Below are 55,161 nucleotides of genomic sequence, written 5' to 3' on the forward strand. Positions count from 1 at the left end.
AGACATCGTCGGCCCCATAGCCGTTGCGGCGGATCGTGCGCGGCGGCTCGCCCAGGGGCGAGAAGGTGAGATAGTTGGGGTTCTCCTGATGCCATTCGAGACCGGCCTTCTCGCCGTAGATGCGGATCTTCAGGCCGTTCTCGAGCCCGGCCGCCACTTGGCTGCACCAGAGCATGCCCTTGGCGCCCGACGCGAAGCGCAGCATCATGTGCGCGTTGTCGTCGAGCCTGCGGCCCTCCACGAAGGTGTGCAGCTCCGCCGACAGGGACGTGACCTCGTCGCCTGCGATGAACTCGGCGAGGTTGAAGGCATGCGTGCCGATGTCGCCGACCGCGCCGGCGGGACCCGAGCGGGCCGGATCCGTGCGCCATTCCGCCTGCTTGCTGCCGGTCTCCTCCATGCGCGTGGCGAGCCAGTCCTGCGCGTATTCCACCTGCACGACGCGGATCGCGCCGAGCTCGCCCGCCTGCACCATGGCGCGGGCCTGCCGCACGAGCGGGTAGCCCGTGTAGTTGTGCGTCACCGCGAAGACGAGGCCGGATTCGCGCGCGAGCTTGGCGAGCTGATCCGCCTCGCGCCGCGTGGTCGTGAGCGGCTTGTCGCAGATCACGTGGATGCCCGCCTTGAGGAAGGCGCGCGCCGCCGCCGCGTGGGCGTGGTTCGGCGTCACGATGGCGACCGCATCGATGCCGTCCTTCAGCCGCCGCTCGCGGCGGGCCATCTCGTCGAAATCGCCGTAGATGCGGTCCGGCTTCAGGAGCAGATCCTCTCCGGAAGCTCTGGCCCGCTCCGGATCGGACGAGAGGGCACCCGCCACCAGTTCCCAACGGTCGTCGAGACGGGCGGCGATGCGGTGCACGGCGCCGATGAAGGCGCCGCGTCCGCCGCCGACCATGCCGAGGCGCAAGCGGCGGTTCAGCTTCTGATCCGGTGATCCTGCAATCGTCATAGGTGCCCCCTTGTCGCTTAGCCGGCGTCGATGCCGAGCATCCGGCGGTTCGCCGCCTCGTCCGTTCCGCCGGCGGCGAAATCGTCGAAGGCCTTTTCCGTCACGCGGATGATATGCGCGTTGATGAACTCGGCGCCTTCGCGCGCGCCGTCCTCGGGATGCTTCAAAGCGCATTCCCATTCCAGCACGGCCCAGGAATCGTAGTCGTACTGCGCGAGCTTGGAGAAGATGGCGTTGAAGTCCACCTGCCCGTCGCCGAGCGAGCGGAAGCGTCCGGCACGGTTGATCCAGCTCTCGTAGCCGCCATAGACGCCGACGCGCCCGGACGGGTTGAACTCCGCGTCCTTGGCGTGGAACGCCTTGATGCGCTCGTGATAGAGATCGATGAAGGCCACGTAATCGAGCTGCTGCAGCAGGAAGTGGCTCGGGTCGTAATTGATGCAGGCGCGCCGATGCTCGCCCACCGCGTCGACGAAGCGCTCGAAGGTGGCGCCGTCGTGGATGTCCTCGCCGGGGTGAATCTCGTAGCAGACGTCGCAGCCCGCATCCTCATAGGCATCGAGAATGGGTTTCCAGCGGCGCCCCAGCTCCTCGAAGGCGGTCTCGACGAGACCGGCCGGACGCTGCGGCCAGGGATACATGAAGGGCCAGGCGAGGGCGCCGGAGAAGGTGACGCTGGCATTCAGGCCCAGGCGCTTCGAGGCTTTCGCCGCCATGAGCATCTGGTTCACCGCCCATTCCTGCCTGGCCCTCGGATTGCCGCGCACCTCCGGGGCCGCGAATCCATCGAAGGCCTCGTCATAGGCGGGATGCACCGCGACGAGCTGGCCCTGCAGGTGGGTGGAGAGTTCCGTGATCTCCATCCCGTGCGAGCGCACGATGCCGGTGATCTCGTCGCAATAGGCGTCCGATTCCGCGGCCTTCTCGAGGTCGAACAGGCGCGGATCGAAGGTAGGAATCTGCACGCCCTTGTAGCCGAGGGAGGCGGCCCAGCGGCAGATCGCGTCGAGCGAGTTGAACGGAGCCTCGTCGCCTGCGAATTGCGCAAGGAAAAGGCCGGGGCCCTTCATGGTCTTCATGGGTGAACTCCCGAGGTGGCGTGGGTGAGGGTAAGAACTGGCAAGGGGAAGCCGCACGGAGATCGAGCGGCTTGCCGTTGCCTCGCCTCTCCCGGTCGAGAGAGGCGAGGGCCACGCCATCAAATTAGAACGGCGAGTTGGGGAAGTAGTGATCCTTCGCGTTGTCCTTCGTGATCAGCTGGGCGTTGAGCACGTAGGTGCCGCGCATCGGAGCGTTGCTGTAGAAATGCGCTGCGGTGACGCCCATGGCGGTGGAGATCATCGACGGCGGATAGGAGACGTCGGCCGGGATCATCTTGTCGCCGTCCATCACCTTCTTGATCATGTCCTTCATGCCGGCGCCGCCGAGGACGAACTTGATGTCCTCGCGCTTGGCCTGCCGGATCGCCTCCATGATGCCGAGCGCCATGTCGTCGTCCGAAGCCCAGACCGCGTCGATCTTCGGGTGCTTGGACAGGAAGTCCTGCATCACCTTGAAGGCGTCGTCCCGGTTCCAATTGGCGTATTGCTTGTCGATCACCTTCACGCCCGAGCCTTCGAGCGCCTTCTCGAAGTTCGACACGCGCTCCTCGTCGATCACCGTCGGAATGCCGCGGAAGACCACGACGTTGCCCTGCTTCAGGTTGTCGACGAAGTACTTGCCGGCGACGCGGCCGAATTCCGGGTTGTTGCCGGCGACGTAGATGTCCTGGATCGACGGGTCCTTGAGGCCGCGATCGACAACCGTGACGAAGGTGCCGCGCTTCTTGATCTCGCGGACCGGGTTCGTCAGCTCGTCGGAGTTGAAGGGCAGCACCACCAGCGCGTCGACCTTCTGCGAGGTCAGGTCGTCGAGGGCGTTCGCCTGGGAAGCGCCGTCCGGAGAGGTCTTCACGATGACCTTGAGGCCCGGATAGCCCTTCTCGAGCAGCTTGGCGGTTTCCTGCGCGTGGTAGACGACGCCGCCCGTCCAGCCATGGGTCGCGGCCGGGATCGAGACGCCGATCGTCACGTTCTTCTGCTGGGCCATGGCCCCGGTGGCGCCGCCGGCCATGAGGCCTGCGGCAACCGCGATCTTCAGTACCGTTGCTTTCATTTCATTCCTCCCTGAAGCATTGATTTCAAGCCCTTTGTCCCTTGTCCGGTGGGCTTGAGCCCGGTTTCATCGCCCGCGGTGGACTGACCGCTGCACGAGCATGGCGACAATGATGATGGCGCCCTGGACCGCGCCCACGAGAAACTCGGAGACGAAGTTCGACAGCACCATGATGTTGGCGACGAGTTCGAGGATCACGGCGCCGACCACCGTACCCCAGACGCGGCCGACGCCGCCCTTCAGCGCGGTGCCGCCGATGACCACGGCCGTGATGGCCTGCAATTCCCACAGGAGGCCGGTCGTCGGCGTCGCCGAGCCGAGGCGCGGCACGTAGACCAGCACGGCGATGCCGACGCAGATGCCCTGGATGACATAGGTCAGCGTGCGCACGCGCCAGATCGGCACGCCCGAGTAGCGGGCTACGTCCTCGTTCGAGCCGAGCGCCACCACGTGCCGGCCGAAGGAGGTGCGATAGAGGATCAGCGCCCCGATGGCGGCCACCACGAGGAACGCGATGATGGGAATCGGAACGCCGAGAAAGCTGTCGAAATAAACCGGGCGGTAGAGCTCGCGCAGGTCGTAGTTGCGCATGGTGATCGTGCCGCCCGCCGCCAGCCAGATCACGAGAGAGCGATAGATGCCCATGGTGCCGAGCGTCACGATGAAGGGCTCGATGCGCCCGAACGTGACGATGAGGCCGTTCGCCAGGCCGCAGGCGGCGCTGAGCGCGATGGCGGCCAGCATGCCGAGCGCGAGCGTTCCCACGTCGCCGCCGCCGAGATTGTTCAGGGTCAGGATCATGACGCCCGCTGTGAGCGCCGCCATCGAGCCGACCGAGAGATCGAGTCCGCCGCCGGCGATCACGAAGGTCGCACCGACCGCGATAATGGCGATGAAGGCTGAGCGCGTGACCACGTTGAGCAGGTTCGACGCGGTGAGGAAATCCGGATTGATCAGTGCGCCCGCGATGATCAGCACGATCAGCGCAATGAAGGGCGAAAGCGCCCGCATGTCGACATTGAGCCGGCGCTTTTCGGCGGTGGAGCGCAGAACGGTTTCGGTCATGCGTGGCCTGCGGCGATGTCCGCCGCCCTTTCCTCATGGACGCCGGTGGCGAGATAAACGATGGAATCCTCGGACAGGTCGGACTGGGCGACCTCGCCCGCGACGCGCCCGTTGCGCATCACGACGACCCGATGGCACAGGCCGATCAGCTCCTGCATCTCGGACGAGATGACGACGACGGCGCGGCCCTCGGCGGCGAGCGAGGCGATGAAGCGGTAGATCTGCTCCTTGGTGCCGATATCGACGCCGCGCGTCGGCTCGTCGATGACGACGATGCGCGGCTCGACTAGCATCATCTTGGCGAGCAGGAGCTTCTGCTGGTTGCCGCCGGAGAGCTGTCCGGCGAGAAGATCGCGGCGGCGGGTGCGGATGTCGAAATCCTTGATCGCCTTGTCGAGGGCCTGCTCTTCGCCGCCGCCGTCGAGAAAGGAGCCTCGGCTGAATTTTTCCAGGGCTGCCAGGGTCAGGTTCACACGCAGGTTCTGCTGCAGCAGCAGGCCTTTGCCCTTCCGGTCTTCGGAGAGATAGACGATGCCCGCTTCCATCGCCTCGCGGGCGTCGCGGAAATGAACCTGCCGGCCGTCGAGGGTGATCGTGCCGTGGCCCGGACGAAGACCCACCAGGGCCTCGAACAATTCGGTCCGGCCCGCTCCGATCAAGCCGCCGAAGCCAAGGATCTCGCCGCGATGGAGCGTGAAGGAGGCGTTCTCCACATAGCCCGGTACGGCCATGTCGCGCACGGTGAGAAGAGCCTGATCGGAGGCGGTGGCGGGCTTTTCCGGGTAGAGCTTGGACATGTCGCGGCCGACCATGAGGCGCGCCATCTCGAGCGGCTCCAGGCCTTCGATATCGCGGGTCGCCACATGGCGTCCGTCACGCAGCACTGTGACGCGATCCGCGATCGCCTTCACCTCGTTCAAACGATGCGAGATGTAGAGCACCGCCACGCCCTGGGAACGCAGCTTGCGGATGATCGCGAACAGGCTTTCGGCTTCAATGGGCGTGAGCACCGCGGTCGGCTCGTCGAAGGCGACGACCGTGTGCGGCACGAGCAGTGCGCGGGCGATCTGCACCAGTTGCCGGTCGGCGATGGACAGGCGGCCGACCTCGCGGTCGGGGTCGATCCGGGTGCCGAGCTCACGCAGGATGGACCGCGTCCGCTCGCGCATGGCCTTGTCGTCGACGAAGCCGAAGCGCTTGATCTCGCGGCCGAGGAAGAGGTTCTGCGCCACCGTCAGGTCGGGCGCGAGGAGGATCTCCTGGTGCACGAGAACGATGCCGTGGCTCTCCGCGTCCACCGGTCCGGAAAAGGTAATCGCCCGGCCGTTCAGGTGGAGGCTGCCCTTCGTGGGCGCGATATGGCCCGAGAGGATCCGCATCAGGGTCGATTTACCGGCCCCGTTCTCGCCGATGACCGCATGGACCTCGCCGGGTTTCAGATCCAGCGAAATGCCGCTCAGGACCTCGATGGGTCCGAAGGATTTCGAGATGTTCTCGGCGCGAAGAACGGATTCCATAACGGCTCCAGATGAGCGGCATCGCTCGCTTCCACGGGGGAAGACGACCATCAAGGGATTGTGCGGTGCGGATCAGCCGGATGTGGCTTGGGCTGGCATTCGTTTCCTCCTGGATTATCAGCTTTGTCCTCTTGCCGGGACAATCGACGATGTAGGGTGATCGATGGGTGCGGCAACGGCCGCATGTAATCGATTACATGAAACTTTACCGAAACCCCGGGTTCTGTCAAACAGAACCATGGTAGGGGGAGGTTCATGGACGACATCGGGCACACGGACAGGCCGGAGCACGAAGGCATCTCGGTCCGCGCGACGCGGATCCAGGATGTCGCCAAGCTCGCCGATGTCTCGACCGCGACGGTCAGCCGGGCCCTTGCGACCCCGGAGCGGGTCTCGCCCGAGGCCCGCGCGCGGGTCCTGGAAGCCATCGCCAAGACCGGCTACGTGCCCAACCCTGCCGCGCGCACCTTGCGCTCGCAGAAGACCTACATGGTCCTGGTCGTCCTGCCTGACCTGGCGAATACCTTCTTCTCCAAGATCCTGCGCGGCATCGAGGAAACCCTCTTCGAGGCCGGATACGGCATGATCATCAGCGATCTCGACGGCTCGCCCGAGAAAGAGGCGCACTTCGCTGCCTTCACGGCGGCGGGCCGCGTGGATGGCGCGATCCTCCTGAACGGCCATCTGTTCGGACAGAGCCGCGAAGGGGAGGGAAAACCGGCCCGCATCACGATTCCGCTCGTGGCGCTCTGCGAGGGCATTCCCGGCGCCGACATTCCGCAAATCGAGATCGACAACCGCGCGGCGGCCTCCCGGATGACCCAGCATTTGGCCTCCCTGGGACATCGCAGCATTGCCTATGTGAGCGGCCCCGCGATCAATATCCTCGAACGCGAGCGCTTCCAGGGCTACATGGACGGACTGGCGGCCTCCAGGCTGCCGTTCGATCCGGCCCTCGTCATCCCGGGGGATTACACCATCGAGTCGGGCACGCGGGCAGGGCAGGACATCGTGGCACGCCAAGACCGCCCGACGGCCGTGTTCTGCACCAGCGACGAGATGGCCATCGGGTTGATGCGGACACTCTTCTCCGCAGGGCTCAGAATCCCGGCGGACATTTCCGTGGCCGGTTTCGACGATATCGAGTTTGCCGGCGTGGCTGAACCGGCGCTGACCACCATCCGCCAGCCGCGGCGGGAATTGGGGCAGGCCGCGGCATCGGCCCTGATCGATCTGCTGCAGGGGCGGCCGTCCCCCAAGCGGATCCGGTTGGAGACGGAGCTGGTGATCCGGGACAGCGTGGCGTCGCGATAAACCTGATCAGAAGATCGAGACGGCACCCACGAACAGGACGAGCACCAGCCCGATGAAGCCGACGAAGGCATAAAGGGCCTTGCGGGAATCCTTATGGGCATAGCTGTCCTTCTCGGCGCCTTCCTTCCAGCGTGCGGAGGATTCCTGATGGCGGGCCTGATCGACCTGCGCCGGCGTCGGCGGCGTACCGGCCGCCTCGTCGTCGGTGCCCAGCGGAGAGAGGCCGGGATCGAACACCTGTGTCTTGTCGCCCGTGCGGCCGCTGTCGATGTCGCCCTTCAGCTGCGCCGTGGTCGAACCCTCGGTCAGAGGCGGCGCATCCATGGGCTCGGCGGTCCGTGTCGGAGGAATGTCGGCGTGATGATTGTCTGAACGGGTGGACATCTGACTCTCCCGGGCTCCGTTGGAGGGGAAACCGTCGGGTTTCCGGGATGTTCCGGTCCTGCAGCGCCTCAGGAATCCTGCCTTCAGGCAAGAAAAAAGGCCGTTGTTGCCAACGGCCCGAAGTTTAGGGAGGAAACGCCCAAGAAGGGCAGCAACGCTGCGACGCCAATCGCCGTGTTGCATTGCAAGAAATAAGGGGTCGGGAGGCCCGTTTCAAGACCAAAAGGTCAGCATCATTGCCCAATTTTTCGCCGCCCTTGAACCCGCGGTTTTCCAAGGCCGACTGGACATGGACAGGACGTCCGTGGGCAAAATGCAGGCAGTGAGATTGGGACGAGGCCGGATATGCCCACGTTGAATGCCGTTCTCGAGACGGCGCTCTATGTCGACGACCTGACGCGCGCCCGGGCCTTTTATGAGGAGGCCCTCGGCCTGAGGGCGCTTTTCGGCAACCAGCGCATGTGCGCGTTCGATGTGGGCGGAAAGAGCGTGCTGCTGCTCTTCCTGCGCGGTGCGTCCCGGGAGGATATGACCACGCCCGGCGGGACGATCCCTGGCCATGACGGGCAGGGGCCGCTGCATATCGGCTTCGCCGTTTCAGCCGACGAGCTGCCGGCGTGGGAAAGACGCCTTGCGGAGCGCGGCATCCCCATCGAGAGCCGGACGACCTGGTCCCGGGGCGGGACCAGCGTCTATTTCCGCGATCCCGACGGCCATCTCCTGGAGCTGGCGACGCCGGGGCTCTGGGAAACCTATTAGGCCTGTCAGGTTACGACGCTGGGCTCGTTGCGGCCTGTGCGGGCGGCGATCTCGGCGATCTCGTTCGCGGCCTGGACGATGGGAGCCAGGACCTCGGCCGTCGGCCTGTCGTGCCGGTCGGTATTCGGCTCGAAGCGTTCGAGATAGACGCGCAGGGTCGCACCCGACGTACCGGTGCCCGACAGGCGGAACACCGCGCGGGCATCTTCCGCGAAGAGAATGCGGATGCCCTGCTTCGGCGTCACGGACCCATCGACCGGGTCCGTATAGGCGAAGTCGTCGCAGGACTGGACCGTGAGGTTGCCGAAGCGCTGGCCGGGCAGGCTGGGGAGCTTGGCCCGCAGCGCATCCATCAGGGCATTGGCCGGCGCCGTCTCGAGTTCCTCGTAATCGTGGCGGGTGTAGTAGTCGCGCCCGAACATGGCCCAGTGCTCGCGCACGATCTGGTCCGCAGGTTTGCGGGTGACGGCCAGGATGTTGAGCCAGAGCAGCACGGCCCAGAGGCCATCCTTTTCGCGGATATGGTTCGAACCCGTACCCGCGCTCTCCTCGCCGCACAGGGTGATGAGGCCCGCGTCCAGAAGATTGGCGAAGAACTTCCAGCCCGTGGGCGTCTCGAAGCAGTTGATGTTGAGCTTCGCCGCGACCCGGTCGGCCGCGCGGCTCGTCGGCATGGACCGGGCCACGCCGGAAAGGCCCTTGGCGTAGCCGGGCGCCAGATGGGCGTGACTCGTGAGGATGGCGAGGCTGTCGCTCGGCGTCACGAACAGGCCCTTCGCCACGATCATGTTGCGGTCGCCGTCGCCGTCGGAGGCGGCGCCGAAATCGGGCGCGTCGGGGCCGTACATCAGCTCCATGAGGTCATGGGCGTGGACCGGGTTCGGATCGGGATGGTGGCCGCCGAAATCGGGCTTCGGCTCGCCGTTGACCACCGTGCCGGCCGGTGCGCCGAGGCGGCCTTCGAGAATGGCTTTCGCATAGGGGCCCGTGATGGCGCTGAGCGCATCGAAGCGCATGCGGAAGCCGGAGCGGAACAGCTCGGCGATGGCGTCGAAATCGATCAGCCGCTCCATCAGCTCGGCGTAATCGGCGACGGGGTCGATCACCTCGACGGCCATGTCGCCGACCTGGCTCCGCCCGATCGTGTTGAGGTCGATATCCGGCACATCGGCGATCCTGTATTCCGTGATCGCGCTCGCCTTCTGGAATACGGCCTCGGTGAACGATTCCGGCGCGGGGCCGCCGTGGGACATGTTGAACTTGATCCCGAAATCGCCGTCCGGCCCGCCCGGATTGTGGCTGGCCGAGAGCACGAGGCCGCCGATGGCCTTGTGCTTGCGGATCACGCAGGAGGCGGCCGGCGTCGACAAAAGGCCCTTCCGGCCGACGAGGACGCGGCCGAAACCGTTCGCCGCCGCCATCCTGATCGCGGTCTGGACGACGGATTCGTTGAAGAAGCGCCCGTCGCCGCCGATGACCAGGGTCGAACCGTCCTTGTTCTCGACGGTGTCGAAGATCGACTGGATGAAGTTTTCCACATACCGGGGTTGCTGGAAGACGGTGACCTTCTTGCGCAGGCCGGACGTGCCGGGACGCTGGTCGGAAAACGGTGTCGTCGGAATACGGGTGGTCACCATCGGTGCAGATCACTTCCTTGAGGCGGCCCCGCCGGGGCCAGGTCTCGAAATCCTTTGCCGATCCCGGACGGGATCACGGACCATTTTAGGGTCACTCAGGGCAGATGCCACTGCCAAGATGAAGGCAGGATGAAGGATCCGGCAATCGACTGGAAGGTTCTGCCGCAATCCCTGGCATATCCTTGCGATAGGACATGCCAGAGACGGGCGAACGAAGCAGGCTAGGGATTGTTGCCGCCGGAGGGCTGCTTGTTCGCCTTGCCCGCCTGGGCGGGATCGGCGTCCTGCGGAGCGTCGCACACCGGCTTGACCTCGTCCGGGTCGGATACGGCCGTGTTCACTGGCTCCCGCGCGGGCTCCTTCTGCGGAGGAGGACCGGCCACGGCCGAACCGCCCATGTAGGAGGGCGGGTCGCTGGCCGGGAAGGAATATTCCGAACCTGCATCGACCAGTTCGTCTTCTTCTTTTTTCACGCCCATAGGTCATCTCCTGTCTTGGCGAGGCTTTGCGTGCTCAAGAGGAGAATGCTGGGGGGGGCCGCCATGTTCAGGCAAAACGCTAAAAAACCGCGGATCGTCCGCATCCGGGCCTCAACTTAGGTCGGCCTTGTGGCTGCAAAGGGCCACGCTATCTCCCGCCGATCAACAAGCCTTGGAAACGGGGCCGGTCCCCGGGAGAACGCCATGAATCCGACCCGCCGAAACCTCCTCAAGACCCTGGCCGCCGGATCCGCCGCCGCGACCCTGGCGCCCTGGCCGGGCTTCGCGCAGTCGGCGTACCCCACCCGGCCCGTGCGGGTGATCGTGCCCTATGCGGCCGGCGGCGGAACGGATTTCTTCGCCCGCCTCGTCTTCGGCGCCATGGGGGAGAAGCTCGGTCAGCAATTCGTCATCGAGAACAAGCCCGGCGCGGGCACCAATATCGGGGCCGACACGGTGGCGCGCGCGGAGCCCGACGGCTATACGCTGCTCCTGGGCGATACCGCGACCTTCGCGACGAACCGCACCCTTTACCGGAAACTGTCCTTCGACCCGTACAAGGACTTCACCCCGATCTCCCTCACCGGGCGCTTCGCCCTGGTGCTTCTCGTCAACACGAACAGGCTGCCGGTGAAATCGGTCCAGGACCTCATGGCCGAGGCGAAGAAGAACCCCGGCAAGATCAACTACGCGACGCCGGGACTGGGCAGCCCGTTCCACCTCGCCACGGAACTGCTCGGTCAAGGAGCCGGGATCAAGCTCACCCATGTGCCGTACCGGGGCGCCGCGCCTGCCGTGCAGGATCTGGTTGCCGGGCAGGTGGACATGATGTTCATCGATTTCGCCACGGCCCGCTCGCAGCTCTCCGGACCGGTCCAGGCGATCGCGGTCGCTTCGCCCAAGGAATTCGCGGGGCTTCCGGGCGTCCCGCCGGTGGCGGCCGACCAGCCGGGCTTCGAGGCCTGGGCCTGGCAGGGCTTCGTCGCGCCCGCAGGCACGCCGCCCGAGCTCGTCGCCAAGCTCAACGACACCTATCGCAGCGTGATCGGCAATGCGGAGATCCGCGACAAGCTGATCGGCGCCGGCATCGACGTGCTCCAGAGCTCTCCCGCCGAGATGTCCGCCTACATGCAGGAGGAAGGCGCCAAGTGGGAGAAGGTGATCAGGACGGCCAACATCACGCTGGAATGAGCCTTAACCTCAGATCTTCAGATCACGTCAGTTCCGGTCCCAGCGATACATCCCGCGTTCGCCCTCCTGGCAGCTGACGGGCGGCTCCGCCTGGACTTTTTGGATCAGGGACGGCGCGGGGAGGGCCGCGATCTCGCGGATGATCTTCGTGCGGATGGCGTCGGCGAATTGATGGCGCTCCTGCACGGGGACGAGGAACGCGCCTTCGCCGCCGATGACGCAGGTTTTGTAGTAGAGGTCGAGGTTCTCCATATCGCCGAAGCCGGTCGGGCGCTTGAGCATGATGGGAAGCCCGTTGATGGTGATACCCTTCGCGACGGCCTCGTCGCGGGCCGCGACGACGCTCCTCCCGCTGCTGTTGGGGCCGTCGCCCGAGATGTCGATCACGCGGCGGATGGGCTCGACGCCTGTCTGCTCCAGCAGCTTGGCGCCGAAGTCGATGGCGCCGGAGATCGATGTCCGCCGCAGGCGGCCGATGGGATTGTCGTGCAGGCTGGCGGCGAACCTCACGGCCGCCTCCGGACCGTCGATGACCGTCCAGGGCACGATGACGTGCTGGTATTCGACGCCCGACCATTCGAAATAGGTCACGATGATGCGACCCAGCATGCCGTTCCTGATGGCATCGTGCACCTGCGGCGAGCGGAAGGCCTCGATGAAGCCCTGGCGCTGAAGCTCCTGCTCGTCCGGATCCATGGAGCGGGACACGTCCACGGCGAGGACGAGGGCGACGTCCACTTCCGTTTCCGCCCTGGCGGCGGAGGCGGACAGCCAGGGCGATGCCGCCATGAGAGCCGCGACCAGAGCCGCCACCGTGCTGAGACGCCTGAAACCCATCCCGACCTCCATGTCGTCGACGTCCGGCCCATGCGCCCTCCGACAACGCCAGAACTCGCGCGCTTCCCTCCCCCTTGAGAGGAGGAGAGACCCCGCGCCTTACGAGCCTGGTTCTCAGGATGAGGGGTGATCGATGAGGCGGATCATCCGGAGAGGCTGACACGAATCTCCCGCCGGGCAAGGCTGGATCGTCTCGGGGTGGGAGCCGGAAGGCTCAATTTAGCGTGAGGAACGAGGCTGGACCTCCGCGCGGGATAACCTCTCCCAGCAGGGAGAGGTGGGCCGTGGCGCTCTCGGGAGCGCGCGAGATCGATTCCGATGCACCGGCCCGCGCTCCACCTCCCCGGATCCGCTTCCGAGGACGCAATGGCCGAATGTCCCGGCCGCCTTATAAACCCGGTCGGCGGAGGCCCGGGCTTGCCTGGGTGTTCCGATCACAAGCAGAAGGTTTCCATTCGCATGTTCGCCACCCTCGACCGTTGGTCGCCCCATGCCCTGGCCGTCCTGAGGATCGTCACGGCCCTGATCTTCATGGAACATGGAACGCAGAAGCTGTTCGGCTTCCCGGCTCCTCCGGAGGGTGGCGTGCCGCCGCTCCTCTCGCTGTTCGGGATCGGCGCGATTCTCGAACTCGCCGGAGGCTTCCTCATCCTCATCGGCTTGTTCACCCGACTCGTCGCCTTCCTGCTCGCCGGCGAGATGGCCGTGGCCTATTGGATGTTCCATGCGCCCCAGAGCCCCTATCCGGCGCTCAACGGCGGCGATGCGGCGATCCTCTTTTGCTTCGTGTTCCTGCTCTTCGTCTTCACCGGCCCGGGCGCCTGGAGCATCGACGGCGCACGACGCCCGGCAGGACCGAGACATTCCTGGGAACGCTGATTCGCGGCGGTGATCCGTCCCATGTCTTCACCGGCCTCGTGCCCGCGATCTCGCTTCCGTTGAGCGCGGCGATTCGAACGGGCGAGAGGCCGGCACGAAGCCGGCGGAAGAGCGTCCGTGTCCATCCGAACATCCATGCGCGGCGATTCCGAGAGCAGGCGCCTCACAACACCGGCTTAATCCGGAAGAGAAAGGCCACTTTCCCGGCCCTGCGATTATTCTCTGGAACGGTTTTCAAGAACCGCTCGTTTTCGATGCAGGCCCCATGACCTTTGCGTCGGAAGAGGATAAAGCGGGGCACGATGTATTGCGTGGAGTAGGACATGGCGGAGATCATCGCGTTCAAGGATCTCAAGAAGATTGCCGACCGGTGCGAAGTGCTGACGCTGTTCGAGCCGAAGCGTCCCGTGAAATCGAGATCCCGCTCCGAGCCCAAAACCTTCGAGTTTCCAAGCGCCCGCCCTTTCATCTCCGGAAACCTGACGGACCTGTTCGAGCAGGCGAATGCCGTCGCCATGCGGCACTATCATGGCGATCCGAAAGTGGCGGCCGTCGTTGCCGCGAAATGCATGGAGCTCATTCAGGCATTGGAAGAGCACGCTCAGCCGGAATGATCGTTGGGGCGCCGTCGATTCAAAGAGACGGGCTTCCTCCATGTCCCATGAGCCGGACAATCCGCCTTGAGAGATTCCCGCTGGAGCCGGTCATACGCTCGGCAATGCATTCTTTCCCGAGACAAGGCGCATGCTGCGCCGGCCATCCATCGGCTCCTGCAATCGGACGAGGATCGGGAAACATGCATGGGACGTGAAAGGCGACGCCTGTCTTTCACGTGCTCCATGCCATGGGCAATGCTCCCCTTATGCGCCGAGTCGAACGGAACAGGGCTCTCTTTGGGGCCCGCGCCAGGAGTAAGAGTTACCCCTTCGGGGGCCGTAGTATCAAGGAACTAATGCCTGTAGGAATTGTTGTTGCCACGCTCGATCCGATTGGGGATCGGCTTAATGGATCAGGCTCCTTTCGATCAAGGCTTCTCGCCTCGTGTTGCATGCGAACGGTGTCACGATCCTGCTCGACATATCGCTGAACTAATTGGGGGCACAGCACACATGAGGCACGATGTTGTCTACAAAGAACAAATTTCTGCCGTCGCGCAGGATCCTTTCCAGAGCGTCGCCACGGTTCTGATCTGTCAGAATCTCCTGCTTCGCACCGGCATTGGCCACGTGCTCTCCGGCACACGCTTCGCCTTGACGGCAGAGCCGTGTGACGATCCGTCGAATCTTCCGGCGCTCGACGATGCAATGCCCGTGCTTTTCATGATCTGCGAGAACAGGTCGACTGAGGAGCTCGTCGCCATGGTGGATGCGCTCAAGACGCAGCACCCGTTCTCGCGCGTGGTCGTCCTGGCCGACACGATGGATCCGGACGCCGCCATTCAGCTCTGCGGCGCCGGCATGGACGGGTTCTGCCCGACGAGCATGGATCGTCATGCCCTGGTCAAGGCTCTCGAAATCGTCGTCCTCGGCGAGACCTACATCCCGGCTTCGATCGGGCTGGCCCTTCTGGAACTGGCCCGACAGGGCCGGGCGCAATATGCCCATGATGGTGCGGGCGCGCCGTTCACCGCCTCCGCGGAGGCCCTCGACAAGCTGTCGGAACGGGAGGCTCAGATCCTCCGCTGCCTGACCCGTGGCGCCTCGAACAAGGTGATCGCGCGCGAGCTCGGCGTGGCGGAGGCCACGGTGAAGGTGCATATCAAGGCGATCCTGCGGAAGGTGAAGGCCACCAACAGGACCCAGGCGGCCATCTGGGCGACCGGGCACTTCGATCTTGCACAGGATAATGTCCGGGCCCTGGCGGCGGGAGAGTGAGAATAAGTGCCGTTTCCATGACCGAAACCGGCCGGATTCCGCGAATCTTCCTATTGTGACGGGCCGCCGACGGGCGGCCTACTCCTTTGGAGGTAGCTCATGTGGCGAGTTGCGGATCAGCCGAGGTGGACTGTAAGCCTTATATCGTCCTGGCGGCGGATCGTTAGAATTATCAATGTAAGTGCGTATTTTGCGCCGCGGGTTCAATGCGAAAACAAAATCACCTGAATGGTGAAGCGGGGCATCATGGATTATCAAGTGGAGCTGGTTGCTCGCGCATTTTACGATGCCGAGTATGAGGACTGCCTGTGGGATGCCGAGGCTGAGGCCATCAGGCAGGACTTTCGCGAATACGCGCGTAATGCCATCGATCTTCTGAACGAAGACATCGGCGTTTTGCTGATGGCTCTGGAGAATGCGGCGGCCGAGGAGAATCCGGGCCGGTCGCGCGCCGCTGCCTGAACAGCCTCTCCCGCCGGAGAGGGTGTGGCGCATCGTACGCGAGCGGCGGCGCCGGTTTAACCTGACAAGCTGCAAGACAATCAAAACCTGAGAGCATCGTGCGGGCCGCTGGGCCGGCACGATGCTCTTTTTATGCGCGCACTATCTTCAGTGCGAATCCGGCGGCAGATCCACGATCCGCTTGATCTCGTAAACCACCAGCATCAGGAACACCGACATGATCACGAGGCCGACGGCACTCGTGAACACGCTCGGGCTGACTCCCGACGTCGACGAGACGAGAGCGAGCAGGATCAGGAACGGAAGGCCGACGGCAAGCGACAGAACAGCGAGAACGGACCGTGACATGGGTGTGATGCCCTGAGGGTTTCCGGGAAAGCGTTAGGTAGCCCAAGAATCGTGGAGAAAATGAGGTTGCGGATCGTGCGGCGCTTTGGGTTCGCATCCGAACGATGCGTTGTTCAACGAGCAGGGCATCGAATCGGATCCCATAGGGGGAGCGGAATTTCTCTGGCGCGGGCCTGCGGGATCGGGGGACGATGCGCAGCCCGAAGAAGGGGCACCGTCCCCCGCTTCAGAAGTCCCAGCGCTGCGCCTTGGAGACGAGGAAGTCGCGGAAGACCTGGACGCGCGCGACCGAGCGCATTTCTTCCGGATAGACGAGGTAACTGTCGAGGGTCGGCATCTCCTCGTCGCGCAGGACCTGCTTGACCCGTGGATTGGTGCTCATCGCGTAGTCCGGCGCCATGCCGATCCCGGCTCCGTTCTCGATCGCCTGCCGCAGGGCCAGGCTGTCGTTGACCACGAACCGGCTCGGACGAGGATCCCTCGGGTTGCGCCCGAGCGTGGTCAGGCGATGCAGATCGAGAATGAAGGACGGTTGGTCGCCGCCGAGGCAGAGGATGGAGTGTTTGTCGAGATCCGCGATGGTTTCCGGCTCCCCGCACCGCTCGATATAGGTATGGGCCGCGTAGGCATGGTACTGGATGGTGAAGAGGCGGCGCTGGATCAGGTCCGGCTGGGCCGGCAGGCGCAGGCGGATGGCGATATCCGCCTCCCGCATCGCGAGATCGAGTTCGTCGTTCGTGAGGATGAGCTGGATGCGCACCTCGGGATAGAGGTCGAGGAACTCGGTGATCCGCTTGGCGAGCCAGATGCCGCCGATGCCGACCGTCGCGGTGACGCGCAGATCGCCCGCGGGCCGTTCGCTGGTTTCGGTCAGGCGCTGACGCGTTTCGTCCAGGCGCAGGCGGATGTCCTGCGCGGCCCTGAACAGCACGTCGCCGTGTTCCGTGAGAACCAGACCGCGCGGGTGACGGTGGAAGAGCGGGACCTTCAGTTCATGCTCGAGGGCGCTGATCTGCCGGCTGATGGATGACTGGTTGACACCGAGCTTCTCGCCGGCACGGGTGAAATTCCCCGCGTTGACGACTTCGTAGAACAGTCTGATCTTGTCCCAGTCCAATGCGGATCCTTAAGGCTGGATGGTGGGCCTGCGGCAGCGGGCGACGGCCAAATGGAGAACAGGGCGGCCGTTCAGGTCAAGCTCAATCTTCACGGTGAAGAGCGACGCTCGTCGGGCCGGTCGTCCTCGTCCGGGCCGTCCGAGGGGTGGACACGGCCCAGGAGGGCGGTTCGCGGGTTGATGGGAAGCGCGATCACGCAGCGGACGCCGCCGGGTGTAAATTCCAGCGCCGTCTGCGCGTCGATCTCGGACGGGAGGGTACGCTCGATCAGCTCGGTGCCGAATCCGCGCCGTCGTGGGGCTGCGCTCGCCATGTGGACGCCCGTTTCCCGCCATTCCAGCTTGAGCATCCGGTCGCCGTCCATGCCTGCGGTACTCCAGGTCACGTCGATATGGCCGCCATCCTCCGCGAGGGCGCCGTATTTGACCGCGTTGGCGGCGAGCTCATGGATCGCCAGTCCCAGCTTGTCCGCAACCGCCGTCCGCAGCCGCACGGACGGTCCCTCGACATGGGCCTTCTGGTCGTCTCGCACCGCATGGGCGAGCAACTCGTCCCTCACCAGTTCCTCGAGATCGACAAGGGGAACAGCAGAGCGCGTCGCCATGATCTGCGTGCGGGCGAAGGCCTCGATCCGCCCTTCGAGATGCATGGCATAATCGTCGGCCGTATTGCTGTTCGCCGCGGTCCGCCGCGTGATGGAGCGAACGACCGCGAGGGTGCTCCGGACGCGGTGCTGAAGCTCGGCGAGCAGGAGCTTCGTGTGCTGCTCTTTCTCCCGCAGGGCTTCCTCCGCGCGGACGCGCTCGGTCATGTCGATGGCGACGATCAGGCAGCCCACCACGGCTCCGGCCGCATCGCGCCGGGCGTTGACGTTGTTCCGCACCCAGACGATCGAGCCGTTGGGGCGGCGATGACTTATCTCGTCGATGGACGTTTCGCCGCTCAAGAGCGCACGCGCGAGCAGGGCGTCGCCACGTCCCCGTTCATCGGGCGGCGTCAGCTCCTGGATGGCGCGGCCGACGATCTGCCCGCGGGCGAGGCCGAGGATCTCGCAATAGCGGTCGTTGACATAGATGGCGCGCCCCTCGCGATCCGTCATCGCGATGCCCACCTCGGCCTGTTCGGCCATGGCGCGGAAGCGCTCCTCGCTCTCGCGCAGAGCCTGTTGCGCCCAGGTGAGCGGGGTGACGTCCAGAAAAGTGACGACGGCGCCGCCGATGTCGCTGTCGATGCTGCGGTAGGGCAGCACGCGCGCCATGTAACACGTGCCCGTCGCGGGATCCTCGATTTCGCGGGTGACGCTGCCGAGAGACCGGATCACGCGCCGGGCATCGTCCTGGAGTTCGTCATAGGCGATGCGAGGCTTGATGTGTCCGATCGGACGCCCGAGATCGGTTGCGACGAGATGGAAGATCTCTGTCGCGGTCGGGGTGTAGTGTGTCACGCGCATGTCGCTGTCGAGGAAGATCGTCGCGATCTGCGTGCTCTCCATCAGGTTCTTGAGGTCGCGGTTCGAGCGGCCGAGTTCCTGTGCCTGGTAGGCGATTTCGCCGGTGGCGGATTGCAGCTCCTCCTTGGAGGTCTCGAGCGCCTCGTTCGTGTTCTCGAGTTCCTCGATGGTGGCCTGGAGCCTTTCTCGTGCAACGCGCAGATTCGTTTCGAGGTGCCGCACATGCCCGTCCCGCAGGGCGCCGCCGGCGCGGGGGGCGGCTTCCACCTCGGAAGATCCGGGCCGGTCCTTGAAGACGACCACGAAGCCCGGGGCACCGTCGGGCTGATCGCGCACGGGCTCGACGACGATGTCGACGTCGATGCGCTTGCCGTTCTGGCCCATCCGGAGCCCATCGACCTGAACGACCTGGCGTTCCTCCGAGGCCCTCGTCAGCGCAGTCCGCAGGCCGAGGCGCAGGTCGTTATGAACGAGGGCCAGCAGGTTGAGGGTCGCGGTTCCGCCGGCAGGCTCGAGGAAGCGTCCCATCCGGTCCGAGAAATGCGTGACGTCGAAATTCCCGTCCGTCACCACATAGGCTGGCATGTAACGCTTCGCGATGGCTTTGGCCTTGCGCGCGAGCTTGGCGTCGACCGCCTTTGCCTGGACGCTCCGCACGCGGCGCGGCCTGAGGCGGTGGAACGTGTTCGGCGTGCCGCCGTGCAAATCAGGGCCTTTATCGCCGTGCGCGATCGTGGCGATGCCGGCCGGGGCACCCGAGATTCCGGCGGCCTCGTCGTACCGGGCCGCGTGGCTCACATGGAGCTGCACGCGTTTTGCCATCTCCTCCGGAGGCAGGACGAAATCCGCGATGGCGCCCCTGCCGTGGCTGGGAACGATCCCCCCGGCCGAAAGCTCCGTGCCTTCCTCAGCCAGCGTCAGGCCGCCCGCCTCCTTGATCGCCGTGATGCCGAGCGCTCCATCCCCTTGCGTGCCCGAGAAGAGGATGCCGATGGCTTTCTTTCCCGTGTCTTGCGCCACCGAGATGAGGAAACGGTCGATGGTTCCCCGCTTGCCCGGAGGTTCCTGAGCATCGCGGATCCGAAAGCGCCCGTTCTCGATGGTCAGGATCGTGTCGAGGGAGGCCCAATAGATCCTGCCGGGTTCGACAAGGGCGCCGCGAGCCGCCCGGGTGAGGGTCCGCCCCTGTTTCGACAGCGCCTCCGTGAACCGCGCGTCGTCGAGCGCCTTCCGCGAGTGGAAGACCAGGACGACCGCCATCTCCTCGCCGACCGTCAGCTCGGCCAGGAACCGCTCCAGGGATAGGCTTTCCGCCCCCGGGGCTCCCACGGCGGCGATAAAGGGAGCGCTTTGGGACCCGGCTTCGGCTTTTCGGGCATTTCCGGAGGCTGTCGTCTTATTCCTCTTGGCGGCCACGATGGAGATTCCCGGCTCAAGTGGAGACTTCGCATGCTATGGAGAATTGCACCACGTTTCAAAACTCATGGCCATGGCCAACCCGGCGTCCCCTTGTCCGCCGTCGCTCATGCGAGAGGCGCGGGGCATCACGATGATATCACGATTGCTCATGAAGTGGACCCTAGGTTGCACTCCATAAGGAAAAGACATTCTGAGACCGCCTGTTCCTCGAAACCTGCTCACAAAGCAGATATTTGGCGAGGAGACGCAACAGAATGCTCCGCGCCCGCATTGACGATGGAGCGATGTGTTCATGGGGCGTGGCGAGCGTAACCATTCCCGGCCCTTGGCTGTGCTATAGTACGCTTCACTATAGTACTCTCCCGGCAGGGCATGAGGTGCTATGATGAGCTTCGCCATGCACAAACAGGCCAACAACAATCCTCTGCTGCGGAAGCTCGACAGCATTTTCAGCCTCTCCGATGAGGAGAAGCAGGCGCTTCTCGACCTGCCGATGAGCGTCAAGGTCCTGGAGGCGGATTGCGATATCGTTCGCGACGGGGACCGGCCTTCTGAATGCTGTCTGGTCCTGAGCGGCTTCGTCTGCCGGTACAAGGTTCTCTCCGACGGCAGGCGGCAGATCATGGGATTCTATATTCCGGGCGACATTCCCGACCTGCAAAGCCTCCATCTGAACGTGATGGACCACAGCGTCGGGACGCTCGTGACGAGCAGCATCGCGTTGATCCCGCACGAGAGCCTGCGCGATCTCCTTGATCGGTATTCCAACCTCGCGGCCGCTTTCTGGCGCGATACCCTCATCGATGCGGCCATCTTCCGCGAATGGATGATCGGCCTGGGGCGCCGCTCGGCCTATCAGCGCATCGCCCACCTTCTCTGCGAGCTTCAGGTGCGCCTGAAGGCGGTCGGCCTTGCCGGCGATGGCGGCTATGACCTGCCGGTGACACAGAACGAACTTGGCGATGCGCTGGGCCTCTCGACCGTTCACGTGAACCGAGTCCTCCAGGATCTGAGAAGCGAGGGTGTGATCGTTCTGCGCGGAGGTTCGCTCCACATCCCGGATTGGGAGGCCCTTCAAATGGCGGGCGACTTCGATCCTGCCTATCTTCACCTCAGGTAGTGAAACCGGGACCTGGTTTTGGAACCGCTGAATCCCCGAAAAGATATCCTTCTGCAATCCGAGAGGCAGTCCATGTCGCATGCGAAGCTGTTCACGCCCTTCCGGGTCGGAGGCCTTGAACTCGCCAACCGGATCGTCATCGCGCCCATGTGCCAGTATTCGGCCGAGAACGGCTGCATGAACGATTGGCACCTGATCCATCTGGGCCAGCTTGCGCTCTCGGGCGCGGCGCTCCTGACCATCGAGGCGACGGCGGTCGTGCCCGAGGGCCGGATCACCTACGGGGATGTGGGTCTCTACTCGGATGAATGCGAAGCAGCCATGCGCCGCGTCCTCGACGGAATCCGGCGCTGGTCCGACATGCCGATCGCGATCCAGCTGGGCCATGCCGGACGCAAGGCCTCCACGGAGGTCCCCTGGAAAGGCGGCAGGCAGATCGCGCCCGGCCATGCCGACGGCTGGCAGACGGAGGCCCCTTCCGCGATCCCGCACGGAGCCGGCGAAGTGCCGCCCACGGCGCTCGATCAGGACGGGCTCGCGCGGGTGCGCAATGCCTTCGCCGATGCGGCGCGGCGGGCCGGACGTCTCGGCCTCGCGGCCGTGCAGATTCACGTGGCCCACGGCTACCTGCTGCACCAGTTCCTGTCCCCGCTGTCCAACCGGCGCGACGACCATTATGGCGGCTCTATCGAGAACCGGATGCGCTTCCCGCTCGAGGTGTTCGATGCCGTTCGCGCCGCGTTTCCGGCGGAGCGTCCGGTGACGGTGCGCGTGTCGGGCACGGATTGGGCCGAGGGCGGCTGGACCATCGAGGAGACGGTGGAATTCGCGAAAGCCCTCAAGGCCCGCGGCTGCAGCGCGATCCACGTGTCGAGCGGCGGTCTGACGCCGGCGCAGAAAATCCCCGTGGGACCGAGCTATCAGGTGCCGCTCGCCCGCTCCCTGAAATCCGTCGGAATGCCCGTCATCGCCGTGGGCCTCATCACGGATTACGTGCAAGCCGAGTCCATCCTCGTCACGGGCGACGCCGATCTGATCGCCATCGCGCGCGCGGCGCTCTACGATCCCCGCTGGCCCTGGCACGCCGCCGCGCATTTCGGCGCGGCCGTCAAGGCGCCGCCGCAATACCTTCGCTCTCAACCAAGGCAACATCCCGACCTCTTCAAGATCCGGGCGGATGATTGATCGGAAGAGGCGAAGGAGGAACGCCATGTCGGGGGAGGATCGAGGGACACGCCCATGGAACTGAGCGAGACCGCATGCGACATTCTCGATTACATTCGCGAGACGCACCGCAGGCCGGGAGCGCGCCTCACCATGGCGACGCTGGACGCGCATTTCGGGACGGATCCCGCGGTGGCGGTGGCCGTATCGGAGCTGACTCATCTCGGGTATGTCGCGGTGCCCGATGCACGAACGATCGAACTGACGGATCGCGGCTTCGACGCGATCCATGGCCGAACATACCGCGACAGTCACGAATGATGTCTGCGCAATGTCGTCCGTTGCATCAACGCCAGTCCGCTCGGCCCACGCGCGACTGATTGCGCTCAGGTCCGTGGCTCACTTCGATCGAAGAAGGCAGCGGGCGGACTTTCTCATCCTGCGCCGCAGCTTGTGCGGCCGGGCCGCCGGTGATGAGGCGCGCGCCCCGTTGGTAGGTGAGATAGTTCCACAGCCAGGTGAACGCCACGACCGCACGGTTGCGCAAGCCGATCAGGAAATAGACATGCGCGATGCCCCAGAACAGCCAGCCGATGAAGCCGGTGAGGTGTATGGAATCAAGCTTCACCACCGCAGCCTTGCGGCCGATCGTGGCGAGGTCGCCCTGATGCCGGTACCGGAACGGTCCCGGCGTAGTTCCGTTCGCGGCCTCCGCAGCAATGACCTCGGCCACATAGCGGCCCATCTGCTTGGCCGCCGGAGCAATGCCTGGCACCGGCTTTCCATCTGAATCGATGACTGACGCAGTGTCGCCGATCACGAAGATCTCGGGCCTGCCGGGAACCTTCAAGTGCGCGTCGACCTTGACCCGCTCGGCACGGTCGTGTTCCGCTCCAAGCCATTCGGCTGCCGGGGAGGCCACGACGCCCGCCGCCCAAATGACCGTTCCGGCGGCGATCTGTGTCTCTCCCAAGTCGACGCCGGTTTCGGTGCAATCCGTCACAAGGGTATTTGTCCTGACCTCCACGCCCATCCGCTCCAGGGACTGCCGCGCATAGGCCGCGAGATCCTGGGGAAAGGCGGGCAGCAGGCGCGGCCCCGCCTCGATCAGGATCACCCGAGCGCTATGGGGATCGATCCTCCGAAACTCGGTCGACAGGGCATGATGCGCCACCTCCGCGATAGCCCCCGCCATTTCGACGCCCGTGGGGCCGCCGCCCACGATCACGAAGGTGAGCAGGCGGCGCTGCTCGTCGGCGTCGTCGGTCAGTTCGGCGTGTTCGAAGGCGAGAAGGATCTTGCGGCGGATCACCGTCGCATCCTCGATCTGCTTCAGTCCCGGCGCGACGGACGCCCATTCCGGATGCCCGAAATAGGAGTGCGTGGCGCCGGTCGCGAGGACGAGGTAATCGTACGGAACGCACAACGATCCCGCGTGGACGATGCGTGCCTGTGCGTCGATGCCGGCGACATCCGCCAGGAACACCGTCGCGTTCTTCTGGCGCCTCAGAATGCCGCGGATCGGCCATGCAATGTCGGCCGGGGACAGGGCCGCCGTAGCGACCTGATAGAGCAGGGGCTGGAAATAGTGAAAGTTGTGCCGGTCGATGATCGTCACATCGACCGGAGCCCGCGCCAGGGATTGAGCCGCGGTGAGCCCGCCGAACCCCGCTCCGACGATCACAACCTTTGGTCTTCGAGCGGTCATCGCGGCCCTCGCTTTCGTCGCATGGGAATGGCCGGCTGTGCGGCGCCATCCTCACTCAGGCTAAGTGGCGCGGAGCCATCGATGTTCCGCGCTCGCGGCGGCTTGAATCCCTCAAATCTGGTCGTCCAATGATCCTCCAGCTCAGCCGAACTTGGGCGTATAGCGATAGCTCTGGGTCGGCCGGTCGAGGACGCGCCGTCCCATCAGGCTCGCCACGAGATCGACCATGAGCAGGGCCGTGCGGCCGCGCTCGTCGAGGAATGGGTTGAGCTCGACGAGGTCGAGGCTGCTCACGAGGCCGCTGTCGTGCAGGATCTCCATGATGAGATGCGCCTCGCGGAAGGTCGCGCCGCCCGGAACCGTGGTGCCGACGCCGGGCGCGATCACAGGGTCCAGGAAGTCGACGTCGAGGCTCACGTGGAGAAGCCCATCCGCCGCCGCCACGCGCTTGAGGAAGGCATCGAGGAGCGACACGACGCCGTTCTCGTCGATGGAACGCATGTCGTGGACCGTCACGCCCGCGCCCTGCAGGGCCGAGCGCTCCGCGGGATCGACGCTGCGGATGCCCATCATGCAGACGTTCTGCGGCTTGATGGGGGCGGACAGCGGCGGGAAATAGCCGTCGAAGCCCTCGCGACCCGTGGCATAGGCCATCGGCACGCCGTGCAGGTTGCCGCTCGTGGTCGTGGCGAGGGTGTGGAAGTCCGGATGCGAGTCGAGCCACAGGACGAAGAACTCGCGTCCTTCCTCGGCGGCGCGGCGGGCGAGCCCGCTCATCGAGCCGGCCGAGAGGCTGTGGTCGCCGCCGGCGAAGATCGGCATCCCGTCGCCAGCGGCCCGATAGGCCGCCTCGGCGATGGCTTCGGTCCAGGCGACGGTCTCGGGCAGGGCCTTGATGGCGGCGTTCGGATGCCGCAGGTCCCGCAGCGGCCGGGGCGCGATGTTGCCCCGGTCTTCCACCTGGTAGCCGAGGCTTTGCAGCTCGGTGAGGAGGCCGGCGGTCCGGAAGGCGCTCGGGCCCATGTCGCAGCCGAGCCGGCCGGCGCCCTCCTGAACCGGCACGCCCAGAACGATGCACGGCTTCGAAGTCATTCTGTTCTCCTCGAGATCCGGTCGGTCCCCTGTGCGGAACACGACGTTCGCTTTCCGGTTGCCTCCATAGCACGAACCTCTCCGGAGCCGACAATGACGGAGCCGCAGCTCAGCTCGTTACGCAAGGATTTCCGCATTTTCCGCGACCGGGGCTTCCTGGTGACGCTTGCCCTGATCGGGCTCCTGGCGGCTGCGGCGGCGATCATTCTCGTGCTGGCCACCAATGAATACGGCATTCCCGTCCGGCAGTTCTGGCCCTGAGGTTCCCGACGCTCCAGATCACATTTTCGGGAACATCAACGAAGCTGAACGGTTAGAGTCGAGCCGCCTCGTGGCGGCGCTGTTCAGGCGTTCCGGAGAATAACTTTGGGTGGAGCTCGCCTTGCCCTCGTCCTGGCTCTTCTGCTGATCGTCCAGCCTGTCTCCCCGACTCCGGCCCAGACCGCCCCGCCTCAGCTTGCCGCCCCGTCCTTCGTCTCTGCGCCCGAGGACGGGCAGTGGACGATCCCGCAGAAGAATGATGCATCGACGCGCTTCAGCGACCTGTCCGAGATCACCGCCGAGAACGTGAAGAACCTGCAGGTCGCCTTCACCTTCTCGACCGGGGTCAACAAAGGACAGGAGGCCGCTCCGCTCGTGGTCGGCGGCACGATGTACGTGCTCTCGCCCTATCCCAACATCCTCTACGCCCTGGATCTGACCCAGCCCGGCGCGCCGCTGAAGTGGCAGTACAACCCGAAGCCGGCCGCCGCCGCGCAGGGCGTCGCCTGCTGCGATGGGGTCAATCGCGGTCCTGCCTTCGCGAATGGGCGCATCGTCTTCACGACACTGGATGCCCAGGTGCTCGCGGTGGATGCGGAGACGGGCGAGGAGGTCTGGAGACCCCGCCTCGGCGACATCACCCGTGGCGAGACCATGATCATGGCGCCCCTGGTCGTGAAGGACAAGGTGATCGTCGGCGTTTCCGGAGGCCAGTTCGGCGTTCGCGGCTGGATCGAGGCGCTTGACGTCAATTCCGGCAGAAGCGTTTGGAAAGCCTACAGCACGGGCCCCGATCAGGACGTGAAGATCGGCCCGAACTTCAAGCCGTTCTACGACAGCGACAAGAGCAAGGACCTCGGCGTCGCCACATGGCCGGCTGACGGCTGGCAGCAGGGCGGCGGGACCGTCTCGGGCTGGCTTTCCTACGATCCCGATCTGAACCTCGTCTATCACGGCACGGGCAATCCCGGTCCCTGGAATCCGAACCCGCGCCCCGGCGACAACAAGTGGACGGCGGGAATCTTCGCCCGCGATGCCGATACGGGCGAGGCGCGCTGGTTCTACCAGATCGCACCGCACGATCTTCACGGACGAAGCGGCACCAACGAGACGATCCTCCTCGACATGGAGTGGGAGGGAAGGCCGCGCAAGGTGCTGGTGCATCCGGGACAGACCGGCTTCGTCTACGTCATCGACCGCACGAGCGGCGAAGTGCTGTCCGCAAAACCCTTCCACGCCCTCACGGCTGCAACGGGCGTCGACCTCAAGACAGGGAAAATTCAGTACAGTGCCGACAAGGATCCGGTGAACAATCGCGTCGTTCGCGACATCTGCCCGGCGGCGTCTGGTGCGAAGAACTGGAATCCCAGTGCCTTCTCTCCAAGGACGGGTCTTCTCTACATCCCGCATGTGAACCTGTGCATGGACTGGGAAAGCACCGAGCCGAACTACATCGCCGGAACGCCTTATGTCGGCGCCGAGATCCGCATGTTTCCGGGGCCCGGCGGCCATATGGGCGAGTTCTCCGCCTGGGACATCCGGCAGGGCAGGGAGCTCTGGACCATCAACGAGCGCTTTCCCGTCTGGAGCGGCGCGCTCGCGACGGCGGGCGACCTGGTGTTCTACGGAACGATGGACGGCTGGTTCAAGGCCGTGCATGCGCGCACCGGCGAAGTGCTGTGGCAGTTCAGGACGTCGTCGGGGATCGTCGGGCAGCCCACCACCTATCGCGGGCCCGACGGCCGGCAATACGTGGCGATCCTGTCCGGCGTCGGCGGATGGGCCGGATCGATCGTGTCGGGCGATCTCGATCCGCGCGACGGGACGGCCGCGCTCGGATTCGTCAACGCCATGCGGGAGCTGAAGAACGTCACGGTCAAGGGAGGAACCCTGCATGTGTTCAAACTCCCTTAAGGCCGTTGCCGTGCCGGTTCTCCTGACGGCTTTCGCTCTCGCGGCGTGCCAGCGCGAAGAGCGGGATTTTCGTTCCAAGTCCATGACGGACGAGACGGAGGAACAGGTCTCGCTGGTGCCTTTGTCTCCGGGGCCGAGCGGTCCCGTCGAACAGCGTTCCGGCACGGCCAAGAAATACGAGGAGAATGCCTACCAGATCGCGCAGGGCCAGCGCCTCTACGCATGGTTCAACTGCAACGGCTGCCACGGCAACGGAGGCGGCGGGTCCGGACCCGCACTGATGGACGACACGTGGATCTATGGAGGCCAGATCGAAAACATCGTCCAGTCCATTCGCGAGGGACGGCCGAACGGCATGCCGTCGTTTCGCGGGAAGGTCCCCGACGAGCAGATCTGGGAAATCGCCGCCTATGTGCGCTCCATGGGCCGCAATGTGCCGAAGGCGGCGGCGCCCGGCCGCCGGGACGACATGAGTTCGGGACCGGCAGAGCAGCGCAGGCCGCCCGGCCAGGTGATCGACGGCGGACAGACGCCGCCATCCGCTCAGATGCCGCAATGAGGCGCAGATGAGAAAGGCCGGTCCATTCCTCACGCTTGCCGTCCTGCCCCTCGGAGGCTGCCAGGGCTGGCAATCGGCCCTCGATGCGCAGGGTCCGGCGGCACGCACGCTGGCCGACATGTTCTGGATCTTCATCGCCGTTCTCGGCGCGGTGTGGATCCTCACCATGATCGCTCTGCTCCTGTCCCTGCGCCGGCGCCGCAGCGCCGACGCGGATCCTTTGGCGACGGATCCGGAAACCGAGCGGCGGATGATCGTCACGGTCTCCATCGCCGTCGGCCTGACGCTCGTGACGGTCATATCCCTGACGGGCCTGAGCTACGCGGCCCAAAAGGTGCTGTTCGCCCGCAAGGATGGTGCGCTGACCCTGCTGGTCACCGGCCGGCAATGGTGGTGGGAAATCACCTACGAGGATGCTCAGCCGAGCCGCGTCTTCACGACGGCGAACGAGATCCACATCCCGGTCGGCGAGCCGGTTCTGATCAAGCTCGAAGCGGGCGACGTGATCCATTCGTTCTGGGTTCCCAGTCTGACGGGCAAGATGGACCTGATTCCCGGACGCCAGAACCAGATCCAGATCCAGGCGGATCGTCCCGGCCTCTATCGCGGACAATGCGCCGAGTTCTGCGGCCTCCAGCATGCCCATATGGGGATGCTCGTCATTGCGGAGCCGAAGGACGACTTCGAGCGCTGGCGCGATCGGCAGGTGTCCTCCGCGATTCCGCCGGGCGATCCCCAGCGGCAGCGCGGTCAGGAGATCTTCCTCTCCAAGCCCTGCGTCATGTGCCATCAGGTGCGCGGCACGGATGCGGGCGGCAAGGTCGCCCCCGACCTCACCCATGTGGGAAGCCGCCGCTCCATCGCGGCCGGAACCCTGGAGACCACGCGGGGCAATCTTGCGGCCTGGATCCTCGATCCGCACGGCATCAAGCCGGGAGTGAACATGCCGGCCGTCGAACTCGAACCCGATGAGGTTCAGCCTCTCGCCGATTACCTGGAGGGGCTGAAGTGACGCGGGCGATCACATCAAGCGATCTCGATGCCGTTCCCGAAATCTCGCATCTCGCCACAGGCGAGCGCGGCGGTCGCCCGGGCGTGCGGAGCGAGGCCGATGCGCCGGTCAATCCTGACGAATTGCGCGACGATCAGGTGGACGGACCGGAGCTGACCGTGCGCCTCGCCAGGACCTGGGGCACGGACAAGGGGATCGTCGGCGCCCTGTCGACAGTGGATCACAAGGTCATCGGGCGCCGCTTCATCGCCACTGCCGTCCTGTTCCTGTTCATGGGCGGCCTCTCCGCCATCCTCATGCGCATGCAGCTGGCCCTGCCGGAGAACAGGCTGATGGGGCCTGATTTCTACAACCAGCTTTTCACCATGCACGGCACCACGATGATGTTCCTCTTCGGCGTGCCGATCGGGGAAGCCTTCGCGGTCTTTCTCGTGCCGCTCATGGTGGGCACCCGCAACATCGCATTCCCGCGCCTCAACGCCTACGCTTATTACGTCTATCTCATCGGCGGCCTCATGATCTGGGTGGCATTCGTCCTCAATATCGGGCCGGATGTCGGCTGGTTCGCCTATGTTCCGCTCTCGGGGCCGGAATACTCGCCCGGCAAGCGGGCTGATTTCTGGGCCCAGATGATCACCTTCACGGAAGTGTCGGGCATCGCCGTGGCGATCTCCATCATCGTGACGGTCTTCAAGTTCCGCGCGCCCGGCATGACGCTCGATCGCATTCCGCTCTTCGTCTGGGCGGAGCTCGTCAACTCCTTCGTCATCATCTTCGCCTTGCCGGCCGTGGTCACGGCCTCGGCCACGCTGATGATGGACCGGCTCGTCGGCACGCATTTCTATAACCCGGCGGAAGGCGGCGATGCGTTGCTCTACCAGCATCTGTTCTGGTTCTTCGGTCACCCGGAAGTCTACATCATCTTCCTGCCCGCCACCGGCTGGGTGTCGGCCATCGTGGTCACGTTTTCGCGCCGCCAGGCCTTCGGCTACATCGCCCTCGTGCTGTCGCTCATCGCCACCGGATTCCTGTCCTTCGGCCTGTGGGTGCACCACATGTTCACCACCGGCCTGCCGCAGCTCGGCGCGAGCTTCTTCACGGCGTCCAGCATGCTCATCGCCATCCCGAACGGCATCCAGGTCTTCTGCTGGATCGCGACCCTGTGGGATGGGCGGCCGGTCTTCCGCGCACCGCTTCTTTTCGTCATCGGCTTCTTCTTCATCTTCGTGGCCGGCGGATTGTCGGGGATCCTGCTCGCGTCCGTGCCGCTCGATACCCAGGTCCACGACACCTTCTTCGTCGTCGCGCACTTTCACTACGTGCTCATCGGCGGCAACGTGTTTCCGCTGATCGGCGCGGTGTATTACTGGTTCCCGAAATTCACCGGCCGCATGATGAGCGAGCGGCTGGGGAAGTGGCATTTCTGGCTCGCCTTCATCGGGTTCAACGCGGCCTTCTTCCCCATGCACATCCTGGGCCTGATGGGCATGCCGCGCCGGGTCTACACCTATCTGCCGGAAATGGGCTGGGGGAGCCTGAACCTCTTCTCGTCCCTTGGGGCGGTCCTGTTCTTCGCGAGCTTCGTGCTCTTCCTCTACAACATCGTGTCGAGCGCGCGGCGCGGCGCTGTCGCCGGTCCCAACCCCTGGAACGCCGGCACGCTCGAATGGGCGGCAGCATCCCCGCCCAGGCCGCAGAACTTCGACCGCATCCCCGTCGTGACGAACCGCGAGCCCCTGTGGGCCAATCGCGACAGCCTGCCGGTGGTTGCGGGCCTGAGCGTCGAGAACCGGGAGCAGCTCGTCACGACGGCCACGGATGCCCGCGCGGACCTGCGCGAGACCACGCCCGAGCCTTCGATCTGGCCTTTCCTGGCGGCGATTGCGACCACGATCCTGTTCGTCGGCTCCATGTTCACGCCCTGGGCCCTGGTGTGGGGCAGCGTTCCGCTCGCGCTGGCGCTCATGGGCTGGTTCTGGCCGAAGCCGAACACGGAGGACGAGAAATGACCCTGGGTCCTCAGCCCGACGACGCCATGATGCCGCACAGGGTCGTGATGAGCGCCAGGAACATGCCGGGTTACGCCTATGGCCCGCGCAGCCCGATCTGGTGGGGAACGGTGGGCTTCGCCGTTGCCGAGGGCATGGGTTTCGCCATCGCGGCGGCCATGTATTTCTATCTCGTCTTCATCAACGGCAACTGGCCGCTGAGCGCGCCGCCTCCCGATCTCCTCTGGTCGGGTCTGTTCAGCGCAGTGCTTCTCGTCAGCATTTGGCCGAACCAGCTCGCCAAGAGGGACGGGGAGCGGGAGGAGCTCGCGAAAACCCGCCGCAATCTCGTGATCATGAGCCTCTTCGGCGTCGTCCTGCTGGTCATCCGCGTGTTCGAGTTCGGCACGCTTCACGTGCGTTGGGACCAGAATGCTTATGGGTCCGTGGTGTGGCTCCTTCTCGGCCTGCACACGCTGCATCTTCTCACGGATCTCGGCGACACCATCGTCCTCGCTGTGCTGATGTTCACGCGCCACGGCCATGGCAAGCGCTTCTCCGACGTGGGCGACAATGCCTTCTACTGGTATTTCGTCGTGGCCTCCTGGCTCCCGATCTATGCGATCATCTACTGGTTCCCGAGGTGGTGGTGAGATCATGACGGCATGGCTCTCCCGCGGCGTTCCATCGGCCGGCATCTATGTCGGACCGCTCGCATGGCTCGTCAACACGCAGTTCGGCTACGCTGCGGTGCCGTGGGTCTGCGCCCATCAGGTGCCGCTCATTCCCCTCTTCGCCCTCGCCATGGCGATCCTTAGCCTGTTCGGCGGCTTCCTGTCATGGCGCGGCTACGCCGCCGCGGCACCGACGCCGCGGGCGGACACGACGGGAGCGGGCCGTCCGCACCGCTTCATGGCGCTCATCGGTGTGTCCATCGCCCTGCTGTTCACGGTCGTCATCCTCCTGCACGGCGTTGCCGGACTCGTCTTCGAAGGGTGCGAGCGATGAGTGTCCCGGGGATTTTCCGTGCGCGACGCTGCCGACAGCAGGAGAGAGACGCTTATGCGGCGCGTTAGGACCCTGGCATTGCTGGCCGTTCCGGTGGCCATCCGGTTGGCGGGAGTTGTCCTCGGCGTCCGGCGCATGGGATCGGCAACCCGCCCCGTGGGCGTGCGGGACACGTCCCCCGGCCATGAGACGGCGCTGCACGGCACGCGCATGAACAGGCGAACCCGTTCCCTTCTCGTCTGGGGCTCGGCGGCCCTCGTCCTGCTCCTGTTGATCGGCGGTGGAATCTACACGGGATATCGGGTGAAGTCCGACCGCGATGCCCGCGCCCGCGCCGTTGCGCTCACCGGCGGCGACCCGGATCTCGGCCTTCGCCTCACGCAGCGCTATGGCTGTGCCGGCTGCCATATCATTCCGGGCGTTTCCGGACCTCAGGGCAGAGTCGGCCCGACGCTTCAGGCTTATGCGGCACGGATCTATGTCGGGGGCGTCGTCCCGAATTCGCCCGACAACCTTATTCGATGGATCGAGAATCCGCGCTCCATCGATCCCCGTTCAGCCATGCCCGTCACGGGCATCACGCGGGACGAGGCGAGGCATGTCGCGGCTTATCTCTACACGCTGCGCCCATAGCGCATCCCCTCAGCGCAGCGAATAGAGATAGGTCGCGATATCGCGGGCATCGTGTTCCGAGACGCCGAGATTGGGCATAGCGGAGAGCGGGTCGATCCGCTGGGGATCGCGCAGCCATGCGATCATGTGATCGGGCGTATTCCGCAGGACTCCGGCGATGTAGAGCTGTCCCGCGATGCCGGCCAGCGGCGGGCCCACATGCGCGTCCGGACCCCTGATTCCCGGAATGACGTGGCAGGTCTCACACGCATATTGCAGGATCGCCACGCGACCGCGCTGGTCAGCGTCTTTCGGATCCCAAGGAGCCTCAGGCTGCCGCGGCTTGGGCTGTTCCTCGCTCGCGGGCTGCTTCCGTCGCGCCCGATAGTCGGCCGGCGTGATGTTGAGGGAGCTTTTCAAGAACGCAACGAGAGCCCAGCGCTCGGGCTCGGTCAGGCGAAATTTCCAGGCGGGCATTCCGGTCAGCTTGATCCCGTTTGAGATCGCCCAGTGGATCTCCGGTGCCGATAGGTCGCGCGCCATCTGGGCGAAGTTCGGCGGCGCCGGCATCATGCCGAGGCCGATGGCATCCGGCGGAAGCCCGGGCGCGCCATGGCACTGCCTGCAATGCTGGTCGTAGAGGGCAAGTCCCGTTGCGACGACATTCGCATCCGTCAGGTTGGCCGGAGGCGTCTCGCCGATGACGCGAGCCCGGATCGACTGGCGCCGCGCCGTTGTGAGGGCCCAATAGACCGGCGCTATGTGCTGCTTGGTTGCCGCGATGTCGTAGATTCCGGAAGAGATGTAGGCCAGCGCGCCGCCCGCCGCCAATACCAGGAGAAGCACTCCCCAGAAAATCAGACGAGGAAGCGAGCGTGGCATCGAACTCTACCTACCGACCTTTCCGAAACGCCGTCTGCTTCGGGCAAGCGATGTCCGACGGCGGTGCATCCATGACGCGCGGAGCGTACCGGGCATCCAAGCATGGTACGCCGTCAACCAGCTTGGCAGGCGCTAAGTTCCGCTTGGGTCAGCGGCCTCTGGCCCGGCCAATCGGCACGAGCTCGATGTGAGCGGGGTTGGGCGTATGATCCAGCATGGCGCCGTTCGCGGCATCCAGCACCAGGCCGACCGAGCCGCCGGGCAGCACCGCATTGCCGATCACGCCGGGGGCAGCTTTGTCGGTGAGAGTGGATTTCACCAGCAGCGAACCGGGCCTGTACCCGCGCGCCTCGGCATAGGCGGTGAACTCCGCCTTCCGTTCGACCTTCACCACGCAGGGGGACCGGGGGCATGTATGACCGAGCGACGTCCTGATGCGCGCGGAGGCCGGGCTTGCGCTGATGGTCACCTCCTCCATGGTCCCGCGCGTCCCCGTATTGCAGGCTGTCAGGGAGAGAAGGCTGCCGACGGCGCACTTAAGAATTCGCATCCGCATGGATCGTCCTTGCCGCGAGAAGGGACCCGCAGGCCCCGCCTCGACAGCAGATAGCGCATACGGCTCAGTCTGCCAGACCGCGCCCTACGACCGGCGCGGCGGGGCTCCGCCCGGGGACTGGACGGAAAGGGCGCCGGCCTCGATCCCCGCCGCCAGACTTGCCTCGATGTCGGCGGTGCCGAGCCAGGAATGCAGGAAGCCCGCGTTGAACGCGTCTCCCGCTCCCGTCGTGTCGACCACGGTGACGGGCAACGCCCGTGCCGAGACCGGGGTCGCGCCTCGCGAGGCTACGGCGCCGTGTTCGCCGCGCTTCAGCACGACCAGGGGAAAATGCTCCCGCAAGACGGACAGAATGGTCTCGGGCGACGTTTCACCGGTGAGAGCTTCTCCCTCCTCCACGTTCGGGAGGAAGACGTCGACACCGGCGCAGATCTCGAAGAACCCGGCATCGCGACGGATGAGCTCGTCGTCCCAGCTCGGATCGAGCGAAACCGTCAGGCCACGATTCTTGGCCATCGCGATCACATCGGGGTTGTCCTTCAGGGTGGCGAATTCCGCGATGTGGAGATGAGCGATGTCGGGCGCCGCGAGCGCCTTCTCCAGGGAGGCTGGCCGGGAGGTTCCGGCGCGCCGGGACACGAAGGCCCGCTCCCCGTCCTTCACCAGGGCGACGGTCGGCTGGGGACCGGCATCGCGGGACCGCTCGACGAACGCCAGGTCGATCCCGCTGCCCTCGAGTTCAGGACCGAGACCCTGCGAGAGAGGGTCCGTCCCAAGACGGGCGAGCAGCGCGGACGGCCGTCCGAGGGAGGCAAGATGAGCCGCCGTGATATAGGCGCCGCCGCCTGCGACGACCGTCACGTCGTCCGCGAAGCGTTCGCGTCCGAGCACCGGCATGTCGCGCAGGCCGGTGAAGATGATGTCGCAATAGACCCGGCCAAGGCACAGGACCTTGCTCCGCTCAGAGACTCGTCCGGTCATTGGGCGGCCAATGCCTTCTCGGTCGCCTTGTCGAAGTAGTACAGCCTCTCGGTCGGAGCATGCAGGGTCAGCTGCTCGCCGATCTTCGGGATCTGCCGTCCCGGCGCCGAGCCGATGACGGTCTGGTTGCCCTTCTCGATGTGAACGAGAGTCTCGGAGCCCAGGGTTTCCACGACCACGACGGTGCCCGACACGGCGAGGCCCGGAACGCCGAACGTCGCCGGCGTCAGGTCCTGCGGGCGAACGCCGACCAGGATCTCGGGCGACGTCGCCGAGACGGGCGGCACCTTGATGGAACCGCCCACCGATAGATTCGCGTGACCGTCCTTCAACGAGGCCGGAAGCAGGTTCATCGTCGGGCTGCCGATGAAGCGCGCCGTGAACACGTCGACGGGCTTCTCGTACAGCTCCAGAGGCGAGCCCACCTGCAGGATCCGCCCGTCGCGCATGACGACGATCCGGTCCGCCATGGTCATGGCCTCCACCTGATCGTGAGTGACGAACACGGACGTGGTGCCGAGCCGGTGATGAAGCCGCTTGATCTCGATGCGCATCTGGGTGCGCAGCTGGGCGTCGAGGTTGGACAGGGGCTCGTCGAACAGGAACGCCGCGGGATCGCGGACCATGGCCCGCCCGATGGCGACGCGCTGGCGCTGGCCGCCCGACAGGGCCGAGGGACGGCGCTCCAGCAGATGCGAGAGGCCCAGCGTCTGCGCAACCTGCTCCACCCTGGTGCGCTTCTCGCTCTTCGAGAGCTTCGAGCGGTAAAGGCCGAAGGCAATGTTGTCGGCGACGGTCACGTGCGGATAGATGGCGTAGTTCTGGAACACCATGGCGATGTTCCGGTCCTTGGGCTGGAGGTCGTTGACGACCCGCCCGTCGATCCTGATCTCGCCGCCGCTGATCTCCTCGAGACCGGCGATCATCCGAAGTGTCGTGGACTTGCCGCATCCCGAAGGGCCGACCAGGACGACGAATTCGCCATCCTGGATCGCGAGGTCGATGCCGTGGACGACGGCCGTCTGCCCGTATCTCTTGACGAGGCGATCGATTTCGATGGTCGCCATTAGCGGGCTCCAAGAAGTGCGTTGAAACGGGATTGAAGGTCCTGGGCGGAGGCCTGGGCGCGGCGCTGTGCGTCCTGCATCCGCGCGCGGATCGCCGCGATGTCCTGGTTGTATCCGGCGATGGCCTGCGACAGCGCCTTGGGCGCCGGTCCGCCGAACCGGTCGCGCACGGCGACGAAGTTCTCCGCCGAGACGATCTCGGCGAACCGATCCGGCGCGACGGTCGTGTCGCGGCCGGCACAGCGCCGGAAGGCTTCGCGGAACGCCGCGTATCCGTCGGCCGCGATGTCGCCGCCGATGGCTACGATGGCGCGGGCGACCTCGGCGGCGATCTCGTGCGCCTCGCGGAAGGACAGCCCTTCCAGGCGCACGAGGCTGTCGGCGAGTTCCGTCACAGTGATGCAGCTGCGGCGGATGTTCTGGCGAACCCTTCCCGCGTCGATCCGCAGCGATGGGACCAGGGCGGCGAGGAGGGCGAGGCCGCGCCCGCCGCTCTCGAAGGCCCCGTAGCCGAAGCCTTGGCTCTCGCCTTCGCTGTCGTTCATGTCGGTGAACGGCGTGTTGTGCATGATCGTGAGCATCGCCTGCGCCCGACCGACCGTCTGGGACGAGAGGTGGCGCATGTGCTCGATCGGCACGGGATTGCGCTTCTGCGGCATGATCGACGAGATCTGCACGAAGGCATTGGGAACGTAGATCTGCCCGACCTCGAAGCTCGTCCAGAACTGCAGGTCCTGAATGAAGCGGCCGAGATGCAGGAAGATCAGCTCGATGGCCGAATAGGTGGACGTGATGTAGTCGATGGACGCGATGCAGCCGTAGGAGTTCTGCAGGGGACGGCTGAAGCCGAGCAGATGGGCCATCAGTTCGCGGTCGATGGGAAAGCCGCTCGTGGTGATGGCGGCGGCGCCCATGGGGCTGCGGTCGACGATGTCCCGCGACGCCTCGAGGCGCGCGATGTCGCGCAGCACGGTTTCGAGAACGGCGGACAGGTAATGGCCGAAGACGGTCGGCTGCGCCGGCTGCCCGTGGGTATAGGCGACGATCAGCGTCCTGCTTTCCCGCTCCGCCACGGACGCGAGGGTCTCGGCCAGATGCACCAGGCGCTCCAGCAGCGGGTCGATGCGGTGTTTGAGGCCGATCTTGAACAGGGTGTGGTCGATATCGTTGCGCGAGCGTGCCGTGTGCAGGCGCCCCGCGAGGTCGGGCCCGAGGCGGGTGCGCAATTGCTTCTCGATGAGGAAGAAGAAATCCTCGACCTCGCCGGTATAGGTCAGAGTGCCAACATCGACCTCGCGGTCGATGTCCTCGAGCGCCTGGGCGATGGGCCGCGCCTGCTCGATGGTCAGAATGCCCGTCTCGTGGAGCATGACGAGATGCGCCCGGTCGATGAGACGGAAGCCCTCGACGTGATGATCCTTCGCGCCGTCGAACAGGGGACGCAGGACGGTCTCCTTGTAGACCGGATCCGGGAAGGTGGACGTATCGTTGAAGGTGCCTGCATTCATCGGCTTCAGCCTTTAAGTCCGGCCAGCATCACGCCTCGGACGATGTAGCGTTGGAGGAACAGGAAGATCAGGAGGGTGGGAAGGGTGGCGATGCTCGCACCCGTCATGATCTTTTCCCACTGGATGGATTGCTCGACCGCGAAGCTGGAGAGCCCGACCGGCAGCGTGTAGAGCTCCGCGCTCGTGGTCACGATGAGCGGCCAGAAGAAGGCCGTCCAGTTGCCGAGGAACGTAAAGATCGCGAGGGCCGACAGGGCAGGGGTGACGAGCGGCATGGCGATCTTCCACCAGATGGTGAACTCGTTCAGGCCGTCGATCCGCGCCGCTTCCAGGAAGTCGTCCGGCACGCCCTCGAAGAACTGCTTCATCAGGAAGGTGCCGAAGGCCGTCATCATGCCCGGGAACATGATGCCCCAATAGCTGTCGAGCCATCCGAACTGGCTCGCCATCAGATACCAGGGCAGCACCAGCATCTCGGTCGGGATCATCAGCGTCGACAGGATGGCGATGAAGACGATGTACCGGCCCCGGAACCTGAACTTGGCCAGCGTGTAGCCGACGAGGCTGTCGAAGAACACGTTCGAGAGCGTGACGAGCACGGCCACGATCATGGAGTTGACGAACCAGCGCGTGAAGCGGCCGTCGCCCAGGATCTCGAAATAGTTGTCAAGGGTCGGCGCCGCCGGAACGATGCGCAGGTCGTAGACCTGCGAGGCGTCCTTGAGGGATGTCGACAGCATGAAGAGGAGGGGCGTCACCATGATGACGCCGCCGATGAACAGGAGCGTCCAGGCGACGATCCGGCCCGGCCTGATCCGGGGCATGGGCAGAGACCCGTGGGACGATACGGCTTGGGTCATCAGCGGTCTCTCATGATGCGCAGTTGAACGAGGGAGATCACGAGCAGGATCAGGAACAGAACGACTGTTTGCGCCGCCGCGTATCCCATCTCGTAGGAACTGAAGGCCGTCTGGTAGATCATCAGCACGAGGGGCTTGGTCGAGTTCAGCGGGCCGCCGGGATCGTTCGTGTTGATGTTGTAGACCTGATCGAAGATGCGCAGGAAGCCGATGGACGAGAACACTACCAGGAAGACCAGCGTCGGCTTCAAAAGCGGAATCGTGATCTTGCGCAGGATCGCCCCTTCCGACAGGCCGTCGATGCGCGCGGCTTCGTAATAGGTCGAAGGGATCGCCCGCAATCCGGCGAGGAAGATGATGATCTGGAAGCCGAGGCCCGCCCAGATGGCTGGCGCGAGAACGGCCGGCAGGGCTTGAGTCGTCGAGCGGAGGAACGGCTGCTGCGGGATGCCGAAACTCGCGAGGATGTCGTTGATCACGCCGATGGGGACGGGCTGGTAGAACCAGCGCCAGACCCATGCCATCGCGGCCGCGGTCGTGAGAAACGGCAGGAAATATAAGGCGCGGATGAACGAGTGCATGAACCGCACCCGATCGAGGTAATAGGCCACGACGAACGAGATCAGAAGGCTGATCGGCGTGCCGAGGATCAGGTACAGGAAGGTGTTGCGGAACACCTGCCAGAAGAGCGGGTCGGCATAAAGCCTCTTGTAGTTCTCGAAGCCCACGAAGGAGGCGGGCCGCGTGATCGTCCAATCCGTCACCGACAGGTAGAAGGCCTGGAAGGTCGGCCAGAACCGGATGACGACGTAGAAGAGAAGGGGAACCGCGAGGAAGCCCCACGCCCAGATCAGCTGCTTCTGGCCAAGGCTCATCCTCGACCAGAGGCCGCCTGGGGCGGCCTCCCGATGTGCGACGACGGACATGAATGGTTCCTCGCGGTCTCGACGTGTCAGCGCTTGGCGCGATCGATGATCGCCTGCTCGGCTTCGGCCGCCTTGGCGAGCGAGGTCTTGGGATCCTCCTTGCCGATCAGGACGCGGTTCGCCATGTCGATGGCGACCTGACGCTGGGCGGCCTCATCCTTGAACAGGGTCGTGTGGGCGTATTCCAGTCCCTTGAGGAACGGACCGTAGACCGGATGCGCGGTGTTCTCGGGCGTGAGGGCCGCGGCGCGGCGCGCCGGCAGCTCGCCGACGACGTCCATCCAGATCTTCATGGCTTCGGGCGAAGAGACGTATTTCAGGAACTTCTCGGCCGCCGCGAGCTTCTCGCCTTCTGCCTTCGTGGTGATCGCGTTGGCGAAGTAGCTGGCATAGTTGCTGCGCACGCCCTGCGCGTTGGCGGGAAGTTCGGTCACGCCCCATTCGAATCCCTTGATCGTGTTGAACGATCCGAGGCGGAACGTGCCGTCGATGGTCATGGCCGCGAGACCGGCCCGGAAGGCGGCCTGGCCTTCGTCCATGAAGCCGACTTGGCCGACCTTATGCTTCGTCTGGAGGTCCGTGTAGAAGGTGAGCGCCTTCAGGCCCGCCTCGTCGTTATAGGCGACCTTGGTGTCGTTGTCCGTATAGGGAACGCCTCCGAACTGGCGGATCAGGACTTCACGCCACCATTGGTGATCCTGCCCGCCCATGTCGAGCGTCAGGCCGGCGGAGACGATGTTGCCGCTGCCGTCGCGCTTGGTGGTCTTTTCTGCGGCTGCGACGAGCTCCTCGAGATTCTTGGGCGGGTTGTTGGGATCGAGGCCCGCATCCTTGAACGCCTTCTTGTTGTAGAAGAGCGCAAGGGAACGCACGGCAGTCGGCAGGCCGTAATAATCGTTGCCGCGCTTCATGGCGTTCACGATCGGGAAGAAGTCGCGCTCGATCTCCGCAGCCGGGAAGGCTTCTGCGCGCAGCGGGCGGATCATCTTGCCGGAAATGAAGTTGTCGGTCCAACCGTAGAAGAGCTGCACCACGTCGGGGCCCTGGCCGGCCAGGATCGCGGCGGCGACCTTCGTCTGGTAGTCAGCATAGGGGAAGGTGGTCTGCTTGACCTTGATGTCGGGATTGGCTTCCTGGAACTTCGTGATCAGCTGGGTCATCGCCTTGACCCGCGTGTCGAAGACATATTGCCAGTATTCGATCTCCACGGCCTTCGCGCCGGTGGCGGCCAGGGTGATAGCGCCCAAGGCGACGCTCGCGAGCATGTGACGAAAACGCATATCCCTCTCCATTTTTTTGTCGGCGCGGGGCACCGGCATCTCTCTGGTGTGGCGGCCTTCGGACGGGGCCGCTCCAATCCCAAGGCTCTTCTAGAGTCATCCACCTGTCAATAAGATAATTCACTTGAGTTATTCATTGCTCCGGTTCATCGTCGTGATCGCGGAGTGGTCAGATGCCCAAGAAAGCCAGAGCCGGAACGCCATCGACGATCGGGAGCAATCCGGAGCGGAACCGCTCCCACAACCGGCGGGTGGTGCTGGATGTGGTGCGCCAGCTGGGGCCGGTCGGGCGGATGGAGATTTCGCGCCACGCGCATCTGAGCACCCAGGCGGTTTCGAACATCGTCGAGGATCTCGTCGCCGACGGGCTGCTGATCAGGACCGGGCGCCTCAGGGCCGGCCGCGGGCTGCCGCCGATCCAGTTCGCCGTCAATCCGAACGGCGGCATGACGGCCGGCATCGAGATCGCCGCCGATCACCTCTCGACGCTGCTGGTGGATATCGGCGGCCGCATCCGCGCCCAGCGCAGCATCCCACTGCCGCAGAACGATCCCGAGACCGTGCTCCCCGTCATCAAGGCCGAGATCGAAGCGGCGCAGGCGCAGCTGGAGGCTCCCGTTCCGCAGCTCCTGGGCGTCGGGGTCGTGATGCCGGGACCGTTCAATGTCGAAGGCATGACGTCCGTGGGGCCGACGACCTTGTCCGGGTGGCTCGACTTCGATGCGGTCGCCCGCATTGGCGCCATGCTGGGCGCGCCCGTGACGCTGGAGAACGACGCCACCGCGGCGGCCGTCGGCGAGCGTCTGCACGGCGTGGCCAGGAACCTGAAGAATTTCTGCCTGATCTATTTCGGCCAGGGCCTCGGCCTGGGGATCATGATCGACGGGCGCCCCTATCGCGGGGCGAACGGCAATGCGGGCGAGATCGGGCATGTGCTGGTGGCGAAGGGCGGGCGCCTCTGCTCCTGCGGGCAGCATGGCTGCCTCGAGGCGTATGCCTCCTTTCATTCTCTCGCGCAGCATCTGAAAGCGGCCGGAATCCACGGGATCGACTACGCGGACCTGGAGCGCCTCCACCGCGAGCGGCACCCCGTCGTCCTGGCCTGGATCGACGAAGCCGCCGGGTATCTGGCACCGCAGGTGGCGATGCTCGAAAACCTGTTCGATCCGGAAGCCATCGTGCTCGGCGGCGTTCTTCCTCCCGGCCTGCTGGAGGATCTCGTGCAGGCCATGCAGCCGCTGCCCCTGTCGGTCGCGCGGCGCAGGAACCGGAGCGAGGCCCGCCTGATCCACGGGCGGACCGGCGGTCTGACGGCCGCGCTCGGCGCCGCCGCATTGCCGCTCCTGGAAACGATGACCCCGCGACTCGACACGGCCCATGCGGCCGAACGCGAACAAACGAACGAGGAGACCTCCCTTGCCGGATGACCATAGCCGTCTCGCCCGCGCTGTTCATCAGCCGGCCCTTGTGCGTCTGCACCGTGCCCTGAGCCGCCTGCCGTCCGTGGTGACCGTGATGAACACGGGCGCGCATCCGGACGACGAGCATAACGGCCTGCTGGCCGCCCTGCGCTTCGCCTATGGCATGCGGATCGTCGTCGCGTGCTCGACTCGGGGGGAGGGCGGGCAGAATGCCCTCGGGCCGGAGCGGGGCGGCGCTCTCGGCGTCCTCAGGACCGCCGAGATGGAGGAAAGCGCTCGCCGCATCGATGCCGACGTGGCATGGCTCGGTCATGGGCCTGACGATCCCGTGCACGATTTCGGGTTCTCCAAGAACGGCGACGATACTCTTCGGCGCTGGGGCGAGGAGCGGATCGTCGAACGGCTCGTCCGGGCCTACCGCCGGTATCGGCCCGACATCGTGCTCCCCACGTTCCTCGACGTGCCGGGGCAGCACGGCCATCACCGGGCGATGACGCGCGCGGCCGAAACGGCATTGGCCCTGGCAGCCGATCCTTCCGCCTTTCCGGAACAGAACCTCGCCCCCTGGCAGGTGTCCAAATTCTATCTCCCGGCCTGGTCCGGCGCGAGCTACGCCTATGACGACGAGGTGCCGCCACCGCCGACGACGCTCAGCGTCCGGATCTCGGGGGGCGATGCGGTCACGGGCCTAGCCTACCGGCAGCTCGGCGAATGGTCCCGTGCCGCGCATGCGTCCCAGGGAATGGGCATGTGGCGGGACGATCCCGTCGACCAGTGGAGTCTCCACCTGAAGCTCCGGGCCGGCGGGGACCCGGGGCCGGAGCAGGATATCCGCGATCATCTGCCGGCCGGGCTCGGCGATCTCGCGACTCAGCCGGGCGTGACGGACGCGGCCGGCGCCGTCCTGCGGGAAGCGCAGGCGTACCTCGATGCCGCCGTGGCGGCGTTCCCTGATCGTGAGAGGATCGGCGCGGCGCTCGGCGCGGCGGCGCGGCTGATCGAGGGCGCGCGGACGGGCATGGACCGGCCCGTCCTCGACCGACTGGGTCATCGCCTCGACAGAAAGCTCCGGGAGATCGATGCTGCGCTCTTCGAGGCCCATGTGAAGGCCGCAAGGGCGGTCTTCCAGGGCGCGAGCCATCCGGGCGCCGAGATGGCCCTGGATGTCGCCGTCGACGCGCCCGGTCTCGCCGATCTCGCGATCACCCCCCGGCTTCCCGACGGGATGGAGGCGGCGGAAGCCTCCCGTGACCCGGGACGGGCCCGCTATGCGATCGCCGTTCCTGAAACGACTCCACATACGGGCAATTACCCGGAAGCCTTCGACCCCATGGGCGGCAACGGCCCGGCCGGGATCCGCATCGCCGGCACGCTGCACGGCCGCCGGATCGGGATCGATCTCGATCCCGAGGCGCCTTTCACCATCGGTCCGCAGCAATCCCTGTCCGTCGACCCGACCGTCGCCGTCGTGAGGATGGGCGAGCCGGCATCCGGCATCCGGGTCAGGGCCGTCGGGGCAAACCCGACGGACTGGCAGGTGCCGCAGGGCTGGAGCGTCCGGCGTCAGGACGGCGACTGGATGATCAATCCGCCGCATGCGGTCGAGCCCGGAATGTCCCGGCTCGTTCCCATGGTCGAGGGCAGGCCCGCGAGTTCGGTGCAGACCATCGCCTATCCTCACATCCGTCCAGCCTCGTTCGTGGCTCCAGCGGAATTCAAGGTCCTGACGCTCGACGTGACTCTGCCGCAAGGGGCCCGCATCGGCTATGTCGGCGGCGGAAGCGACAATGTCGGCCAGCATATGCGCCGCCTCGGGCTCGACGTGACGGATCTCGCGGAAGGGGATCTCAAGGACAGCTCGCTGTCGGCCTTCACCACCATCGTGATCGGCATCTTCGCCTTCGGCCTGAGGCGCGACCTTCAGGCCGCGGCCGAACGCCTGCATGGATTCGTGGAGGAGGGGGGGCATCTGGTGACGCTCTACCATCGCCCGACCGATGGCTGGGATCCGGATCGGACCCCGCCCCGCCGCCTCGCCATCGGCTCGCCGTCCCTACGGTGGCGCGTGACCGATCCCGCCGCTCCGGTGACGATCCTGAAGCCGGACCATCCCCTGCTCAAGGGGCCGAACAGGATCGAGGCGGGCGACTGGCAGGGCTGGGACAAGGAGCGAGGGCTTTATTTCGCGGCCGATTACGATCCGGCTTACGAAGAGCTTCTGTCCCTCAACGATCCTGGCGAGGATCCGCTCAAGGGTTCGCTGATCTCGGCCCGCATTGGCCGGGGACGGCACACCCATGTGGCGCTCGTGCTGCACCATCAGCTGGACAAGCTCGTGCCTGGGGCGTTCCGCCTCCTGGCGAACCTCGTTCAGCCCGCCTGACGGAACATGGCAGCCGAGCCGGAAAGTCAATCGGGCGCGCCTGCTGTTCCTCTCTGGATCAGCGCGGGATGGCTCCTGCTCGACATGGCCCTGGTCACGACCATGCAGGCCCTGGTCAAGGCCGAGGGCGAGACCTATCCGGCGATCCAGCTGGTCTTCCTGCGGTCGCTGGTCGGATTCATCTCGGTGGCGCCGCTGGTGTGGCGCCACCGCCGGAAGCTGGCGGACCTGTCGAACATTCGCGGCCATCTGGCCCGCGTTGCCTTCAACTCGGCGGCGCTCACCCTCAATTTCGCGGCCTTCGCGGCTCTGCCCCTGGCGCTGGTCACGGCCATCGGGTTCACCCGGCCGCTCCTGCTGCTGGTGATGGCCGCCATGATGCTGGGAGAGCGCGTGAGCAGGACCCGCTACGCGTTCACGGCGCTCGGCTTCATCGGCGTCATCGTCATGGTGCAGCCGGACGCGATCCCCTGGAACATGGGATTGGCGGCGGCTTTCGGATCCGTGTTCTTCGGGACCCTCGCGGTCGTTCAGACCCGGCGTCTCGCCGGCGAGGACACCGTGGTCCTGATGCTCTTCTACACGGTCGGGCTGACGCTCCTGACATCCATCCCGGCCGCTCTCGCCTGGGTGCCGATTCCCTGGAGCGAGGCGCCCACCATCATCCTCGTCGGCGTGCTGGCACAGCTCGGCCAATATTGCTGGCTGCAGGCCTACCAGAAGCAGGAGGCGCGCCTCCTCGCGCCCATCGGGTACCTGTCGATCCTGTTTTCGGGATTCGCGGGCTGGCTCTATTTCGGCGAGATCCCGTCCCTGTCCCTTTGCATCGGCGCCGCCATCGTGGTTCTCACCACGGTGCTGGCGACGCCTGCGGAACGCTGGCTGAAAGCCCGCAACAGGGCCTGAGCGGAAAGCAGTCTTCACTGCAAATTCGCACGCATCGGTAACGGTCTGTTAACGTCTCGGGCGCAGCCTCGTCATGTGCCGAAACGGCACGGTCGTTGTTTCCTCTGGAACTGGCCGTGAAAGGCGGCCTCCCTCGAGCGCCACGGGCAACTGGCGCTCTTTCTTTGATGAATGCTCCGTGCAACCATTGGACATGTCGGCGGAGATCGACATGACGCATCGAGCGATGCGCCAGCCAAGAAAGGGAGCCGCGGATCAATCCCAAAAGGGGGCACATCTCACGTTCGATGCTCGAGCCAAAAAGAAAAGCATCGGAACGGATCCCGAAAGTGGAATCCCCTTTCGGGTCCGATGCTCGGGCGTCAGTCAATCAGCATCGCGACGGTTTCGGAGCGAGGGCTCGGACCGTCTCTGTGCATCGACCGAATCTCAAACGGTACAGAGGGGAATAGTCATGACTTTCCGCATCATCACCGCCACGGCACTTCTGCTGACAGCGACAAGCGCCATGGCCGCACCGGCAAAGCCGGCTTCGGCCGTCCTCGTCACCAATGCCCGCGAGGTCGCCGTGACCGACTTCACCGTCGAGGCTGGTGGAAAGACCGTCAGGCTTGCGAAGCCGCTCGCGCCGAAGGCCAAGACCACGCTGAAGCTGCCGAAAATGTCCGGATGCATCGTGACCGTCGCGGCGACATTCGAAGACGAGTCGACCGCCGATCTGTCCGAGTTCGACGTGTGCAAGGACAAGAACGTCCGCTTCACGGATTGATCGCCGACCTGCGACGCGCATCCTGCGGAGAAGACGTCCGGCTCCGCACGATGGGCCCTTCGTGGAGCCGATGCTCCCGGTCTCGGCGCCTTGATTTGGAACCATCGCGTTGCGATGGTTCCGGCGCCATGATTCAGAAAGCGTCTTCCGTTTGCGTCGTCCTCTTCGGCCTCGTACTTTCCGGTTCAAGCCCCGATGCCTGGGCGCAGGCCGAGCCCGGCGGTGACCCGCACGGATTCCCGAACGCCATCGATCCATCTCTCCATGGTCCGGGCGGCGTGTATGCGAAGATTCCGGCCAGGGACGATCTCGGGCGGGATCAGCTCGTCATGTTTCGCGCGTGGAACCCGGATCCGGTGGGATCCCACGAGGCGAATCTCAGGGCTCTCAATCCCGTCCTCGCGAGCGTGGTCCGGAAGGCCCAGGACGACATCCAGGGCCAGCGTTTCGTCATCGGTTCCGGCAAGCGGGACGGGAGGCTTCAACGGATGGCCGTGACCTGGGGCTGGTCTCGGACCCAGGACAGCATGCACCGGTCCGGAAACGCCGTCGATCTCTGGCCGCTCGATCGGGACGGGAGGGTGATCTTCGACCGGACGGCTCAGAGCCGGATCGCCGAGGCGATGAAGAGGGCCGCCATGGAGCTGGGCGTGGCTCTCCGCTGGGGTGGCCATTTTCAGAGCTTCAAGAACGCGGACCGGTCGCATTTCGAGCTCGCCGTGCCGTGACGAGGCTTCTCAGATCAGCCGCTTGAACGCATCCGTGAAGAAATAGGGCCCGAAGCTCCACAGGCCCGCCCAGAGTAGCGCCCCGAGGGCATTCGCCGCGACGAAGTGAGGCCAGGGCATCCCGGCCGACCCGGCGATGAGGCCATTGAGCTGCCGCAGCACAACGACGAAGCGCGCCGTGAGAACCATGAAGAAACCCTTGGTCTCGACCGTTTTCTCGAGCCGGGACAGACGTTCCGGCGTAAGCTTCACCACATAGCCGAACCTGTTCAGGAGCGGCCGCCCCCCGAGCCGGCCGATCAGGTAGCCGGTGCTGTCGCCGAGCACGGCCCCGAGCCACGCCGCCAGGAAGACATGGCCGATCGCGAGGTCGCCGCGGACGGCCAGGAGGGAGGCGGCGATCAGGGCGCTCTCGCCGGGCAGGGGAACCCCGAACGATTCGAAGTAAAGAATGACGAGCAGGGCCAGGACGCCGTAGGTGACGATGGCAGGCTCGATCCAGGCCAGTCCTTGGTGGAGAAGGTTCATCGAGAAGCCCTGAATTCCTGGGAGAAAGCCCTGACACGCCCCTGCCGCACTTCCTGTGGGTGCGTCACAAACGTCTTGGCTCCGGACCTTCACAACGGTGTCATATTGCCTATAGTCTAATCCAACGGGATACGACGCTTCTCTTAAGTTGAAGAGGAGGTGAGGTGACGATACACGTCCAGCCTGTTGTGCGACCGGAGGCCTGCCCGGCCCTCGTTCTCAATGCCGATTACCGGCCGTTGAGTTACTACCCCTTGTCCATCTGGTGTTGGCAGGATGCGATCAAGGCGGTGTTCCTGGACAGGGTCAACATCGTCTCGGAGTACGACAAGGTCGTGCGAAGTCCGACCTTCGAGATCCGCCTTCCCTCGGTCATTTCGCTCAAAACCTACGTCAAACCGTCACGTCACCCGGCCTTCACCCGCTTCAACGTCTTTTTGCGCGACCGCTTCAGCTGCCAATATTGCGGAGACCGCGAGGACCTTACCTTCGATCATGTGATCCCCCGGTCCAAGGGCGGGCAAACCACTTGGGAAAACGTCGTCGCCGCCTGCGCGCCCTGCAACCTCAGGAAGGGGGACAAGCTGCCCCGCGAGGTGGAAATGTGGCCCCGGCAGAGCCCCTTCGCCCCCACGGTCCATGACCTCCACTCCAACGGCCGGCTCTTCCCGCCCAACTACCTCCACGACAGCTGGATGGACTATCTCTACTGGGACAGCGAACTGGAGCCTTAAACCTTCTCTCGCCGGTCAGGTCAGGCGCCCACGGGCCGCGACGGGCAGTTCGCCGACGATGATGTCGCCCCGCACGGTGACAAGCCGGTCCACCATGTTCACCACCACGCAGACATGGTTCGGCACGATGCGCACCACATCGCCGATGCTGGGGCGGTCGTTGCAGGCCGAGAGATCGAGGAACCCGTGCTCCTCGGCGAAGCGGGCGATCTTGGCCTGCGGATGCTCAAGGATGAGGCCGTGCCCTTCGAGGCCGCCCGTGTCGCTGGTGAGGGTCTTCGAGCCGGAATCGAGGATGCCGCGCTCGGGACCGGCGCGGCTGACCACCGTCGCATAGACGGTGAGCGCGCAATCCTCCAGCTGGGCCATGCCGGCGGCCATGACCATCCGGTCGTTGAAGACGGCAGTCCCGATCCGGTGTTCGGTGGCACCCTTGATCTTGCCCAGGTTGACCAGATTGGGTGTGCCTCCCGACGAGACGATGCGCGGCTCAAGGCCCAGCTCCCGCACGCCAGCCGTGGCCGCATCGAGGAAGGCCTGTGTCTCGGCCATGGCGCTCTCCGGCGGATACAGCATGAAGCCGGCAAACGAGAGCCCGGGGCGGGAGGCGATGTCCTTGGCAAGCGCAACCGCCTCCGCGACCGTCTCGACGCCGGCCCGCTTGCGGCCCGTATCGCATTCCACGACCACGTCGAGCTCGCGCCCGGCGAGGGTCGCCGCCTGAGGCAGGCCCGCGACGACGACCGGGTTGTCGGCCGCGACCGTGATCTTCGCCCGGGACAAGAGCCGGCCGAGCCGGTTCAGCTTCTCCTCGCCCAGGATGTTGTAGGAAATCAGGATGTCGTCATGGCCGCTCTCGGCCATGATCTCGGCCTCGCCGAGCTTCTGGCAGGTAATGCCGCGCGCGCCCGCATCGCGCTGCATGGCGGCGATGACCGGGCTCTTATGCGTCTTGATGTGCGGGCGGTTGGCGACGCCCGCCGCATCGCACAAGGCCTGGACCCGGGCGATGTTGCGCTCCACCACATCGAGGTCGATCACCACGGCGGGTGTGCCGAACTGCCGTGCGACTTCTTCTTTCAGGGCTTGGATGCTCATGGAAATATCCCGCGAAGTTGTAAGCGAGGCTTCAGCCCCCGATGCGGAAGCCCTTTCGGGCGGCGGCGCTGGCCGCGAAGGCGGCCAATCCTAAGGAAATCAGCACGTTCCATCCCGCCAGCGACAGGCCGAGAAAGCGCCAGGCCGCCTGCGTGCAGCTGACGACCCGGGTGGTCTGCAGCTGGTTGAGGAAATCGCCCATGTTGCCCGCGCCTGCGCCCGATCCGCCGCCGCAATCGCTGGGCCCGATGAAGAAGCCCCATTCGACGCCGGCATGATAGGCTCCAAGTCCCGTGCTCACGACGAAGGTCAGAGCCAGGAGCCAGAGTCCGGCACGGGCATATCGGGGCGGCAGGAGCGCGGCCGCGAGACCCAGCGGGATGGCGATGTAGTAAGGGTTGCGCTGGATCAGGCAGAGCTTGCAGGGCACATAGCCGAAGACGTGCTCGAAGATGAGCGCTCCGCCGACGGTTGCCGCCGCTCCCAAGGCCACGGCCAGAGCGGCCTGCCGCATGGTGAGGCTGATCCGCATCGAGCTCTCCCCCTAGAAAAGGTAACGGAAGGCGACGAAGCCGCCGACGAAGGCCACGATGGCCAGGGTCGCCACCAGGTTGAAATGGTTGTCGATGATCGCTTTGATCCGTGGCCCGAACTTGCTCATCAGGAGGGCGACGATGAAGAAGCGGGCGCCGCGGGTCAGGATCGACAGAAGGATGAACCAGCCGAGGTGATAGCCCGCAAAGCCCGAGGTGATCGTGACGAGCTTGTAGGGAATGGGCGTCAGGCCTTTCAGCAGGATCACCCAATGGCCGTATTCGGCATAGGCGTGCCGGAACGTCTCGGCGCCTTCGGTGAGGCCGTAGAGCTGGAACAGCCAGGCCCCGATCGAGTCGTAGAGCCCCAGGCCGATGAAGTATCCCAGGATTCCGCCCAGAACGGACGCCACGGTGCAGATCAGCGCGTATGACCAGGCCTTGTCGGGCCGCGCCAGCATCATCGGCACGAGCATCACGTCCGGCGGAACCGGAAAGAACGAGCTTTCCGAGAAGGACACCAGGGCCAGCGCATAGGGGGCCGAAGGTCGGGCCGCGAGGGACAGGGTCCAGTCGTAAAGGCGTCTCAGCATGGGGGTCCGACAGGTTCAGATCCGGATCGGGGCCTTCGCCCCGCGCCTCTTTGAGCACAAGGCGCGCGGAATTGCGAGGGGTAACGCATCGTGCGGAAAAGTGGCCCCGGTTTTCGCTGACGCGGCCCCCTGGGCCCGCTGCGGGCGATGCGTTCTTCAAAAAGTGGAGCATCGGGTTTGATCCCAAAAGCGGAAACCACTTTCGGGTCCGATGCTCTTAGCCGTGCGGCTTCCCTTCACATCTCGCGCATTGACCAACCTTCGCCGCCCATGGTACGTCGCGGGTCCTTGCCCCTGTGGCGGAATTGGTAGACGCGCTCGACTCAAAATCGAGTTCCGCAAGGAGTGCTGGTTCGATCCCGGCCAGGGGCACCATTCCGGTTTTATATGCCTTGAACCCGGATCTCGGGCGGCACGATCCGCCGACATCCTGAAGGCCCGCCGAAAGGGCCATGGCTCTTTTCTCCCGTCATCAAGGCTATGGCTCGTCCTCCACGACAGGTTGACCGGTCGTGTCTTGAATCGGACCCTCGTCCTGGCTCTTATGGACTTTCGGATGCACCTTCTCATGGGCCGGGGCACTTTTCCCGGCTCGACTTGTCGCATCGATGCCCGCCTCGGCCTCTCGCTTCACCTCTGAGGCCTCGTGTCGTGGTTTCGTGTCCTCAGGTTTTCTCGCCATGGGAGCCCCTCCGAGCTTCACGAAGGACGGGCCAACCGTCGTTGGCCAGCATTCTCGACGCCTCGCGAGAGGCGCCATGAAGCCAACAACCAGAGCTTGCGCGCGTTCCGAAACCCCAATGCCCATGCTTTCGGGTTACCCCCTCTTCAGGCTTGCGGAGGCCGATTCCTTTCGAACAAATGGCCGAGGCCGAAGAGAGATGCGGATTTCGAACATCGGGGCGGCGCGAAACGGCGCCATGGGGGGATTTTCGGCAGACATCGTTGATTGTCTCAAAGCCGCGAGGAGGGGCTTGTGATGGACGCCGAAATCGAATTCGTTGCGCGTGCTCTCTATGATGCCGAGGATGATGCGCAAACCTGGGATTGCGAGCCCGACATCATCAAGGACGAGTTTCGCCGTTTTGCCCGCGCGGCGCTGGATCTGCTCGCTGAACATCGCAAGGCGAAGATTCGCGGTGCGCAGATCTTCGTCGTCCCCTACGCCGCATAAGAGGCGTTCGCGACAACGGGCTTCACATCCGATCGCTCCGGAACGTCGAAGCCCGCGGCAGGGCGGCCGCGGGCTTCGTTCTTTCAGGATGGCTTCACGACAATGAGGCCGATCAGCCCCGATGCTCGATCACCGTCACGATCCGCCGCGTGCGCGGCTCGACGATCACGACCTGATCCTTCACGACCACGTACTTGCACTCCGGGAGGCCGGTTAGGATGCGCTCGACATTGTCCGGGCAGTCATAAAGGGTCGTCACGGAGGTCGGAATGGTCGAGCCGACGCTCACGCTGAAGTTCACGTTCGTGAGCGGCTGAACGTGCACGCTGCTGAACGATTGCGAGAGCTGCGTGCGCTGCTCGGACGTCACGTTGATGTGCGAGGCATTCGAGGAGGACGTGCTGCCGGTCGTATTGTGGGCGGCCCCGCCCGTCTGGCCGGCTGCATTGCCGGTCGTGCCCGTGGTGCCGCTCGTTCCACCCGAAGCGTTGCCGGAGGTCGTGCTGCGCGCGCTGCCGGATGTGCCGGAGGACGTGCTGTCCGCCGAGCTGCCGGACTTCTCGGAAGGAGCGTTCGTGCCGCTGGACGCAGAGCCCGAGGTCGTGCCGCTCGAGGTGCCGGATGCGGAGCCGCTCGCGCTGCCTGCGCCGCCGCCCGACGAGCCGCCGGGCGTCATGATCGTCGAACCACCCGAGGCGCCACCTGAGGCTCCGCCCGCCGCGCCACCGGAAGCGCCGCCGCTCGTACCGCCGCTGGTCTGGGCCATGGCCGCCACGCTCAAGGAAAGAGCCGCCGCCGCAACCGTCGCCATCATCGTCGTACGCATCGAAGATCTCCTATGATTAGAAGGCTCGGTCGAGCCCTCAGCATGGCGTGTCAACGAGATGTTTTGGGCTGTGTTCCGCTCTTTTCCAAAAGGACTTGATGTGTACATCTGCCATTCATCTTCATGAATGGGATACACGGCGAAGTTCATCGGTCTGACTGCTGAGATAGACGCGGATCGCCTAAGCTTGAGCTATGAGAATTCGTGTCCCGAGCATCGAACGCAAAAGTGGGAACCGGGTTTGCGCGAAAATATGCTCAGCTTCAAAAGCCTGAAGCGCATCAGGGATGATCGGAGGCTTGGAGATTCTGCGACGAGAACGGCGCGAACGCCTCCACGACCTTCTCGTAGACGGGCCGCTTGAAGGGAATGATCAGTTCGGGAAGACGGTGCATCGATTCCCAGCGCCACTCGTCGAATTCGGGCCTGTGGCCGCCGCCGCCGGGCTGATGAATGTTGATCTCGCTCTCGTCGCCTTCGAAGCGGAAGGCAAACCATTTCTGGTTCTGCCCGCGATAGCGCCCGCGCCAGGCGCGGCCCGCAACCATCGACGGGAGATCGTAGGCGTACCAGTCCGGAGCTTCCGCCAGGAGGCTCACCGAGCGGACGCTGGTTTCCTCGTGGAGCTCCCGCAAGGCGGCTTCGTATGGCTCCTCGCCCGGGTCGATGCCGCCCTGGGGCATCTGCCAGGAATATCCGTCGGAGGCCGCATCGGCTTCCGAACGGCGTCGGCCGATGAAGACGAGGCCATCCTTGTTGATCAGCATCACGCCGACACAGGAGCGGTAGGGCAGATCCTTTCTGGCCTGTGATCCTCTTGCGCTCCTCATACGATACTCACTCCTTCGATGGCGGGACCATCCGGCAGCCGGTTCTTAAAGAGTGCCGGTGCCGACGCATGGTTCCAAAACAGGCTAGCGCATTGTGCGGAAAAGTGGATCCGGTTTTCCGCTCCGCACGCTGCGCCGAAAGAGTGCCGTTTCGTAAAGCCTTTCACAAGCCTTTCGACCCTTTTGCCGGCGGACGGATGTAAAAAGGGCCTGACGGTGCGATCCGTCAGGCCCTTTTGCATCTTTGTTTCTCGAGCGAAAGAACGAGAGCGGATCAGTTGGGTGTCGTGGTCGTGTTGGCCGCACCCTTGCGCACGCCGTGCAGCAGGTCATAGGCAGCGAGAAGCTGCTTGTCCTTGGCCGGATCCGGCGGAACGTAGGCGGAAGATCCGCCGCGCTCTTCCTTCTCGCCGCCATTCTGCAGGTGGCCGCGCAGACCGGCTTCGCCCTTGGTCTCGTCCTTGCCCTTCAGTTCGTCGGGCACGTCCTGCAGCACCTCGATGTCCGGATCGATGCCCTTGGCCTGGATCGAGCGGCCGGACGGGGTGTAGTAGCGCGCCGTGGTCAGGCGCACGGCTCCGTTGCCGCCGAGCGGGATGATGGTCTGCACGGAGCCCTTGCCGAAGGAGCGGGTTCCGAGAACCGTCGCGCGCTTGTGGTCCTGCAAGGCGCCGGCCACGATCTCGGAGGCCGAGGCCGAGCCGCCGTTCACGAGAACCACCAGGGGCTTGCCCTTGGTCAGGTCACCCGCCTTGGCGCTGAAGCGCTGGGTATCCTCGGCGTTGCGGCTGCGGGTCGAGACGATCTCGCCGCGCTCCAGGAACGCGTCGGAGACCATGATGGCCTGGTCGAGCAGGCCGCCCGGATTGTTGCGCAGGTCGATGACGAAGCCCGCCACCTTGTCGGCGCCGATGTCGCTCGTGAGCTTATCGATGCCCGCGCGCAGGCCCTCGTAGGTCTGCTCGTTGAACTGGGTCACGCGCAGAACGCCGATGTCACCCTCGACGCGGGCGCGCACCGGACGGACCTTGATGGTCTCGCGGGTCAGCTTCACCACCACCGGATCCTTGGATTCCTTGCGCTGGATCTTGAGGGTGACCGACGAATTGACCGGACCGCGCATCTTGTCGACGGCTTGGTTCAGGTTGAGGCCCTGGACGGGTTCGTCGTTGATGTGGGTGATGACGTCGTTGGCCAGGATGCCGGCCCGAGAGGCGGGCGTCTCGTCGATCGGGGTCACAACCTTGACGAGGCCGTCTTCCATGGTGACCTCGATGCCGAGACCGCCGAACTCGCCGCGGGTCTGCACCTGCATGTCGCGGAAGCTCTTGGCGTCCATGTAGCTCGAATGCGGATCGAGGGAGGTGAGCATGCCGTTGATGGCGGCCTCGACGAGCTTCGATTCTTCCGGCTTCTCGACGTAATCGGTACGGACCTTCTCGAACACGTCACCGAAAAGGCTCAGCTGGCGGTATGTGTCAGCCGAGGCGGCGACTGCGCTCATGCCGGACAGGAGGCTCGTCTGCGACACCATGGTCGCGCCGCCTGCGCCGATCGCCGCACCGAGAATCAAAAGGGATAGTTTGCGCATTATCCGCGAACCTTTTCGCTTTGCGATTTTGCCCACCAGGGACCTGGGTCAATTGAACCGCCGTCTTTCCTGAACTCAACATAGAGGACGGGATTGTTCTTTTCTATGGCGGCGCCGATCAAACTCATGAGAGGGGCTTCTCCCATGGTCGCAACGGGTTCGCCTGCGAGCACGAACTGCCCGACATCGACGTTGATATGGTCCATCCCGGCCAGAAGAACATAGTATCCCCCACCGGCATTGATGATCAAGAGTCGGCCATAGGATCGGAACGGTCCGGCGAAGGACACCCATCCGTCCGCCGGTGATACCACGTTTGCCTTGGGCCGTGTCGTGATCGAAATGCCACGCGTCGTTCCGCCATAGCCGTCGGGGGCTCCGAAATCCAGTGTCGTGTCGCCGCTGACGGGGCGGGGCAGCAGGCCACGGGCTTCCGAGAACGGAATTTTCGGCGCCAGCCGGGCCGGATCCCGGAAGGCCAGCTGGGCGAATTTCTCCCGCGTCTCGCGCTCCTGCGCCTCGGCGGCCTTGCGGGCCTCCACGGCGGCCCGCTGGGCTCCGGCGATTTCCGCCTCCATGCGGTCGATGAGTTCCTTGAGGGTCCCGGCCCGCTGGGCGAGCTCCTCGGCCTTCTGCTTCTCCGCGCCGGCATTGCGCTCGACTTCCGCGATGCGGCTCTGCCGGGCCTCCATGAGGGCGGCGAGGCGCTCCTG

55 protein-coding genes and 1 tRNA gene (2 of these 56 running past the window's edge) are annotated in these 55,161 nt (G+C 65.1%); 26 read left to right on the forward strand and 30 right to left on the reverse strand.

Features of this window, described 5'->3' with window-relative positions; translation table 11 throughout:
• From H0S73_RS05545 to H0S73_RS05565, 5 genes are all read right to left on the reverse strand, one after another.
• Positions 1–949 carry the 5' portion of a Gfo/Idh/MocA family protein gene (locus tag H0S73_RS05545; protein ID WP_181051228.1) on the reverse strand. 227 nt of this gene lie to the left of the window's left edge, so only the first 949 of its 1,176 coding nucleotides appear in the window; the start codon lies at positions 947–949; the stop codon falls past the left edge of the window.
• 17 nt (positions 950–966) lie between these two features.
• Positions 967–2,028 (reverse strand): sugar phosphate isomerase/epimerase family protein, encoded by a 1,062-nt coding sequence (locus H0S73_RS05550; protein ID WP_181051229.1) that lies wholly within the window; start codon positions 2,026–2,028, stop codon positions 967–969.
• Between the two features lie 124 nt (positions 2,029–2,152).
• Positions 2,153–3,103: a substrate-binding domain-containing protein gene (locus H0S73_RS05555; RefSeq protein WP_181051230.1), complete on the reverse strand. Its 951-nt coding sequence runs from the start codon at positions 3,101–3,103 to the stop codon at positions 2,153–2,155.
• Positions 3,104–3,169: 66 nt separating this feature from the next.
• Entirely contained in the window at positions 3,170–4,168 is a 999-nt protein-coding gene (locus H0S73_RS05560; RefSeq protein ID WP_181051231.1) for an ABC transporter permease, read from the reverse strand.
• A complete protein-coding gene (locus H0S73_RS05565) occupies positions 4,165–5,685 on the reverse strand; it encodes a sugar ABC transporter ATP-binding protein (RefSeq protein WP_181051232.1) in 1,521 nt (506 codons plus the stop codon). The genes H0S73_RS05560 and H0S73_RS05565 overlap by 4 nt, the downstream gene beginning before the upstream one ends.
• 255 nt (positions 5,686–5,940) lie before the next feature.
• On the opposite strand from H0S73_RS05565, the gene H0S73_RS05570 reads away from it, so the two are divergent.
• Positions 5,941–6,999 carry a LacI family DNA-binding transcriptional regulator gene (locus H0S73_RS05570; protein WP_181051233.1) on the forward strand — a complete coding sequence of 353 codons (1,059 nt, stop codon included), beginning with the start codon at positions 5,941–5,943 and terminating at the stop codon, positions 6,997–6,999.
• Between the two features lie 6 nt (positions 7,000–7,005).
• Here H0S73_RS05570 and H0S73_RS05575 read toward each other — a convergent pair whose 3' ends face one another.
• Positions 7,006–7,323, reverse strand: coding sequence for a hypothetical protein (locus H0S73_RS05575; protein WP_425488214.1), 318 nt, complete (start codon positions 7,321–7,323; stop codon positions 7,006–7,008).
• 405 nt (positions 7,324–7,728) lie between these two features.
• On the opposite strand from H0S73_RS05575, the gene H0S73_RS05580 reads away from it, so the two are divergent.
• A complete protein-coding gene (locus tag H0S73_RS05580) occupies positions 7,729–8,142 on the forward strand; it encodes a VOC family protein (protein WP_181051235.1) in 414 nt (137 codons plus the stop codon).
• 5 nt (positions 8,143–8,147) lie between these two features.
• On the opposite strand, the gene H0S73_RS05585 is transcribed toward H0S73_RS05580, so the two are convergent.
• A complete protein-coding gene (locus H0S73_RS05585; protein WP_181051236.1) occupies positions 8,148–9,779 on the reverse strand; it encodes an alpha-D-glucose phosphate-specific phosphoglucomutase in 1,632 nt (543 codons plus the stop codon).
• Between the two features lie 221 nt (positions 9,780–10,000).
• Entirely contained in the window at positions 10,001–10,258 is a 258-nt protein-coding gene (locus tag H0S73_RS05590) for a hypothetical protein (protein WP_181051237.1), read from the reverse strand.
• Between the two features lie 204 nt (positions 10,259–10,462).
• On the opposite strand from H0S73_RS05590, the gene H0S73_RS05595 reads away from it, so the two are divergent.
• Positions 10,463–11,449 carry a Bug family tripartite tricarboxylate transporter substrate binding protein gene (locus tag H0S73_RS05595; RefSeq protein WP_181051238.1) on the forward strand — a complete coding sequence of 329 codons (987 nt, stop codon included), beginning with the start codon at positions 10,463–10,465 and terminating at the stop codon, positions 11,447–11,449.
• A gap of 27 nt (positions 11,450–11,476) precedes the next feature.
• Here H0S73_RS05595 and H0S73_RS05600 read toward each other — a convergent pair whose 3' ends face one another.
• On the reverse strand, positions 11,477–12,286 hold the full coding sequence (locus H0S73_RS05600; RefSeq protein WP_181051239.1) for a DUF1194 domain-containing protein: 810 nt from the start codon (positions 12,284–12,286) through the stop codon (positions 11,477–11,479).
• A 459-nt stretch (positions 12,287–12,745) separates the two neighbouring features.
• Between H0S73_RS05600 and H0S73_RS05605 the strand changes: the two genes are divergently transcribed.
• The 4 genes from H0S73_RS05605 (at position 12,746) to H0S73_RS05620 (ending at position 15,501) form a co-directional block, all read left to right on the forward strand.
• Positions 12,746–13,165 carry a DoxX family protein gene (locus H0S73_RS05605; protein ID WP_181051240.1) on the forward strand — a complete coding sequence of 140 codons (420 nt, stop codon included), beginning with the start codon at positions 12,746–12,748 and terminating at the stop codon, positions 13,163–13,165.
• 323 nt (positions 13,166–13,488) lie between these two features.
• Positions 13,489–13,779, forward strand: coding sequence for a hypothetical protein (locus H0S73_RS05610; RefSeq protein WP_181051241.1), 291 nt, complete (start codon positions 13,489–13,491; stop codon positions 13,777–13,779).
• A 495-nt stretch (positions 13,780–14,274) separates the two neighbouring features.
• A complete protein-coding gene (locus H0S73_RS05615; RefSeq protein WP_181051242.1) occupies positions 14,275–15,039 on the forward strand; it encodes a LuxR C-terminal-related transcriptional regulator in 765 nt (254 codons plus the stop codon).
• 228 nt (positions 15,040–15,267) lie between these two features.
• Positions 15,268–15,501, forward strand: coding sequence for a hypothetical protein (locus tag H0S73_RS05620; RefSeq protein WP_246388742.1), 234 nt, complete (start codon positions 15,268–15,270; stop codon positions 15,499–15,501).
• A 147-nt stretch (positions 15,502–15,648) separates the two neighbouring features.
• Here the strand turns inward: H0S73_RS05620 and H0S73_RS05625 are convergent, their stop codons facing one another.
• The 3 genes from H0S73_RS05625 to H0S73_RS26235 form a co-directional block, all read right to left on the reverse strand.
• Positions 15,649–15,849 carry a hypothetical protein gene (locus H0S73_RS05625; RefSeq protein WP_181051243.1) on the reverse strand — a complete coding sequence of 67 codons (201 nt, stop codon included), beginning with the start codon at positions 15,847–15,849 and terminating at the stop codon, positions 15,649–15,651.
• 226 nt (positions 15,850–16,075) lie between these two features.
• Positions 16,076–16,966 carry a LysR family transcriptional regulator gene (locus H0S73_RS05630; RefSeq protein WP_181051244.1) on the reverse strand — a complete coding sequence of 297 codons (891 nt, stop codon included), beginning with the start codon at positions 16,964–16,966 and terminating at the stop codon, positions 16,076–16,078.
• An 89-nt stretch (positions 16,967–17,055) separates the two neighbouring features.
• Complete coding sequence (locus tag H0S73_RS26235) at positions 17,056–19,833, reverse strand: PAS domain S-box protein (RefSeq protein ID WP_181051245.1); 2,778 nt, start codon at positions 19,831–19,833, stop codon at positions 17,056–17,058.
• A gap of 400 nt (positions 19,834–20,233) precedes the next feature.
• On the opposite strand from H0S73_RS26235, the gene H0S73_RS05640 reads away from it, so the two are divergent.
• The 3 genes from H0S73_RS05640 to H0S73_RS05650 all read left to right on the forward strand — a co-directional run bounded on the left by H0S73_RS05640 (position 20,234) and on the right by H0S73_RS05650 (position 22,441).
• Positions 20,234–20,956: a Crp/Fnr family transcriptional regulator gene (locus tag H0S73_RS05640; protein WP_246388744.1), complete on the forward strand. Its 723-nt coding sequence runs from the start codon at positions 20,234–20,236 to the stop codon at positions 20,954–20,956.
• A gap of 72 nt (positions 20,957–21,028) precedes the next feature.
• Positions 21,029–22,141, forward strand: coding sequence for an NADH:flavin oxidoreductase/NADH oxidase (locus tag H0S73_RS05645; protein WP_181051246.1), 1,113 nt, complete (start codon positions 21,029–21,031; stop codon positions 22,139–22,141).
• Positions 22,142–22,195: 54 nt separating this feature from the next.
• Positions 22,196–22,441: a hypothetical protein gene (locus H0S73_RS05650; protein WP_181051247.1), complete on the forward strand. Its 246-nt coding sequence runs from the start codon at positions 22,196–22,198 to the stop codon at positions 22,439–22,441.
• A gap of 25 nt (positions 22,442–22,466) precedes the next feature.
• On the opposite strand, the gene H0S73_RS05655 is transcribed toward H0S73_RS05650, so the two are convergent.
• Together H0S73_RS05655 and rocF are read right to left on the reverse strand one after the other, a co-directional pair.
• Complete coding sequence (locus H0S73_RS05655; RefSeq protein WP_181051248.1) at positions 22,467–23,828, reverse strand: NAD(P)/FAD-dependent oxidoreductase; 1,362 nt, start codon at positions 23,826–23,828, stop codon at positions 22,467–22,469.
• A gap of 141 nt (positions 23,829–23,969) precedes the next feature.
• Complete coding sequence (gene rocF / locus H0S73_RS05660) at positions 23,970–24,920, reverse strand: arginase (protein ID WP_181051249.1); 951 nt, start codon at positions 24,918–24,920, stop codon at positions 23,970–23,972.
• A gap of 93 nt (positions 24,921–25,013) precedes the next feature.
• Here rocF and H0S73_RS05665 point away from each other — a divergent pair, with 93 nt between their 5' ends.
• The 8 genes from H0S73_RS05665 to H0S73_RS05700 all read left to right on the forward strand — a co-directional run bounded on the left by H0S73_RS05665 (position 25,014) and on the right by H0S73_RS05700 (position 32,295).
• Positions 25,014–25,181, forward strand: coding sequence for a hypothetical protein (locus H0S73_RS05665; protein ID WP_181051250.1), 168 nt, complete (start codon positions 25,014–25,016; stop codon positions 25,179–25,181).
• Positions 25,182–25,286: 105 nt separating this feature from the next.
• Positions 25,287–27,095, forward strand: coding sequence for a methanol/ethanol family PQQ-dependent dehydrogenase (locus H0S73_RS05670; RefSeq protein WP_181051251.1), 1,809 nt, complete (start codon positions 25,287–25,289; stop codon positions 27,093–27,095).
• On the forward strand, positions 27,076–27,654 hold the full coding sequence (locus tag H0S73_RS05675) for a c-type cytochrome (RefSeq protein ID WP_181051252.1): 579 nt from the start codon (positions 27,076–27,078) through the stop codon (positions 27,652–27,654). Before H0S73_RS05670 ends, H0S73_RS05675 begins: the two co-directional genes overlap by 20 nt.
• 7 nt (positions 27,655–27,661) lie before the next feature.
• The gene (gene coxB / locus H0S73_RS05680) at positions 27,662–28,666 is read left to right on the forward strand and encodes a cytochrome c oxidase subunit II (RefSeq protein WP_181051253.1); all 1,005 of its coding nucleotides are present in this window, start codon (positions 27,662–27,664) and stop codon (positions 28,664–28,666) included.
• A gap of 122 nt (positions 28,667–28,788) precedes the next feature.
• Positions 28,789–30,675, forward strand: a complete 1,887-nt coding sequence (ctaD, locus tag H0S73_RS05685) for a cytochrome c oxidase subunit I (RefSeq protein WP_202049906.1) — start codon at positions 28,789–28,791, stop codon at positions 30,673–30,675.
• A gap of 29 nt (positions 30,676–30,704) precedes the next feature.
• Entirely contained in the window at positions 30,705–31,307 is a 603-nt protein-coding gene (locus H0S73_RS05690) for a cytochrome c oxidase subunit 3 (RefSeq protein ID WP_181054253.1), read from the forward strand.
• A gap of 4 nt (positions 31,308–31,311) precedes the next feature.
• Positions 31,312–31,662, forward strand: a complete 351-nt coding sequence (locus H0S73_RS05695; protein ID WP_181051254.1) for a hypothetical protein — start codon at positions 31,312–31,314, stop codon at positions 31,660–31,662.
• A gap of 54 nt (positions 31,663–31,716) precedes the next feature.
• A complete protein-coding gene (locus H0S73_RS05700) occupies positions 31,717–32,295 on the forward strand; it encodes a c-type cytochrome (protein ID WP_246388745.1) in 579 nt (192 codons plus the stop codon).
• A 9-nt stretch (positions 32,296–32,304) separates the two neighbouring features.
• Here H0S73_RS05700 and H0S73_RS05705 read toward each other — a convergent pair whose 3' ends face one another.
• The 8 genes from H0S73_RS05705 to H0S73_RS05740 form a co-directional block, all read right to left on the reverse strand.
• Complete coding sequence (locus tag H0S73_RS05705) at positions 32,305–33,156, reverse strand: c-type cytochrome (RefSeq protein ID WP_181051255.1); 852 nt, start codon at positions 33,154–33,156, stop codon at positions 32,305–32,307.
• A 148-nt stretch (positions 33,157–33,304) separates the two neighbouring features.
• Positions 33,305–33,706 carry a translation initiation factor 2 gene (locus H0S73_RS05710; protein ID WP_181051256.1) on the reverse strand — a complete coding sequence of 134 codons (402 nt, stop codon included), beginning with the start codon at positions 33,704–33,706 and terminating at the stop codon, positions 33,305–33,307.
• Positions 33,707–33,796: 90 nt separating this feature from the next.
• Positions 33,797–34,693: a carbohydrate kinase family protein gene (locus H0S73_RS05715; protein WP_181051257.1), complete on the reverse strand. Its 897-nt coding sequence runs from the start codon at positions 34,691–34,693 to the stop codon at positions 33,797–33,799.
• The gene (locus H0S73_RS05720; RefSeq protein ID WP_181051258.1) at positions 34,690–35,760 is read right to left on the reverse strand and encodes an ABC transporter ATP-binding protein; all 1,071 of its coding nucleotides are present in this window, start codon (positions 35,758–35,760) and stop codon (positions 34,690–34,692) included. The genes H0S73_RS05715 and H0S73_RS05720 overlap by 4 nt, the downstream gene beginning before the upstream one ends.
• Positions 35,760–37,268 (reverse strand): argininosuccinate lyase, encoded by a 1,509-nt coding sequence (argH, locus tag H0S73_RS05725; protein WP_181051259.1) that lies wholly within the window; start codon positions 37,266–37,268, stop codon positions 35,760–35,762. The genes H0S73_RS05720 and argH overlap by 1 nt, the downstream gene beginning before the upstream one ends.
• A 5-nt stretch (positions 37,269–37,273) precedes the next feature.
• A complete protein-coding gene (locus H0S73_RS05730) occupies positions 37,274–38,128 on the reverse strand; it encodes a carbohydrate ABC transporter permease (protein WP_181051260.1) in 855 nt (284 codons plus the stop codon).
• Complete coding sequence (locus H0S73_RS05735; protein WP_181051261.1) at positions 38,128–39,054, reverse strand: carbohydrate ABC transporter permease; 927 nt, start codon at positions 39,052–39,054, stop codon at positions 38,128–38,130. Before H0S73_RS05735 ends, H0S73_RS05730 begins: the two co-directional genes overlap by 1 nt.
• Positions 39,055–39,080: 26 nt before the next feature.
• Positions 39,081–40,334, reverse strand: a complete 1,254-nt coding sequence (locus tag H0S73_RS05740; protein ID WP_181051262.1) for a sugar ABC transporter substrate-binding protein — start codon at positions 40,332–40,334, stop codon at positions 39,081–39,083.
• A 173-nt stretch (positions 40,335–40,507) separates the two neighbouring features.
• Between H0S73_RS05740 and H0S73_RS05745 the strand changes: the two genes are divergently transcribed.
• From H0S73_RS05745 to H0S73_RS05765, 5 genes are all read left to right on the forward strand, one after another.
• Positions 40,508–41,761, forward strand: coding sequence for an ROK family transcriptional regulator (locus H0S73_RS05745; protein WP_181051263.1), 1,254 nt, complete (start codon positions 40,508–40,510; stop codon positions 41,759–41,761).
• Entirely contained in the window at positions 41,751–44,138 is a 2,388-nt protein-coding gene (locus H0S73_RS05750) for a PIG-L family deacetylase (protein WP_425488173.1), read from the forward strand. Before H0S73_RS05745 ends, H0S73_RS05750 begins: the two co-directional genes overlap by 11 nt.
• Before the next feature lie 6 nt (positions 44,139–44,144).
• Complete coding sequence (locus tag H0S73_RS05755; RefSeq protein ID WP_181051265.1) at positions 44,145–45,044, forward strand: DMT family transporter; 900 nt, start codon at positions 44,145–44,147, stop codon at positions 45,042–45,044.
• Between the two features lie 454 nt (positions 45,045–45,498).
• Positions 45,499–45,813, forward strand: coding sequence for a hypothetical protein (locus H0S73_RS05760; protein WP_181051266.1), 315 nt, complete (start codon positions 45,499–45,501; stop codon positions 45,811–45,813).
• A 128-nt stretch (positions 45,814–45,941) separates the two neighbouring features.
• Positions 45,942–46,541, forward strand: coding sequence for a M15 family metallopeptidase (locus tag H0S73_RS05765; RefSeq protein ID WP_181051267.1), 600 nt, complete (start codon positions 45,942–45,944; stop codon positions 46,539–46,541).
• Positions 46,542–46,550: 9 nt separating this feature from the next.
• Here H0S73_RS05765 and H0S73_RS05770 read toward each other — a convergent pair whose 3' ends face one another.
• Positions 46,551–47,048 carry a DedA family protein gene (locus H0S73_RS05770; protein WP_181054255.1) on the reverse strand — a complete coding sequence of 166 codons (498 nt, stop codon included), beginning with the start codon at positions 47,046–47,048 and terminating at the stop codon, positions 46,551–46,553.
• A gap of 185 nt (positions 47,049–47,233) precedes the next feature.
• Between H0S73_RS05770 and H0S73_RS05775 the strand changes: the two genes are divergently transcribed.
• Complete coding sequence (locus tag H0S73_RS05775; protein ID WP_162003246.1) at positions 47,234–47,803, forward strand: HNH endonuclease; 570 nt, start codon at positions 47,234–47,236, stop codon at positions 47,801–47,803.
• Between the two features lie 15 nt (positions 47,804–47,818).
• Here H0S73_RS05775 and H0S73_RS05780 read toward each other — a convergent pair whose 3' ends face one another.
• From H0S73_RS05780 to H0S73_RS05790, 3 genes are read right to left on the reverse strand one after another with little or no spacing between them, the layout of a single operon-like run.
• Positions 47,819–48,901 (reverse strand): D-TA family PLP-dependent enzyme, encoded by a 1,083-nt coding sequence (locus H0S73_RS05780; protein WP_181051268.1) that lies wholly within the window; start codon positions 48,899–48,901, stop codon positions 47,819–47,821.
• A gap of 31 nt (positions 48,902–48,932) precedes the next feature.
• Positions 48,933–49,433 carry a disulfide bond formation protein B gene (locus H0S73_RS05785; RefSeq protein ID WP_181051269.1) on the reverse strand — a complete coding sequence of 167 codons (501 nt, stop codon included), beginning with the start codon at positions 49,431–49,433 and terminating at the stop codon, positions 48,933–48,935.
• Between the two features lie 12 nt (positions 49,434–49,445).
• A complete protein-coding gene (locus tag H0S73_RS05790; protein ID WP_181051270.1) occupies positions 49,446–50,027 on the reverse strand; it encodes a YqaA family protein in 582 nt (193 codons plus the stop codon).
• A 290-nt stretch (positions 50,028–50,317) separates the two neighbouring features.
• Here H0S73_RS05790 and H0S73_RS05795 point away from each other — a divergent pair.
• Both H0S73_RS05795 and H0S73_RS05800 read left to right on the forward strand, forming a co-directional pair.
• Positions 50,318–50,402, forward strand: a tRNA-Leu gene (locus H0S73_RS05795).
• A gap of 604 nt (positions 50,403–51,006) precedes the next feature.
• Complete coding sequence (locus tag H0S73_RS05800; protein WP_181051271.1) at positions 51,007–51,201, forward strand: hypothetical protein; 195 nt, start codon at positions 51,007–51,009, stop codon at positions 51,199–51,201.
• Between the two features lie 112 nt (positions 51,202–51,313).
• On the opposite strand, the gene H0S73_RS05805 is transcribed toward H0S73_RS05800, so the two are convergent.
• From H0S73_RS05805 to H0S73_RS05820, 4 genes are all read right to left on the reverse strand, one after another.
• Positions 51,314–52,027 (reverse strand): DUF1236 domain-containing protein, encoded by a 714-nt coding sequence (locus H0S73_RS05805; RefSeq protein ID WP_181051272.1) that lies wholly within the window; start codon positions 52,025–52,027, stop codon positions 51,314–51,316.
• A 281-nt stretch (positions 52,028–52,308) separates the two neighbouring features.
• Positions 52,309–52,857 carry an RNA pyrophosphohydrolase gene (locus H0S73_RS05810; RefSeq protein WP_181051273.1) on the reverse strand — a complete coding sequence of 183 codons (549 nt, stop codon included), beginning with the start codon at positions 52,855–52,857 and terminating at the stop codon, positions 52,309–52,311.
• A gap of 274 nt (positions 52,858–53,131) precedes the next feature.
• On the reverse strand, positions 53,132–54,448 hold the full coding sequence (locus H0S73_RS05815; RefSeq protein ID WP_181051274.1) for a S41 family peptidase: 1,317 nt from the start codon (positions 54,446–54,448) through the stop codon (positions 53,132–53,134).
• Positions 54,448–55,161, reverse strand: partial view of a murein hydrolase activator EnvC family protein gene (locus H0S73_RS05820; protein ID WP_181051275.1) — the 3' portion only. Its footprint extends 639 nt past the window's final position; the window shows 714 of its 1,353 coding nt (coding positions 640–1,353); the start codon falls outside the window, past its right edge; it ends in the stop codon at positions 54,448–54,450. Before H0S73_RS05820 ends, H0S73_RS05815 begins: the two co-directional genes overlap by 1 nt.

This window comes from Microvirga mediterraneensis (genome assembly GCF_013520865.1).
GTDB lineage: Bacteria > Pseudomonadota > Alphaproteobacteria > Rhizobiales > Beijerinckiaceae > Microvirga > Microvirga mediterraneensis.

Bases quoted from the DNA above. Each gene is read 5' to 3' on its own strand.
- H0S73_RS05785 (WP_181051269.1), bottom strand. From the start codon at position 49,433: ATGCGGATCAGCCTCACCATGCGGCAGGCCGCTCTGGCCGTGGCCTTG.
- H0S73_RS05555 (WP_181051230.1), bottom strand. From the start codon at position 3,103: ATGAAAGCAACGGTACTGAAGATCGCGGTTGCCGCAGGCCTCATGGCC.
- H0S73_RS05735 (WP_181051261.1), bottom strand. From the start codon at position 39,054: ATGTCCGTCGTCGCACATCGGGAGGCCGCCCCAGGCGGCCTCTGGTCG.
- H0S73_RS05805 (WP_181051272.1), bottom strand. From the start codon at position 52,027: ATGCGTACGACGATGATGGCGACGGTTGCGGCGGCGGCTCTTTCCTTG.
- H0S73_RS05695 (WP_181051254.1), top strand. From the start codon at position 31,312: ATGACGGCATGGCTCTCCCGCGGCGTTCCATCGGCCGGCATCTATGTC.
- H0S73_RS05625 (WP_181051243.1), bottom strand. From the start codon at position 15,849: ATGTCACGGTCCGTTCTCGCTGTTCTGTCGCTTGCCGTCGGCCTTCCG.
- H0S73_RS05715 (WP_181051257.1), bottom strand. From the start codon at position 34,693: ATGACCGGACGAGTCTCTGAGCGGAGCAAGGTCCTGTGCCTTGGCCGG.
- H0S73_RS05760 (WP_181051266.1), top strand. From the start codon at position 45,499: ATGACTTTCCGCATCATCACCGCCACGGCACTTCTGCTGACAGCGACA.
- H0S73_RS05570 (WP_181051233.1), top strand. From the start codon at position 5,941: ATGGACGACATCGGGCACACGGACAGGCCGGAGCACGAAGGCATCTCG.
- H0S73_RS05665 (WP_181051250.1), top strand. From the start codon at position 25,014: ATGACGGAGCCGCAGCTCAGCTCGTTACGCAAGGATTTCCGCATTTTC.
- H0S73_RS05780 (WP_181051268.1), bottom strand. From the start codon at position 48,901: ATGAGCATCCAAGCCCTGAAAGAAGAAGTCGCACGGCAGTTCGGCACA.
- argH (WP_181051259.1), bottom strand. From the start codon at position 37,268: ATGAATGCAGGCACCTTCAACGATACGTCCACCTTCCCGGATCCGGTC.
- H0S73_RS05745 (WP_181051263.1), top strand. From the start codon at position 40,508: ATGCCCAAGAAAGCCAGAGCCGGAACGCCATCGACGATCGGGAGCAAT.
- H0S73_RS05650 (WP_181051247.1), top strand. From the start codon at position 22,196: ATGGAACTGAGCGAGACCGCATGCGACATTCTCGATTACATTCGCGAG.
- H0S73_RS05595 (WP_181051238.1), top strand. From the start codon at position 10,463: ATGAATCCGACCCGCCGAAACCTCCTCAAGACCCTGGCCGCCGGATCC.
- H0S73_RS05620 (WP_246388742.1), top strand. From the start codon at position 15,268: ATGGTGAAGCGGGGCATCATGGATTATCAAGTGGAGCTGGTTGCTCGC.
- H0S73_RS05585 (WP_181051236.1), bottom strand. From the start codon at position 9,779: ATGGTGACCACCCGTATTCCGACGACACCGTTTTCCGACCAGCGTCCC.
- H0S73_RS05610 (WP_181051241.1), top strand. From the start codon at position 13,489: ATGGCGGAGATCATCGCGTTCAAGGATCTCAAGAAGATTGCCGACCGG.
- H0S73_RS05655 (WP_181051248.1), bottom strand. From the start codon at position 23,828: ATGACCGCTCGAAGACCAAAGGTTGTGATCGTCGGAGCGGGGTTCGGC.
- H0S73_RS05705 (WP_181051255.1), bottom strand. From the start codon at position 33,156: ATGCCACGCTCGCTTCCTCGTCTGATTTTCTGGGGAGTGCTTCTCCTG.
- H0S73_RS05790 (WP_181051270.1), bottom strand. From the start codon at position 50,027: ATGCTGAGACGCCTTTACGACTGGACCCTGTCCCTCGCGGCCCGACCT.
- coxB (WP_181051253.1), top strand. From the start codon at position 27,662: ATGAGAAAGGCCGGTCCATTCCTCACGCTTGCCGTCCTGCCCCTCGGA.
- H0S73_RS05600 (WP_181051239.1), bottom strand. From the start codon at position 12,286: ATGGGTTTCAGGCGTCTCAGCACGGTGGCGGCTCTGGTCGCGGCTCTC.
- H0S73_RS05640 (WP_246388744.1), top strand. From the start codon at position 20,234: ATGCACAAACAGGCCAACAACAATCCTCTGCTGCGGAAGCTCGACAGC.
- H0S73_RS05740 (WP_181051262.1), bottom strand. From the start codon at position 40,334: ATGCGTTTTCGTCACATGCTCGCGAGCGTCGCCTTGGGCGCTATCACC.
- H0S73_RS05550 (WP_181051229.1), bottom strand. From the start codon at position 2,028: ATGAAGACCATGAAGGGCCCCGGCCTTTTCCTTGCGCAATTCGCAGGC.
- H0S73_RS05690 (WP_181054253.1), top strand. From the start codon at position 30,705: ATGCCGCACAGGGTCGTGATGAGCGCCAGGAACATGCCGGGTTACGCC.
- H0S73_RS05755 (WP_181051265.1), top strand. From the start codon at position 44,145: ATGGCAGCCGAGCCGGAAAGTCAATCGGGCGCGCCTGCTGTTCCTCTC.
- H0S73_RS05700 (WP_246388745.1), top strand. From the start codon at position 31,717: ATGCGGCGCGTTAGGACCCTGGCATTGCTGGCCGTTCCGGTGGCCATC.
- H0S73_RS05565 (WP_181051232.1), bottom strand. From the start codon at position 5,685: ATGGAATCCGTTCTTCGCGCCGAGAACATCTCGAAATCCTTCGGACCC.
- H0S73_RS05590 (WP_181051237.1), bottom strand. From the start codon at position 10,258: ATGGGCGTGAAAAAAGAAGAAGACGAACTGGTCGATGCAGGTTCGGAA.
- H0S73_RS05810 (WP_181051273.1), bottom strand. From the start codon at position 52,857: ATGAGGAGCGCAAGAGGATCACAGGCCAGAAAGGATCTGCCCTACCGC.
- H0S73_RS05560 (WP_181051231.1), bottom strand. From the start codon at position 4,168: ATGACCGAAACCGTTCTGCGCTCCACCGCCGAAAAGCGCCGGCTCAAT.
- H0S73_RS05730 (WP_181051260.1), bottom strand. From the start codon at position 38,128: ATGACCCAAGCCGTATCGTCCCACGGGTCTCTGCCCATGCCCCGGATC.
- rocF (WP_181051249.1), bottom strand. From the start codon at position 24,920: ATGACTTCGAAGCCGTGCATCGTTCTGGGCGTGCCGGTTCAGGAGGGC.
- H0S73_RS05615 (WP_181051242.1), top strand. From the start codon at position 14,275: ATGAGGCACGATGTTGTCTACAAAGAACAAATTTCTGCCGTCGCGCAG.
- H0S73_RS05815 (WP_181051274.1), bottom strand. From the start codon at position 54,448: ATGCGCAAACTATCCCTTTTGATTCTCGGTGCGGCGATCGGCGCAGGC.
- H0S73_RS05800 (WP_181051271.1), top strand. From the start codon at position 51,007: ATGGACGCCGAAATCGAATTCGTTGCGCGTGCTCTCTATGATGCCGAG.
- H0S73_RS05720 (WP_181051258.1), bottom strand. From the start codon at position 35,760: ATGGCGACCATCGAAATCGATCGCCTCGTCAAGAGATACGGGCAGACG.
- H0S73_RS05710 (WP_181051256.1), bottom strand. From the start codon at position 33,706: ATGCGAATTCTTAAGTGCGCCGTCGGCAGCCTTCTCTCCCTGACAGCC.
- H0S73_RS05675 (WP_181051252.1), top strand. From the start codon at position 27,076: ATGTGTTCAAACTCCCTTAAGGCCGTTGCCGTGCCGGTTCTCCTGACG.
- H0S73_RS05645 (WP_181051246.1), top strand. From the start codon at position 21,029: ATGTCGCATGCGAAGCTGTTCACGCCCTTCCGGGTCGGAGGCCTTGAA.
- H0S73_RS05580 (WP_181051235.1), top strand. From the start codon at position 7,729: ATGCCCACGTTGAATGCCGTTCTCGAGACGGCGCTCTATGTCGACGAC.
- H0S73_RS05575 (WP_425488214.1), bottom strand. From the start codon at position 7,323: ATGGATGCGCCGCCTCTGACCGAGGGTTCGACCACGGCGCAGCTGAAG.
- H0S73_RS05765 (WP_181051267.1), top strand. From the start codon at position 45,942: ATGATTCAGAAAGCGTCTTCCGTTTGCGTCGTCCTCTTCGGCCTCGTA.
- H0S73_RS05605 (WP_181051240.1), top strand. From the start codon at position 12,746: ATGTTCGCCACCCTCGACCGTTGGTCGCCCCATGCCCTGGCCGTCCTG.